The sequence below is a fragment of the Variovorax sp. UC122_21 genome (genome assembly GCF_044056785.1).
Taxonomy (GTDB): Bacteria; Pseudomonadota; Gammaproteobacteria; order Burkholderiales; family Burkholderiaceae_C; genus Variovorax.
Window position 1 is genome coordinate 3,035,117 of record NZ_CP172004.1, and the last position, 57,671, is coordinate 3,092,787.

Below are 57,671 nucleotides of genomic sequence, written 5' to 3' on the forward strand. Positions count from 1 at the left end.
CGTGGCGCTCACCGACGATGCGATGCGCGTCGCGACCCATCCCGAGCTCGACGTGGTGGTCGAGGTGGCCGGCGGCACCGGCGCGGCGCGCGACTGGGTGCTGGCGGCGATCGCCCACGGCAAGCACGTGGTGACGGCCAACAAGGCGCTCTTGGCCGAGCATGGCGACGAGATCTTCGAGGCCGCGCGCCGCCATGGCGTGGCGGTGGCCTACGAGGGCGCGGTGGCGGTCAGCATCCCGATCGTGAAGGCGCTGCGCGAAGGCCTCGTGGCCAACCGCATCGAATGGGTGGCGGGCATCGTCAACGGCACCACCAATTTCATCCTGAGCAAGATGCGCGACGAGGGCCTGGACTTCGGCGCCGCGCTCGCGCAGGCCCAGGCGCTCGGCTATGCCGAGGCCGACCCGACCTTCGACATCGAGGGCATCGACGCCGCCCACAAGCTCACGCTGCTCGCGGCCAATGCCTTCGGCATGCCGCTGCGCTTCGCCGACGTGCAGGCCGAGGGCATCACGGCGCTGCAGGGACTGGACGTGGCCTGCGCCGAGCAGCTGGGCTTTCGCGTCAAGCTGCTGGCCGTGGCGCGCCGCCGCGAAGAGGGCGTCGAGCTGCGCGTGCAGCCCGCGCTGGTGCCCGCCGAGCATCTGCTGGCGCATGTGAACGGCTCGATGAACGCGGTGATGGTCAAGGGCGATGCCTCGGGCGTGACGATGTACTACGGCGCCGGTGCCGGCTCGGAGCAGACCGCCTCGGCCGTGATCGCCGACCTGGTGGACGTGGCGCGGCTGGCCGGCACCCCGGCCGCGCAGCGCGTGCCGCACCTGGGCTTCCATGCGCATGCGATGAACGCGCTCGAGGTGCTGCCGCGCGCCGCGGTGCGCAGCGCGCACTACCTGCGCGTGCCGGTGCACGCGGCCGGCGGCATCGAGGCTGTGACGGCCTGGCTCGCGGGCCAGCAGGTGCCGGTGCGGGCAGGTGACGCTGGCCGCACCCAGTGCGGCCGGTGCGCAGGTGCTGGTGCTGACCGAGCCGATGGCGCAGGGCGCGCTCGATCTCGCGGTGCATGCGCTGCAGTCGCACCCGGCCGTGGCCGGCGCGGTCGCGACGCTGCGCGTGGAAATGCTCGAAGGCTGAAGCTCAGGCGGCCCGCGCGGGCAGGACGCCGGCCGCGCGCGGTGCCTCGTCGTCGAGCTGCCCCAGTGCCAGCGCGGCGGCGCGCGGCCGCCGAGTGACCAGGCTCACGGCCACCACCACCGCCGCGTTGATCGCCATCGCGATCAGCCCGGCCTCCCACTGCGGCAGCGCGGTCGCCCAGAACTTCGCGGCCGGCGGCGCCAGCAGTGCCGCGAAGCCCGCGAGCAGCCCGGCCAGCACGCCGAGCGCGCTGGTGCGCTTCCAGAGGAAGCCGAGGAACACGCCGGGTGCCAGCATGCCGATGGCCGAATAGGCGTCGAGCAGGATCTTCACCAGCGAGCCCTTCTGGCTGATCGACAGCCACACGGCGATCGCCGCGAAGCACACCAGAGAGCCGCGCGACAGCGCCAGCGCCGCGCCCTCGCCGAGCGCGGGCCTGAAGGGCCGCACCACGTTGCGCGTGAAGATCGAGCCGGCCGTCAGCAGCAGCAGCGAGCCCGGCGCCAGCGCCAGCAGGAAGCCGGTGCCCGCGAGCAGGCCCACGGTCCAGGCCGGATAGCGGTCGGACACGAACTGCAGCAGCGCCGCGTTGAGGTTGCCGCCCGGCGGCTGCGTGCCCGCGATCAGCGCGGCGAAACCCAGCAGGATGATGAAGAAATAGGCCAGCGAGTAGATCGGCTGCCAGATCGCGTTGCGCCGGATCGCGGTGGCGCTGTGCGCCGTGTACGACATCTGGAACAGGTGCGGGAACACCCAGTTGCCCAGCGCGATGTTGATGGCCGAGGTCATGAGCCAGATCGCTGTGGTCGGCGAGCTCGCGTCGAGGCCCGGAAAGCTGCCGATGCCCGGATGCTTGGCCTCGGCCAGCGCGAACAGGTCGAGCAGCGAGGCCGCGCCCACCTTGCTCGCCACCGTCACGCTCAGCAGCACCACGACCAGCACCATCAGCACGTCCTTCACGCCGGCCGCGAAGGCCGCCGAGCGCACGCCGGCCACGAACACGAAGGCGATCATCAACAGGCCCGCGCCGAGGGTGGCTGCCTCGCTCGACACCGCGCCGTCGAGCGTGAGCTGCACGATCAGGCCCAGGCTCACGAGCTGGATCTGCACGTACACCACCAGCGAGGCGATGCCGACCACGCCGGTGAGCACGCCGGAGCCAGGGCGCCTCGTAGCGCGCGGCGAAGAAGTCGGCCTGCGTGAGCAGGCGCCCGATGCGCCCCGCGCGCCAGATCTTCGGCATCAGCCAGTAGCCGACCGCATAGCTCATCGACACCGAACAGAAGGCCAGGTAGGCCGGCGCGCCCAGTGCCCAGGCATAGCCCGAGATGCCGAGCACCGCGAAGGTGGTGTAGACCTCGCCCGCGTTCATGAACCAGAACAGCAGGGTGCCGAGGCTGCGGCCACCCACGGCCCATTCGGCCAAGGTGGCGGCGCGCCGCGTGCGGCGGCCGTAGGCGATGGCGCCCGCGACCGTGGCGAGCAGGATGGCGAGGACGATCGCGAGCTTCATCGCGCGCTCCCGTGGCCGTCGGTGCCGCGTCCTGGTGCCGCGCGAGGAAGTCGGCTTCCTCGTCCTCCACGCCATGGCGCGCGTCGAGCCGGAACACCAGCGCGATCGCGACGCTCGTGAGCACGATGCCCGCCATCTGCCAGGCCATCGGGAACGGCAGGCCGAAGGGCCGCAGCGCAATGTCGTTGACCACGGGCGCGAGGCCGGCCTGCCGAGACGAATGGGAAGGCGAGCAGCCATCGGTAGACGCGGCGGCGCGGAGGCGATGCGATGGAGGAGGGAAGCAGGGCCGGCCATTCGAAACTCCTGTGAAGTGCTGCTGCACGAGATGGGCGCGGAGTGTGCAGCCAAAGTGCACGGAGCACAAGCGGCGAGCTTTCGGGTTTTCCTTGTGATTCGTGCGACTTTTCTGGGCATCTCGCCGTCTTGACGTGCACCTTCATGGCACATAGCATCGCTCCAATCGTGCTGCCAGACTGCACAAAGGAAATCCCCACCCATGATCGGCGAACGGCTCAAGGAACTGCGCACCGCACGCGGCCTCTCGTTGCGCGAGCTCGCGGCCCAGGCCGGCGTGTCGGCCACCTTGCTGAGCCAGATCGAGCGCGCGGTCACCGACCCCAGCCTCGAAACCCTGCGCCGGCTCGCGGGCGTGTTCGGCGAATCGGTGTCCTCGCTGTTCTCCGACCCCGCGCCGCCCACCGTCTGGGTCAGCCGGCCGGGACGGCGCGCGATGCTCACGGCGCCGCAGGGCCAGGTCGCCTACGAGCGGCTGACCGCCGGCGTGGGCCAGCTCGAGGTGCTGCGCGCGGTGCTGCAGCCGGGCCAGACGTCGGCCGACGAGCCGCGCGGCCATGCCTCGGCCGAGTGCGTCTACGTGGTGGCCGGCGCGCTGGTGGCGCAGGTCGCGGGCGTCGACTACCCGGTGCAGGCCGGCGAGAGCATCTCCTTCGACGCGCGGCTGCCGCACCGCTACATGAACGCCTCGCAGGCGCCGACCGAGATCATCCTGTCGGTGACGCCGCCGAATCCCTGAGCAGGAGCCTCCCATGAGCACACCGACCGATCCCGCCGCCGAGCGCAGCTTCACGCTGCACGACCTGCGCGTCGAGGTGGTCGCGCCAGAGGGCGCGCGCATCTACTGCGGCCAGCCCGGCGACCACTTCGAGCTGCGCGGCGAGATGCTGCGTTGCCCGCCGGGGCAGGGCTTCTCGATCTATTCGCTGGGCGCGGTGCTGCCGCTGCTGGCCGCCAAGCAGCGCGCCACCGACGGCAACGACTGGATGAGCACCGACGCCGAGATCGCCTGCCCCGATCCGAACTGCCCCTCGCGCCTGCGCATCACGCGCATCGGCACGCGCGTCTTCCGCCACGCCGACACCACGGCCGTGGTCCACCCTTCCGACCTTCGACCATGAGCACCGTCCCCCGCACCGAACTCGCCCCCGGCTATTCCATCTCGCGCATGCTCAAGGGCGGCTGGCAGCTCGCCGGCGGCCATGGCGGCATCGACCGCGCCGCGGCCATCGCCGACATGTCGGCCTACTACCAGGCCGGCATCACCACCTTCGACTGCGCCGACATCTACACCGGCGTCGAGGAGCTGATCGGCGAATTCCGCCGCGAGCACCGCGCGCGCCACGGCGCCGACAGCCTCGCGCAGCTGCGCGTGCACACCAAGTTCGTGCCCGACCTCGCGCTGCTGCCGAGCATCGACAAGCAGCAGGTCGAACAGACCATCGACCGCTCGCTGCGCCGCCTCGGCGTGGAGCGGCTCGACCTGGTGCAGTTCCACTGGTGGGACTACCGCGTGCCGCGCTATGTCGAGGTCGCGCACTGGCTGGCCGAGCTGCAGCGCGCCGGCAAGATCGAACTGCTGGGCGGCACCAACTTCGACACGCCGCGCGCGCGCGAGCTGGGCGACGCCGGCCTGCCGCTGCGCAGCATGCAGGTGCAGTACTCGCTGCTCGACCAGCGGCCGCGCGCGCGGCTCGCGCCCTGGTGCGCGCAGGCCGGCGTGAAGCTGCTGTGCTACGGCAGCGTGGCCGGCGGTTTTCTCTCGGAGCGCTGGCTCGGCGCGAGCGAACCGGTCGAGCCGCTCGAGAACCGCTCGCTCGTCAAGTACAAGCTGATCATCGACGACTTCGGCGGCTGGGGAGCTGTTCCAGGCGCTGCTGCAGGCGCTGCAGAAGATCGCGCGGCGGCACGGCACCTCGCTGTCGGCGGTCGCGATGCGCTGGGTGCTCGCGCAGCCCGAGGTGGCGGCCGTGATCGTCGGCGTGCGCCGCGGCGACCATCTGCCCCGACCATCTGCGCATGCTCGCCTTGGAGCTCGATGCGGCCGACCTCGCGGCGCTCGACGCCGTGCTCGCGCAGCGCCGCCCGACAGCGGCGATGTCTACGAGGTCGAGCGCGACATCGAGGGGCGGCATGGCCGCGTCATGAAGTACGACCTCAACGACAAGCCGCACTGAACAACCCGACCCGGCTCAGTCGCGATCCAGCGCTCTCGCGTACATCCTCAGTTCGGCATAGCCCGTGGCCTCGTCGTGCTCGCGCGAGAAGCGCCATTCGGGCAGCAATGCCAACAACACTTCTGCGGTGGTGCGCACCACGCAGCCCGGCGCCGCATGGCCGCCCCAGACGCGGCCCTGCGCGTCCGCCACGCTGATGTGCAGGTGCGAGCCCGTGGGCGAGAGCGAGCCCGCGAGCGTGAGGATCTCGAGGTCGCCCTCGAGCGCCGTGGGCTCGGGCGCGCCCGCGAAGCGCACGCGCGCGCCGTGCAGGCTGCCGATGCCCGAGAGCACGAAGGCCGCGTCCACCGCCTGCTGCGCGAGCACGCGGTCGAGCGCCGCGCGCAGGTCGTCGCCGGGCGAGAGGCGCAGGGGCAACGTGCGCATTGCGCGACCGGTGTCAGGGCGCGGCGAGCGCGCCGTCGACCACCTGCTGCGCCTCCTCGAGGATGCGCGCCAGGTGCTCCGGGCCCTGGAAGCTCTCGCCGTAGATCTTGTAGATGTTCTCGGTGCCCGAGGGACGCGCCGCGAACCAGCCGTTCTCGGTGATCACCTTCACGCCGCCGATGGCCGCGCCGTTGCCGGGCGCATGGCTCAGCACCTCGACGATCTTCTCGCCCGCGAGCTCGGTCGAGCGGAGCTGCGCGGGCGACAGGCTCGACAGCCGCTTCTTCTGCTCGACCGTGGCGGCCGCGTCGACGCGGTCGGAGACCGGCCGGCCCAGCGCCTGCGTGAGCTCGGCATAGCGCTCGCCCGGATCGCGCCCGGTGCGCGCGGCGATCTCGGCCGACAGCAGCGCCGGCACGATGCCGTCCTTGTCGGTGGTCCAGGCGGTGCCGTCGCGGCGCAGGAAGGTCGCGCCCGCGCTCTCCTCGCCGCCGAAGGCCAGCGAGCCGTCGACCAGCCCGTCGACGAACCACTTGAAGCCCACCGGCACCTCGTAGAGCCGGCGGCCCAGGCGCTGGGCCACGCGGTCGATCATGCGGCTGCTGACCACCGTCTTGCCCACGGCCGCGGCCGCGGGCCAGCCGGGGCGGTGCGTGTAGAGGTAGTCGATCATCACCGCGAGGTAGCTGTTGGGCTGCATCAGGCCGCTGCTGCCCGCCACCACGCCGTGGCGGTCGTGGTCGGTGTCGCAGGCGAAGGCGATGCCGAAGCGGTCCTTGAGCGCGATCAGCTGGTGCATCGCATCGGGCGAGGACGGGTCCATGCGGATGCGGCCGTCCCAGTCGAGCGACATGAAGCGGAAGGTCGGGTCGACCTCCTGGCTCAGCACCGTCAGGCGCGAGAGCTTGTAGCGCTCGGCGATCGCGGGCCAGTAGTGCACGCCCGCGCCGCCCAGCGGATCGACGCCCAGCGCGATCGGCACGTCGCGGATGGCGTCCATGTCGAGCACCTGCGCCAGGTCCTCGACGTAGGTGTTGAGGTAGTCGTGCCGGTGGGTGGTCGAGGCCTGGAGCGCCTGCGCCAGCGGCAGGCGCTTCACGCCCTGCAGGCCGTTGGCCAGGAAGCCGTTGGCCGCGGCCTCGACCGCCGAGGTGATGTCGGTGCCGGCCGGGCCGCCATTGGGCGGGTTGTATTGAAGCCGCCGCTCTCGGGCGGGTTGTGCGAGGGCGTGATCACGATGCCGTCGGCCAGTCCGCTGCTGCGGCCGCGGTTGTAGACCAGGATCGCGTGCGAGACGGCGGGCGTGGGCGTGTATTCGTCGTCCTGCGAGAGCATCAGCTCGACGCCGTTGGCCGCCAGCACCTCGACCGCGCTGTTGAAGGCCGGCGTCGACAGCGCATGGGTGTCGATGCCGAGGAACAGCGGGCCGTCGATGCCCTTCTGGCGCCGGTAGTCGCAGATCGCCTGGCTGATCGCGAGCACGTGCCATTCGTTGAAGCCGTTGTCGAAGGACGAGCCGCGGTGGCCCGAGGTGCCGAAGGCCACGCGCTGCGCGGCCACCGAGGGATCGGGCCGCCCGCTGTAGTAGGCCGAGATCAGCCGCGGCACGTTCACCAGCAGGTCGTGCGGCGCGGGTTGACCGGGGAGGGCGGCGGGTGCCGCGGTCTTGGAGGCAGGGCTCATCGGGATGTGTCCAGGGTTCGGGAGGAGTCGGCGCCGGGCCGGGTGCGCCTAGGATACGGTGGCGAGCGCCGGCGGCACAGTCGGAGAGGGGCGTGTCTCGCCGCTGGACCCGTTGCCTCGGCGCATGCCAAGATGGCGCAAACGTTTTCCCTCCTGAAACCGGGAGGGAGATCGTGAATTTTGTCGATACTTTTGTTTTCGTTTCCGCGAGATCGCCGAAATTCGCGGTCGCGGCCGACTAAGCTACGCCCCGTTCAAGGAACCCCCGAATGCGCATCCACGGCCGACACTGGCTTTCTCTCGCGGCGCTGCTCCTGCTGGCCGCCGGCTGCCAGGCGCCGCCCAAGGACCGTCCGCTCACCTCCGAAGTGCCGGAGCCGCCGGCCTTCGCGCCGCCGCCCGACAGCTGCCTGGCCGAAGGCGTGCGCTTCGCGCTGGGCCTGCGCGTCACCGCCGCGCTTCTCGAGGAAATGCGCCAGCGCAGCGGCGCGAAGTCCGCGCGCACCGTGCTCGCCACCGACCCGCCCGACCCGGCGCTCGATCCGACCCGGCTCAACGTGAGGGTCGAACCCTCGGGCCGCATCGTGGGGGCGAGCTGCCAATAAGAAGAGAACGCAGAGAGAGCCGAGCCCGCCGCTTCGATCCCGCTTCCCCGTGCCAGGGCACCCATTCGTGAATGCTTTGGTCCTGTTTCGATGCCTCGGTGTTGCGCGAGAACCGCGAACGTAACAATTCGCCCGCCCGGATCGCTCCACGGTCAGTTTTGAGAGAACAATAGATTGCGATTTTCCGGACTCAGCCCTTTGTCGACCAAGCAACCTCCCGCCATGGCCCTGCCGGATTCCGGACTCAACCGCCTTCCGCCCGATGAGGTGCTGCGCCCGCTGCTGGCCGACTGGGCCCGCGAGGGCAAGCGGCTGGCCATCGTCTGCTTCATCGACCTCGATCGTTTCGCCGACGTGAACCAGCGCCTGGGCATGGCCGGCGGCAACGCCGCGCTCGAGGAAGCGCGCCGCCGCCTCAAGGCCCAGCTGCCGCGCGAGGGCCTGATCGCGCATGTGGGCGGCGACGAGTTCGCGGCCGTGTTCGCGGGCATCGGCAATTCGCAGTGCCACCAGGTGCTCGAGCGCATGCTGACCGCGCTGTCCGAACCCTGGGAATGGCGCGGCCACGCCGTCAGCCTCGAGGCCAGCCTCGGCGCGCGGCTGCTCGACGCCAGCGGTCCGCCGCCCGAGCTCGCGCTGCGCCAGGCCAGCCACGCGGCCTTCTTCGCCAAGCGCGCGGGCGACGGCCGGGTGCATTACTTCGACGCGCCGCAGGCCCATGCCGACGAGCAGATGGTGCGCGCGCGCCAGCGCATCCAGGAAGGCCTGGAGCGCGACGAATTCTTCCTCTGCTACCAGCCCAAGGTCGACATGCAGCGCGGCGTGATGGTCGGCGTCGAGGCGCTGATCCGCTGGCAGCATCCCGAGCGCGGCCTGCTGCAGCCCGGGCAGTTCGTGCCGCTGACCGAGGGCGACGAGCTCGCCGAGCGCATGGGCGACTGGGTGATCGGCGCGGCGCTGCGGCAGGCGCATGAATGGCGCTCGGCAGGCCTGCGCACCGCGATCAGCGTGAACGTGAGCCCGCGCCACATGATGCGCTGGGACTTCGTCGACCGGCTCGCGCAGCATCTGGCGCAGTTCCCCAAGCTCGGCGCCGGCACGCTCGAGCTCGAGATCCTCGAGACCACCGCCATCAGCAAGTTCTCCACCGTGGCCCGCTTCGTCGAGGCCTGCAAGGGCCTGGGCGTGCCGGTGGCCATCGACGACTTCGGCACCGGCTATTCCTCGCTGACCTATCTGCGCCAGCTGCCCGTGTCCTCGGTCAAGATCGACCAGTCCTTCATCCGCGGCATGCTCGAGAGCGAGCAGGACCGCGCGATCGTGCAGGGCATCCTCGCGCTGCTCAAGGCGCTGGGCCGCACGCCCGTGGCCGAGGGGGTCGAGACGCTCGATCTGGGCGAGGCGCTGCTCGAGATGGGCTGCACCTTGGCCCAGGGTTACGGCATCTCGATGCCGCTGTCGGCCTGCGACATCCCGCAGTGGGTCAAGGACTTCGAGCGCGTGCCGCTGTGGGGTCCGCACCAGCACCGCGCGCAGGCGGTGCTGCCCGCGGCGGGACCGTCGACCGCGGGCGGCTGAGCCCTCCAACAAAACGAAAGCCGCGCGAGCCCCTCGGGGCCGCGCGGCTTCTTCATGGGCCGTCGCCGATCAGAGCAGCGGCGTGTACGGCGACACCAGCGGCCGCAGCGTCGTGCCCGTGGGCACGCCCAGCGTGCTCGAGCCGTCGAACACGTAGCGCAGGTAGAGGCTGCCGGTGAACTGCCGGTAGTCCTGCGCGTTGTTCAGGCCGATCGAGCCGCCCCAGGTACATCTTCGGCGCGAGCTGGTATTCGAGCACCGCGGCGAGGTTGTAGGCCAGGCCGGTCTTCGAGGTCTTCGGATAGCGGCCGTTGTAGATCGTGTTGGTGAGCCCGAGCGCCGCCGCGCCGGCGGCGGCGCGGCCGGCGTCGCCGTTGCGGCTGCTGTCGGTCGGGAAGTAGGGCGCTTCCTTCTGGTTGAAGGCCTGCACGCCCAGCGAGGCATTGACGCGCCACGACAGCCGGTTGTTGCGCCCGCTCCAGTCCACCGGCAACGCGAGGCTCACGAAGCTCTGCGGGCTGAAGTAGCCGCCATGCCCGAAGGTGTAGTAGCTGAGGTTCTTGTCGTAGCCCATGATGCCGAGGTTGAGCCCCAGCGTGAGCTTGTTGCCCGGCTCGCTCAGCAGGTGGATGTAGCTGCCGCCGCCGATCTCGAAGCGCGAGTTGCTCGCCACGTTCTTGCCCGTGAGGCCGTGCAGCGCGCCGTAGCCGTAGAAGCCGTAGGTGCCGTCGTCGTAGCCGATGTCGCCACGGGCGCCGGTCGCGACCACGCCGCCCCAGCGCTCGCCGGTGCGTTCGTCCTTTGCGCCCGCGAAGGACAGCAGGCTGTCGGTGACCGGCCGGCGCGACAGGTCGGCCTTGTACGACCACGAGTCGCCGAAGGCGCCCTTGAAGCTGACGTTGCCGATCAGGTTGACCTGCTGGAAGCCCAGCGGCGTGGTGCCGATGCTGGCGCCGAAGTTCTTGCCCTCGTAGCCCACGCTCAGGCCCAGGCCCGAGGCGTTCTGCTGGCCGGCCGTGGTGCCGTTGACCAGGCCCGTGAAGGCCGCGCCGGGCCCGCCGCCGAAACGGCTGGCGGTGGCCCAGTCGCCCGCGGGCGAACCGGCATCGAGGAAGGTGGGCGTGACGCCCACGACGATCTTGCCGTCGCCGACCGGGAAGCGGGCCTCGAACGGAATCTCGAAGTCGGTCAGCCGGCTCAGCCCGGCCTCGCCGGCGCGGTTGCGGAACACGGTGCCCGCGGTGAAGGACACCGAGCGCGCGGCCTCGAGTTCGCGCAGTTCCGCCGCGGCCGAGTCGACCGGCGGCTGGGCGCGCGGTGCCGCATTCCAGCCGAGGTCGGCCGGCGCCGAACCGGGGCGCGGCAGCGGCAGCAGGCCGCCGCCTTGCGCATAGGCCTGCGGCGCCTGGGCATAGACCGGGGGCAGCGATGTCTGCGTGCCGGGCACGGGGTACTGCTGCAACGGCGGTGCGATATAGGCCGTGGCCTGGGGTGTGTTGGCCGTGCGCGCGGCGGTGCGCGTGTTCGCGGCGGGCGCGGCGGTGCCGGTGGTGCGGCGGCCCTTGGCGTTGTTGGCCGCGGGCTGCGTGCCCGTGGGCCACGGCGTCGCGCCTGGATAGGCGGTGTTCGCGGGCGCGGCGGGATAGGCCGGGTACTGCACCGGATTGCTCGCGGGGTAACTGGCGGGGTAACTGGCGGGATAGGCGGCCGCGGGCGCCGCCGCCGCATAGGCCACCGGCTGCATCCGTGCCTGGGCGAAGGGATTGCCACCGGCGCCCGCAGGCACTGGCAGCGCGGCGCGCGCGGCGCCGCCGGTCATGCCGGCGAAGGGGTTGGCGGGCGGCAGGCCGCCCGGCACGCCGGGCGCGCCGGGCGAACCGCCGGCCGCGAGCCGGCTGTCGGCCTCGACCGCGGCGCGCAGGTACTGCTCGGCCTTGCGGCTGTCGCCGGCATTGCGGTAGACGCGGCCGGCCGCGGTCAGCACGCGCGATTCGTCGGGCGCCTGCTTGAGCGCGGCCATCACGTAGCTCTCGGCATCGGCATGGTTGCGCTGCGCGCTCGCGCTCGCTGCGGCGGCCAGCAGGGTGTCGAGGTCGGTCGGGCTGCGCTGCAGCACGCGCTGGTAGAGCGCCAGCGCCTGGCCTTCGTCGCGCGCGGCCGAATACAGGCGCGCGAGCGCGGCCAGCGCCTTCGGATCGTCGGGCTGCTCGGCCAGCACCGGCGCCATCGCGTTGTAGGCGGCCTCGAGGTTGCCGGCCTCGCGCAGCGCGTCGGTCTGGCGCAGCGCGTAGGCGATGCGCAGCGCGTCGAAGTCGGCGCGCTGGGAAGAGGTCATGCTGGTGCTCGCGAGCTGGCGCAGCACGGCCGACAGCTCGATGTCCTGGCGCGTCTTGAGCAGCACCGAGGCATAGAGCAGGCGGTTGGCCACGGTCGGCGTCGGCGTGCGCGCGAGCAGCTGGCGGCTCATCGCGAGGGCGCGCGGCGCGTCGCCGATGTCGGCATAGGCGCCCGCGAGCTGGCCGAAGATCTCGCTCGGCATGTCGCTGCTCAGCGAGGCCTCGGCCTGCCCAGCAGCTGGCGCGCGGCGTCGACCTGGCCCTGGCGCGCGAGTGCCTGCGCGCGCTGCGCCTGCGACTGGGCCCAGAGCCGGCGCTGCAGCGCGGCCATCTCGCGGGTGCGCGAGCCGGCCGGGATGCGTTCGAGGTACTGCATGCCGGCGGCGGCGTCGCCGGTCTCGGAGGCCAGCAGGGCGCTCGCGAACAGCGCGTCGGGCATGTCGGGCTGCGACATCAGCAGGCCCTCCATCACGCCGCGCGCCTCGGCCACCAGGCCCTGGCGGCGGTAGATGTTGGCGAGGTCCAGCCGCACCCACGGGCTGTCGGGTGCGGCGAGCATCGCGTCCTCGAGCGTGCGCTGCGCGCCGGCCGCGTCGCCGGCATCGGCCTGCTGCTTGGCCTTGGCGCGTGCCTGCTCGACCTGGATGTCGCGCAGGCCGCCGAGCTGGGCCGCCTGCTCGGGCGTGAGGCGGCGCGAGAGTTCGAGCGCCTCGTCGGCGCGGCCCTGGCGGCCCAGCACGGCGATCAGGCCGCGCAGGGCCTGGCCGTCCGAGGGCTTGCTTTCGAGCACGCGGCGGTAGCCCTGTTCGGCCTGCGGCAGTTCGCCGGCGGCGGCGCGCAGGTCGGCCAGCGCGACCTGGCCCACGGGTTCGCGCGCGTCGATGCGCACCGCGCGCTCGAGCAGCGACTGCGCGCCGCGCAGGTCGTTGCGGCCTTGCGCGGCGCGGGCCTGGTTCACGAGGTTCCAGTAGGTGGCGCTCTGCAGCGCCGAATTCCACTTGGTGTTGCCGCCACGCGCGGCCTGCTCGAGGTACTGCTGCGCCTCGGCGAAGCGCTCCTGGCGCAGCCGCACCAGGCCGAGGCCGCCGAGCGCCTCGCTGTCGTCGGCCTTGGCGCGCAGCGCCTGCTGGAAGCGCTGCTCGGCGGTCGCCGGGTCGCCGCGGTCGAGCGCGCGGTAGCCCTCGCCGAGCGGCACGCCCGGGCCGGAGGCCGCGGTCGTGCGGCCGCTCTCGAGCGCCTCGAGGCGCGCGGCCACGGCCGTGTCGTTCTGGTTGTTGGCGAGGAACTCGCGGTACAGCGGCATGTCGGGCGCGCGCGCGTCGAGCCAGATCAGCGCCTGGCGCCAGCTCGCGCGCGCGGCCGCGCCCACGGTCGGCTGCTTCGAGAGTTCAGCCAGGCTGCGGATGCCTTCGCGCCGCGTGGCCTCGCTGTAGGTGCGCAGCTGCGCGAGCGCGAGCTTGTAGCTGGCGTTCTCGGGGTATTCGCGTACCAGCTGCTCGATGCCGCGGCGGCCTTCGTCGGCGCCCTGCGGCGTGCTGCTCAGCGTCTGGTAGTACTCGAGCGCCAGCGCCTCGGGCGGCGGCCGGTTGTCGAACTGGTCGCGGTAAAGCTGCACCGCCTCGGACGCGCGGCCGGCGCGCGCCGCCGCGCGGGCGCGTTGCAGCAGGCTGCCCTGGCCGGGGTTCTGTGCCTGCTGCTGCAGGCGCGACAGGCGCGGATCGTTGGGCGCGGCCGTGCGCAGCCGCGCGATCCAGCTGCGCGCCGGCTCGGCGTTGCCGCGCGAGAGCTCGACCTGCGCCATGCCGTACATCGCGTCGGCCGACTGCGGGTTGACGCTCAGCAGCTTGCGCCAGCTCTCCTCGGCGAGGTCGGCGCGGCCCTGCGACTGCCAGTAGTTGCCCTGTTCGATCAGGGCGGTGGCGGCGTCGGCCTGCGCATGCGCGGGGTTGGCGGCACCGAGCGTGGCGAACAGGCCCAGGCAGGCCAGCCAGCGCGCGGAGGGCAGGCCCGCCGGAGCGCGGCGCAACCGGGTCGGACGCGGCGATGTCATGCCGTGCGGGTGGGTCGACATAGCAGTCTCCATGAGGTTTGCAGCTGGCCGTTCCGAAGGAACTGGTAGCGCCCGTCGAGCCAGGCCTGGCCGAAGAGCAGCAGCATCTGTTCGTAGTAGGGAAGCAGGGCGGTCGACGGCTGGCCGTCGGCGCGCGAATTGGGCAGGCGCGCCACCTCGGTGGCCAGCGCCTCGGGCATGTCCTGCGCCTTCAGGTAGGGCAGCATCGCGCCGGCGAAACCCAGCGGGCCCATGCCGCGCACGGTGCCGGTGGCGGTGTCGACCAGCTCGGGGATCGGCTGCCGGTCGGCCAGCAGCCGCTTCGGGCCGGACAGGGCCTGCAGCAGCGCACGGCGGTCGGGCGACTGCTCGGGCAGCATGCCGGCCCAGAGGTAGACGCGGATCGCGTCGTAGCTGCCGACCGTGCCCTTCTCGGGATCGGCGACGAAGGCGCGGGCATCTTCGGACCAGGCGCACCAGTCGGGCGAGAAGCCGCGCGGCGCCGTGGCCGCGAGCAGGCGCACCGTGTTGTCGGCCACCGCGGCCCAGGGGCCCTGCGGATCGGCGTGCTGGAAATAGCGCAGCAGCTGCAGCGGCATGTAGCTCGGGTTGAGCCGCCACACCGAGCCGCTGGCCACCGACTTGGGCCAGGGCAGCAGCATGCGGCCGAAGCCGGACAGCGAGACCACTTCCTCGCGCGCCACCAGCGCCAGCAGGCTGCGGCCCATGCTGGCGTAGCGCGGCTCGCTCCAGAGCCGGCCGGCTTCCATCAGCGCATAGGCGATCCAGAGGTCGGCGTCGGAGGCGGGATTCGGATCGAGCACGCCCCAGCCGCCGCCGGGCTTGCGGCCCCACTGCCAGGCCGGCAGGTTCTTCGCGATGCTGCCGCTGGCGAGGTTGGTCTCGGCCCAGCCCAGCACGCGCGCGAACAGCTCGCGGTCGTTGTGGACCAGCGCGAAGAACATGGCGTAGGACTGGCCCTCGGAGGTCGAGTGCTGCTGCGCCGAGTTGAAGTCGATCACGCGGCCGTCGCGCTGGACGTGGCGCACGACGAAGGCGTTCCAGTCGGCGGCGGGATGGCAGGTGGCGGGCATCGGCGCGGCGGGTGGCGCGGAAGGAGCGGCCTGCGCGGCCGCGCGCGTGCCGGTCCAGGCCAGCGCGGACGCGGCCATCGCCGCGAACAGCGAGCGGCGCTGCCGGTCGGGAACGGAAGAGGGAAGCGTGGGCTTCGAACCTGGCATCGTGGGGCGGGTCTCCGGGGCGCGGGTCGTCACTTGAGGCGGCGGCGCGCGCGAATCTGCAGGCTGGCATAGGCCACCGCAGCGCCGATCACGGCCAGCAGCACCACCAGGGCCGCCAGCAGCAGCGGGCTGCGCGAGAGGTTCCATTGCAGCCAGGCGATCGGCGGCAGGCGGCCGACGTAGTAGGTGTCGCTGCCGAGCACGCTGTGCACCTGCGCGTCGCGCACGATGGCCATGCTGCCCTGCACGCGCTTGAGCAGGTCGGGCGTCATCAGCGCGTTGAGCAGCGCATCCTTCGAGGTGCCGTTGGAGATCGCGGCGACCACGCTGCGGCCGCTGCGCAGCGGCGACTCGAAGCCGGCGAGCACCGCATCGCGGCCGTCGTCGCTGACCGCGATCTGCATCGAGCCCGGCAAGTCCTCGCGGGTGCGCGCGCCGATCACGAAGTCGATCGCGCTGTCGATCCAGCTCGCGAGCTTGAACTGCGGCGAGCCGTCGCCGCTGCCGTTGGCGGCCGCGGCGCGCTTGAGCGGCATGCGCTCGGCCCACTGGGTGAACAGCGGCTGGTTCTGCAGGTTGCCGATCACCAGCAGGTCCTTGTCGGCCCACTGCGAGACCTCGGCCGAGCGGCCCACCTTCACGCGCAGCACCGGGTAGCCGGTGGCGCGGCCGATCTGGCCCATCAGGCCGAGGTAGGTCTCGGTGTCGGAGGTGTCGGCCTGGTCGGGCAGGATCACCGCGGTGTCCGACAGGTCGGCCATGCGCGAGAACGGGAAGCCGCCGTTGGCGTAGGCCGCGAGCTCGGGCATGGCGATGAAGTGCGGGAAGCCCGAGACGTCGATCTTCGAGGTCGGGTCGATCGAGCCGCGCACGTTGTCGAGCTGCGGGATGCAGCGGCCGGCCACGGGCTCGAAGTAGTAGTGCAGCCGCAGCTGGCTGCGCGGGCCCAGTGCCAGCGGCGGCAGGATCACTTCCTTGCGCTCGGCCAGGGTGCCGTCGGGCATCAGCTTGACGGCCAGCGGGTTGTACCAGCGGTCGCCGGCCGGGTTGGCCGAGCGCAGCGGGATCGCGCCGATGAAGTTCTCGTTGACGTTGACGTTGAGCGTCGACTGGTCGGGCCGCACGCGCGGCGTGTAGCGGTACAGCAGGTCGAGCGGGATGCCGCGGCTGCGCCAGGTGAACAGGTCGGGCGGCAGCTGCAGGTTGACCCGCACCACATCGGGGTTGTAGCCGGTCACCGAGAGGTCGGCCGCGGTCGTGAGCTCGCCGAACTGCAGCGGCCGGTCGCTGGGCACCCAGCGCGGCGCGTCGTAGGGCTTGCGCGCCGGCGGCTCCTGGAAGGCGGCGATCGCGCTGGTCGCGCCCGACAGCGCGCGGCTGTTGAGCGCCAGCGAGGCGGCGGCGGTGCGCAGCTCGTTGGCGTCGCGGCCCATCACCAGCAGCAGCTTGGCGGTCGGGTCCTGCGGATGGTCGACCACGGCCAGCGCCGGGCCCTGGATCGAGGGCAGCACCAGGCCGGGCAGGCTGGTCTCGGGGGTGGCGAACACCACCGCGTGGCCGCTGGGCAGCTGGCCGCGCGAGACCGGGAACACCGCGCCGCGGTAGTCGGCGAGCGCGCCGAACCACGACGACAGCACGCCCGCGGCCTCGAGCAGCGGGCCCGACTCGGCGCTGCCGAAGACGAAGGGAATGCGCGCGCGGCGCACGTCGCGGCGGTCGAAGAAGGGCTGCGGCAGCGTCGCGAGGTCGTTGGTCAGCTTGAGCGGCGAGACGTTCAGGCGCAAGGTGCTCGAGGCGTCGATGCGCGCCCACAGGCTGGTGTGGGCCGGGTCCTCGCAGTCGCGCGTGTAGTGGCCGATCAGCTCGACGTTGATGCGGTTGAACTCGGTGATCAGGCGCCGGTCGATCGGGATGTCGGCCGTCTGCGGCTTGCCGCCGTCGGCGCGGCTCACCGGCAGCGTGGCGACCAGCACGTCGTTGACCGTCACCTTCAGGTGCGACAGCTCGGGGATCAGCGAGGGCGAGTAGGCGTAGTTGAGGCGGAACGAGGCCGAGGTCACCAGCTCGTCGGCGCGGATGTTGAACGGGATGCCGATGGTGCCGCTGATGCCGCGCAGCTGGATCGCGTAGTCGATGCCCAGCTGCGTGAGGTTGAGCTCGCGCACCGTGCCGCCGGCCGCGGCCGTGCTGGCGACGGGCACCGGCACCGCGGACGCGCCGGGCAGTTGCTGCGGCGGCAGCGCGAGCGTGGGCACGGCGGCCGGCGCGATCGTGGGCACGGTCGCCGGTGCGAAGGCCGGCGCGGCCGCCGCGGGTGCTCCCGGGCGCTGCTGCTGCGTCGAGGCCGTGCCGGCCGCGGTCAGCGCGAGCAGGGCCAGCACGGCGCCGGCGGCCGGACGGAAGGAGGGGGCGGCGCCGCGGCGCGGCGCTTTCGAGGTGATCGTCACGCGGGTTCCTTCTTCGTTCCGACAGAGCGCTTGGGCAGCCGCAACCGCGAGAGGCCGGCTCGGTAGTAATGGGAGAACATGTCCTTGAAGCCGACCAGGCTGATGCTCGTCAGGTGGGCCAGCACGCGGTGCACGCCCACGCGCGGATGGTTGCCCCAGCGCGCGGCCCAAATGTCGGCGCGCGCGGTCGTGCACTGCACCAGCGCGCGCTCCTGCGCGAAGCTCATCGGCGCGAAGCGGATGCCCAGGCGCTTGCCGTTGCTGAAGCGCACGGTGGCCGGGAAGCGCGATTCCGCGTCGCCGCGGAACAGCGCCACCTCGATCGGTTCGTCGGGCGCCAGCTTGACCTCGGTCGGCAGCTCGAGGCCCAGGCCGCCGGTCGAGAAGTCGAAGGTGTTGCAGCGCATCGAGTGGCCGTTGGCGAAGTACAGCGCCGCCGGCACGTCGAGCGTCACGCGGTGGGCGGCACGCACCTGGCGCGACTCGTTGGCCGCCGCCACGCAGGCGCCGAGGATCATGAGGTTGTAGATGGTCCAGGCCAGGTTCAGCCACACGGTGGCGATGTTCTGCGGATCGACCCAGGTCAGGCGCCAGATGCCGAGCGCCACGCCGATGAAGTTCAGCGCCAGCAGCACCAGGCTGGCCTTCGCGATCGAGGTGTCGAAGTACTGCTCCTGGATCAGGCCGCCCTTGGCCGTCACGTTGAAGCTGCCGAGCTTGGGATTGATCAGCGCCACCAGCGTGGGCCGGAAGATGTACCAGGCCAGCACCGCCTCGTAGACCTCGTTCCACAGCAGGTAGCGGAAGCGCCCCTGTATTCGGCTGTTGGTCAGGTTGGCGTGCAGGATGTGCGGCAGCGCGAAGGCGAAGATCATCGATGCCGAGGCATGGATCACGCTCGCGCCGAAGTACAGGTAGGCCAGCGGCGCCGTCAGGTAGATGAGCCGCGGCAGCCCGTACAGGAAGTGCAGCATCGCGTTGAGGTAGCACAGCCGCTGCGCCCAATGCAGCCCGCGGCCGAAGAGCGGGTTGTCGACGCGGAAGATCTGCGCCATGCCGCGCGCCCAGCGGATGCGCTGGCCCACGTGGCCCGACAGGCTTTCGGTCGCGAGGCCCGCGGCCTGCGGCAGCGCGAGGTAGGCGGTGTTCCAGCCGCGGCGGTGCATCTTCAGCGCGGTGTGGGCGTCCTCGGTCACGGTCTCGACCGCGATGCCGCCGACCTCCTCGACCGCCGTGCGGCGCAGCACCGCGCACGAACCGCAGAAGAAGCTGGCGTTCCAGAGGTCGTTGCCGTCCTGGATCAGGCCGTAGAACAGCTCGCCCTCGTTCGGCACCGTGCCGAAGGTGTCGAGGTTGCGCTCGAAGGGGTCGGCCGAGAAGAAATAGTGGGGCAGCTGGACCATGGCCAGCTTCGCATCGCGGTTGAACCAGCCCATCGCGATCTGCATGAACGAGCGCGTGGGGATGTGGTCGCAGTCGAAGATCGCGACGAACTCGGCGCTGGTGTTCTTGAGCGCGGCATTGATGTTGCCGGCCTTGGCGTGGCGGTTGTTGTCGCGCGTGACGTGGGTCACGCCCACGGCATCGCAGAACTCGCGGAACTCGGGGCGCCGGCCGTCGTCGAGCACGTAGATCTTGATCTTGTCGCGCGGCCAGTCGATGGCCTGCGCGGCCAGCACCGTCGGGCGCACCACCGACATCGGCTCGTTGTAGGTCGGGATGAACAGGTCGATGGTCGGCCACTCGGCCGGGTCCGCGGGCAGCGGCGAGGGCTTGCGGCCCAGCGGCCAGGCGGTCTGGACGTAGCCCAGCAGCAGCACCACGAAGGCGTAGAGCTCGGCCATGAGCAGGCCCACGCCCAGCACCAGGTCGACGATGTTGTCCATGTACATCGTCTCGGTGATGCGCCAGTAGGTGTAGCGCGAGGAGACGATCACCGACAGCAGCATCAGCACCAGGCCCGCGAAATGGCCGCGGAAGCGGTTCACGAACATGGCGGCCAGGAAGATGCCGACCGACAGCACCAGCTGCTGCTCGAAGGTCATGGGCGCGATGATCAGCGCCGGCGCCGCCGTCAGCAGGACCAGCCAGCCCAGCAGCCGCACGGGCCACAGGCGCAGGAAGGCCGGCGCGGGTCGCGGCGGGCGGTCGGCGCCCAGCGGGGTGTCGGGCGAGGGAGGCGGCGCGGAGTCCGCCTCGGATGCCGGCTGCGCCTTGCTGCTGCTCATCGGGACTCCATCTGCCAGGCCGGATCGGCCGCGGGCTGTGCGTGGGCGGTGCGCATCGCGGCGGCCGCGGCGATGCGCGCCAGCAGCCGGTCGGCGCACACCGAGAGGTCCTGCGCCGCCTGGCTCAGGGGCGCGTAGCGGTGCACCGGCAGCGCCGAGGCCAGCGCCTCGGACACCGATTCGTCCTGGTGCAGCACGCCCAGCAGTTCCGACTGCAGGCGCGCGCGCAGCATCTCGAACACGTCGTGGTTGAGCCGGCGGCTCGGCGCCACCTGGTTCACCACGTAGGCGCTGCCGCCGTAGTCGGCGCGCGGGCGGCAGTACTTGTCGACCATGCGCTCGATGATCGGCAGCGTGGCGAAGGAGCCGGCATCGGCCAGCACCGTGACCACGCAGAAGTTCGCCGTGCGCAGCGCCTGCTGCATGTAGACCGTGGGGCCGGGCGGCGTGTCGAGCACCACCAGCGTGTCGTCGGGCAGCGCGAAGCGCGCGAGCGTGTCGCCGAGCCAGCCGGGGTAGCGCGCGAGCTGCTGCTCGAGCTCGATCTGCTGTTCGTCGTCGACCGTGCCGAAGGGCAGCACCACCGTGCCGCCATGGCCGGGGCGCATCGCCTGCGTCCAGGTCAGCTGGCCGGCCGCGACCTCGGCCAGGCCCTCGACGCACTGGTGCGGATCGTTGGCGAGGTGGAAGCGCAGCGCGTTCTGCGGATCGAGGTCGACCGCCAGCACGTGGTGGCCGCGTTCGGCGAGCACGGTGCTCAGGTTGGCGGCGACGGTGGTCTTGCCAACACCGCCCTTGGATGAAATGACGGGGATGACGACCATGGTCACGTCGGCCGGCGCCAGCGTGACATGGGGCCCGGCGGAGGCTCGGGGCGCTGCGGTCCCGCCAGGCGCGCGAACAGCGCGTCCAGCTCGGTCGGGCTCCGTGCATCCGAGGCGGGAGGTGTCGGCGTGGCGGTGGAGGGATGGGCCGGGGCGGGCCCCGGGACGAAGGCGGGTGCCGGCCGCGCGGCGGCCCAGGCGGGCACGGGCTGGGCGGGCGGCGGAACGGCCGGCGCGGGGCCGAACGGGCTCGCGAGCGGCGCGACCGGCCGCGCGGGCGGCATGACCGCGGCCGGAGCCGGCGCGGGGCGAACCGCCATGGGCGGTGCGATGACCGGAGCCGGTGGCGGCACGGGCGCGGAGTGCACCACGGGTTTCACCGGCGGGATCGGCGCAGCGGGCGGCGGCGGCAGCGGAGCCGGCGCTTCGGGCGCGCGCTCGATCGGCGCGCCCGACAGCAACGGCCAGCCGGCACGGCCATCGCCGTCGGTCGGCTCGGGCGGTGCGAATTCCTTGTAGACATGCGAATCGCCACCGAACTTGCGGAACAGTCCGGCCACGTCCTCGGCCGAGGGATCGTCGTTGCTCATGGGGAAGACCTCGCCAATCGGAGTTCGATCACCGCGCCGGGCTGCGGATGGGACGGCAGCGCCTGCACCCGCAGCGAGGCGGGCAGCCGCTGGCTGCCGAACCAGGTCTGGTAGACGCCTTCGAAGAAGCCGCTGCTCCAGCCGGTGGATTCGGGCCCGAAAGCCATGGCCAGCGGGCTGCAGGCATGGCGGATGCGCAGGCCGTCGTTCTCTTCGCGCAAGGTGCCGTAGCCCCAGTCGATGCTGTCCCAGCGGGCGTTGAACTCGGCTTCCAGTTCCGCCAGGCTCGCGCAGGGAGGCACCGGAAAGGTGCGCGCCACGTTCTCGCCGATCCGGAAGAAAAGCTGGTGCAGATCCTCGGGCGGAAGCCCGGCGGCGAGCTCGGCTGCCATGCCGCGATTGAATGCGAGCCACTGCGCGCTGCAGGCCCGGCGTTCAAAGTGTTCGATGACCCCGTTTGTTTCTTCCATGCTGGGGCATTCTCTGGGAATGGTTAACGATTGACAACAATCGTTTACTGAGTTGGTATTAGTTCACGGCTGATTGTCGGGAATTCGTGACGAAGCAGTCGCTTTCCGGTCTGTTCCGTTCTGTGCGGTTCGCGGCCGTTCGCTTCCAGGCGGGTTGGTCGCATCGAACCGGTAACTTAGGCGTTACGTATTCGTCAGCCAAATGGATTCGCTGGATCCGGGGTTTCCCCAGGAACCGTGAATTAGTGGGCTTTTCGCGGTCGCACCGGCTTTTTCATGGGCTGGCGGGTTGGCGATGAAATCCTGCCGATGTCGAGAGTCGGCCGGTTCAGCCCGACATGCGCTCGGCCGGCGCGGAGCCCGCCCGGACCACGCCGCGCCCCGCCGTCTTGGCCGCATAGCAGGCCTCGTCGGCCGCATGCAGCCAGGCGTCCACGCTCAGGGTCTGCGGCGTGAGGCTGGCCACGCCGATGCTCGCGCCGATGCGCAGGTCCGCGGGCAGCGAGGGCATGGCGATCTCGGCGATCGAGGTCACGATGGCCTCGGCCACGCGCACCGCATCGGCATGGCGGCAGCGCTCGAGCAGCAGCACGAACTCGTCGCCGCCCAGCCGCGCCGCGAGGTCGCCCGCGCGCACCCGCGAGGCGATGGCGCGGGCGGCCGCGCGCAGCATGGCGTCGCCGGTCAGGTGGCCGCCGGTGTCGTTCACGCGCTTGAAGTTGTCGAGATCGATGAAGACCATGGCGGCCGGCATGGTGCCCGGCAGGCCCGCGATCAGCCGCTGCGCATGGGCCTCGAAGCGCTGGCGGTTGGCCAGCCCGGTCAGGCTGTCGTGCGCGGCCGACCACTCGAGCGCCGCCTGGGTGCGGCGCTGCTGGTCGATGTCGGTCAGGATCCAGATCGTGCCGAGCTCCATGCGCGCCGCGTCCACCGGCTTGCTGCGCAGCCGGGCCCAGAAGCGGCTGCCGTCGGGCCGCTGCACCTGGCATTCGCCCACGTAGGCCTGGTCGGCGCCGAAGGCCAGCGCCTCGAGCGCCGCCAGCGGGGTCTCGCCGGGCTCGGGCGGCACCAGCACCTTGCCGGTCGAGCGGCCCAGCAGGTCCTCGCGCGCGCAGCCCAGCAGCCGGCAGAGCTCATCGCTCGCGAGGTCGAAGCGGCCGTCGCGCACCAGCGCGATGCCGACCGGCGCCGCGCGCATCACCGAGCCGAGCTTGGCGATGCTCTCGCTGTTGAGGCGCTCGAGCTCGGCGCGCTGGATGCCCACGCGCCGCAGCACGTTGCCGAGCTGGCCGATCTCGCCGCCCGCGCGCGGCCAGCCATCGGCCGCGCCCATGCTGCCGTCGAACAGGTGCTGGGCGCGCCGTTCCAGCAGCCTTAGCGGCCGCAGGCCCCACCACAGCAGGCCGAGCAGTCCCAGCGCCAGCGGCAGGCCGATCAGGCCGGCCCAGCGCAGCGACTGCGCGCGCGCGGCGGCGAAGGGCGCGGTCAGCTCCGACTGGGGCCGGGCACGCCACACCATCCAGTCGGGCCCGGCCACGCCGGCGGCGCTGGCGATCTCGCCGGGCTGCGGCAGCGCCACGCCCGCGGGTTCCATCGGGCTGCGCTCGGCGGTCCAGGCCTTGAAGGCCTGCGCCAGGCGCGGCTCGTCGGCGAGCGAGCCCATGATGCGGCTGTGGTCGGGGTGCGCGAGCACGCGGCCGTCGAGCGTGGTGACGACCAGCAGCGCGCTGTCGTCGCCGGCCTGCGGGTCGACCAGGCCGTCGAGCAGGTCGCGGCTGGACAGCCGCAGCACCCCGCCCGAACACCGCGTAGATGCCCGACGCATTGCGCGCGGGCTGGGTGAAGACCACGATCGGCTCGCCAGACAGCGGGCCGCTCAGCGGTTCCGACACGATCGCCCGGCCCTCGGCCAGGGTGCGGCGGAAGTAGTTGCGCTGGGTCAGCGGCAGCGGCGGGCGCGAGACGCCGGTCTCGGCATCGACCAGGATGCGCACCTCGCCGTCGGGCCGCGCGATGTAGAGCACGGTGAAGAGCCCGCGCAGGATCGGCTTGCTGTCCATGAAGCGCGCGAGCGCCGCGGGGTCGTTCAGCGTGGCCTCGTCGAGCGATTCGGAAACCGACAGCAGCGCGCGCTGCAGCTGGACCACGCTGCGCGAGAGCAGGGCGGCGGTACGGGCCGACTCGCCGAGTTCGCGCTGCTGCTGCGCGGCGAGCAGGTCGCGTTCGGCGATGCCCAGCAGCACGCTGGTGCTCAGTGCGATGCCCACGGCCAGCGCCACGATGCCGCCCAGGGTGAGGCGGACCTTCGAGCGATCCGAACACGCGCTCGAGGCGCCCGCGTGGCCGGCCGATCATCAGCTCATCCGTGCGGTCGGCCGCTGCGCCCGCGCTTGTCCAGGTACATCGCGGCATCGGCCAGGCGCAGCGCCTCCTCGGCCGTGGTGAAGCGCGGATCGACCGACACCGCGCCCACGCTGGCGCCTTCGTAGCCGATACGGACCGTGCCGAGATGGAAATCGCCGACCGTGGCCGCCGCCACGCGCTGGCCGAGCGCCTCGGCCGCGGCCGGCGACTCGCCGCCCGCGAGCGCGGGGCCCGGGCCGACCACCACGAACTCGTCGCCGCCCAGGCGCGCCAGCAGGTCGCCGGCGCGCAGCGTGGCGTGCAGCCGGCGCGCGATCTCCACCAGGAAGTCGTCGCCGGTCTCGTGGCCGTGCACGTCGTTGATCTTCTTGAAGCCGTCGAGATCGACGAAGGCGACCAGCACGCCGGTACCGTCGCGCTGGCCCTGCGCCAGCAGGCGGCGCAGCCCGTCGAGGAAGGCGCGCCGGTTCGGCAGGCCGGTCAGGGCGTCGGTCGCGGCATGGGTGGCGAGCTCGGCGTTGGCCTCCGACAGCTGCTGGAACAGCCGCTCGCGCTCGACCTGGTGGCCGATCAGCCGCGCGAACAGGCCCAGCACGTTGCTGGCATTGGCCGGCAGCGGCTGGCGCTCGCCGCTGGCCGCGCACAGCGTGCCGTAGAGGCCGCCGCTGTCGGTGCGCACCGGGGTGCTCACATAGGTCTGGATGCCGAGCTCGCGCGCGGCGTCCGATCACCCCGGCATTCGGCGACGTTGTCGGTGTAGACGCGGCCCTCGTCGAGGGCGCGCTTGCACAGGGTGTCGCCCCAGGGCACCGCAAGGCCTTCGGGAATCTGCAGCTGGCGCACGTTGCGCGCGTAGAGGATGTGCTGGAGCCCGTGCTCCAGGTCGATGCGCGTGAGATAGGTCGATTCCAGGCCGGTCACGGCCTCGAGCATCTCGAGCATGGGACGGGTCAGATCCTCGAGGGTCCTGGCCGACGATACGGAACTCGAAAGCTGGGTCAGCAATGTGTCCATGGGGTCCATTCTGCCTTTTGGACAGAAAAAAGAAACATTTGGTATTCAATTCACAGGAATCTGTGAACTTTTGTCGCGAATCTGGCCCGGCGGAGCGGGCCGCCGGGCTGGCCATTCAGGCCTCCAGGGCTTCCATCAGCTCGGTCTCGATCGCGGCCTGCGTGCGCTGGCCTTGCAATTCGGGACCGCTGATGAGGAAGCTGTCTTCCACGCGCTCGCCCAGGGTCGTGACCTTGGCGAGCTGCAGGTTCAGGTGGTGCCGCGCGAGCACGCGGGCCACCGGATGAGAGCAGGCCGGCGCGGTCGCTGGCCGAGATGCTGAGCACCCAGCGCTGCGCCTTCTCGTCGGGCACCAGGCTGATGCGCGGCTTGATCGGGAAGCTGCGCACCCGGCGCGACACCCGGCCCATGCTCGGCGCCGGCAGGGCGCCGGCCTCGGTCAGGGTCTGCGCGAGCCCGGTCTCGACCATGTTGATCAGGTCGCGGTAGTGGTCGGGCAGGAAGGTGGTCACCACCTGGAAGGTGTCGAGCGCGTAGCCGTTGCTCGTGGTGTGGACCTTGGCGTCGAGGATGCTGAACGAGGCCTGGTCGAAATAGCCGCAGATGCGCGCGAACAGGTCGGGCTGGTCGGGCGTGTAGACCACCACCTGCAGCCCTTCGCCCACCGGCGACAGGTGCGCGCGCACCACCGGCGGCGCGGCCGGGTCGATCGGCACGTTCTTCGGCGGCACGAAGCGCGACAGCTGCATCGCGTGCCAGGCGATCTCGCTGGCGTCGTGGCGCATGAAGTAGCCCACGTCGAGCGTGTCCCACAGCGCCTTGTGCGCCTCGAAGCGCTGGGCGTGCAGCGCCAGTTGCACCAGCGCCTCGCGCTTGCGCGATTCGACCTCGGTGTCGGGGTCGGGCATGCGCCCGCCGAGCGCGCGCAGGGTGTAGCGGTAGAGGTCCTCGAGCAGCTTGCCCTTCCAGGCATTCCACACGCGCGGCGAGGTGCCGCGGATGTCGGCCACGGTCAGCAGGTAGAGCGCCGTGAGGTAGCGCTCGTTGCCCACGCGCTTCGCGAAGGCGCCGATCACCTCGGGGTCGCTCAGGTCCTGCTTCTGCGCCACCTGACTCATGACCAGGTGCTCGGAGACCAGGAACTCGATGAGTTCGAGTCTTCGCGCGAGATGCCGTGCTGCTTGCAGAAGCGCGCCACGTCGCGCGCGCCCAGCGTGGAATGGTCGCCGCCGCGGCCCTTGGCGATGTCGTGGAACAGCGCGGCCACGTACAGCAGCCAGGGCTTGTCCCAGCCGGCCGCGAGCTGCGAGCAGAACGGGTACTCGTGGGCATGCTCGGCGATGAAGAAGCGCCGCACGTTGCGCAGCACCATCAGGATGTGCTGGTCGACCGTGTAGACGTGGAACAGGTCGTGCTGCATCTGCCCCACGATGCTGCGGAACACGCGCAGGTAGCGCCCCAGCACCGAGGTCTGGTTCATCAGCCGGAAGGCATGCGTGATGCCGTAGGGCTGCTGCAGCGTCCGCATGAAGGTCTCGTGGTTCGCCGGATCGTTGCGGAACTTGCTGTCCATCACGTGGCGCGCGTTGTAGAGCGCGCGCAGCGTGCGCGCCGACAGGCCCTTCACGCCGATGGTCTTCTGATAGAGCAGGAAGGTCTCGAGGATGGCGTGCGGCTCGCTCTCGTAGAGGTCGTCGCGCGCGATCTCGATCAGGCCGGCGCGCTCGAAGAAGCGCTCGTTGATCGGCGTCGGCAGCTCGTCCACCGGCTGCAGCCGCTCCGAGATGTTGAGCAGCAGGATCTGGTTGAGCTGCGAGACCGCCTTGGCGGCCCAGTAGTAGCGCCGCATCAGCGCCTCGCTCGACTTGCGCTGCGACTCGCTCACGTAGCCGAAGCTCGCGGCCACCGCGGTCTGCAGGTCGAACACCAGCCGGTCCTCGCGCCGGTTCGCGATCACGTGCAGCCGCGCGCGGATCAGCGACAGCAGCGCCTCGTTGCGCTTGATCTGCTGCGCCTCGAAAGGCGTGGCCAGGCCGTTGCGCGCCAGATCGTCCCAGCGGCTGCCGAAAACCCGCGGCCTTGGCGACCCAGAGGATGGTCTGAAGGTCGCGCAGGCCGCCCGGCGACTCCTTGCAGTTGGGCTCGAGCGCGTAGGGCGTGTTGTCGAACTTCTGGTGCCGGTGCCGCATCTCCTGCGACTTGGCGATGAAGAAGGCCTGCGGGTCGATCACCGTGCCGAATTGCTTGCGGAAGGTGGCGAACAGCTTCTTGTCGCCCGCGATCAGCCGCGCCTCGAGCAGCGAGGTCTGGACCGTGACGTCCTTCTCGGCCTCGGCCAGGCATTCCTCGATGGTGCGCACGCTCGAGCCGATCTCCAGGCCCGCGTCCCAGCACTGGCCGATGAAGGCCTCGAGCCGTGCCGGCTCGACCGCCTGCTCGCCGCCCTCGGGCGGCAGCAGCAGCAGCACGTCGACGTCGGAATAGGGGAACAGCTCGCCGCGGCCGTAGCCGCCGACCGCCACCAGCGCCAGGCCGTCGCCGAAATCGGCGTCCTGCCACAGCGTCTGCAGGTTCTCGTCGGCCAGCGCCGCGAGCTGGCGCAGCACCGTGTGCACGCTGCGCGTGGGCGCGCGCGCGAAGCGCAGGGTCTCGAAAAGGGCGAGCTTCTTCGCGCGGTAGGCTTCGCGCAGCGTCGCGACGTCGTGTCGGGCAGCTTCGATCATGGCGATGGGGTGGCGCGGCCGGCCGCGCGACTCATGTCTTGATGGCGCTCACGAACGAGGGCAGCGGCGGGCTGCCCTCGGACAGGGTCAGCACCTCGTAGCCCGTTTCGGTGACCAGCACCGTGTGTTCCCACTGGGCCGAGAGCGAGTGGTCGCGCGTGACGATGGTCCAGCCGTCGTACTGCCCACCCTTGAAGTCTTCCTTCACGTCGCGCTTGCCGGCGTTGATCATCGGCTCGATGGTGAAGATCATGCCGGGCTTGAGCTCTTCCATGGTGCCCGGGCGGCCGTAGTGCAGCACCTGCGGTTCTTCATGGAAACGCTGGCCCACGCCGTGGCCGCAGAACTCGCGCACCACCGAGAAGCCCTGGCCCTCGGCGAACTTCTGGATCGCATGGCCCACGTCGCCCAGGTGGGCGCCGGGGCGCACCTGCAGGATGCCGTGCCACATGGCCTCGAAGGTGATGTGGCACAGGCGCTTGGCCGCGATCGAGGCGTCGCCCACGACGTACATTCGCGAGTTGTCGCCGAACCAGCCGTCCTTGATGACGGTGACGTCGACATTCATGATGTCGCCCTTCTTCAGGGGCTTGTCGTTCGGGATGCCGTGGCACACCACGTGGTTGACCGAGGTGCACAGCGACTTGGGGAAGGGGACGCTGCTGGCGCCCATGTAGCCCACCGTGGCCGAGGTGGTGCCCTGCTTGACCATGTACTCGGCGGCCAGGCGGTCGACGTCGTTGGTCGTGATGCCGGGCTTGATGAAGGGCGTGAGGTAGTCCAGCACCTCGGACGCGAGGCGGCAGGCGACGCGCATGGCGGCGATGCCCGCGGCGTCTTTGTAGGTAATGCTCATGCGTGGAATTATCCCATCCGGCCGAAGAAATCGGCGCTGGCACGGGCTCTGGCCGGCGGGGCGGGCGAGGGCTTCGGCATGACCTAAAATCCGCGTCCTGCGCGGACGGCCCCGTCAGCGGCCGCCCGCCCACGGATTTCCAGACCTCTCCAAAGCCCAACGCGGCCCCAAGGCCCCACCCATCGTGACGCAGCCCGCTTCCGTTTCCACTGCCCTTCCCGTCGTAACCATCTTCGAGGGCGGCAGCGCACTCAGCGAATTCCGCGCCCGGCAGCTGCTGCCGAAGCTGCAGGCCGTCGATCCGCGCATCGAGGGCATCGCCGCGCGCTTCGTGCACCTGGTGGTGACCGATGGCGCGCTCGACGCGGAAGGCCGCGAGCGCTTCGCGGCCCTGCTGACCTACGGCGAGCCCTTCGAGGCGCCCGCCGCCAAGGCCGCGGCGGCGGTGGTCGTCACGCCGCGCCTGGGCACGGTGTCGCCCTGGGCCTCCAAGGCCACCGACATCGCCCACAACTGCGGCCTGGCGCTGCGCCGGGTCGAGCGCGTCACCCAATATCACCTGAAGCTCAAGTCGCCGCTGCTGGGCAAGGCGCCGGTGCTCGAGGGCGAGGCGCTGGCCGCCGCGGCCGGCCCGCTGCACGACCGCATGACCGAATCGGTGCTCGCCACCGTCGACCAGGCCGCCAGCCTGTTCAGCGAGCTGCCGGCCCAGCCCATGGCCACGGTCGACGTGCTGGCCCAGGGCCGCGCGGCGCTGGAGGCGGCCAACACCGGCTTCGGGCTGGCGCTGGCCGAGGACGAGATCGACTACCTGGTCGATGCCTTCACGAAGTTGGGCCGCAACCCCAGCGACGTCGAGCTGATGATGTTCGCGCAGGCCAACAGCGAGCACTGCCGCCACAAGATCTTCAACGCCGACTTCACCATCGACGGCGCGGCGCAGCCGCAGAGCCTGTTCTCGATGATCCGCCACACCGAGCGCCAGAACCCGCAGCACACGGTGATCGCCTATGCCGACAACGCCTCGGTGATGGAAGGCGGCGAGATCGAGCGCTTCATTCCGCGCGGCGCCGATGCCGCGAGCGCACCGGCGTATACGAAGGACACGGCGCTGACCCACGTGCTGATGAAGGTGGAGACGCACAACCACCCGACGGCGATCTCGCCGTTCCCGGGCGCCTCGACCGGCGCCGGCGGCGAGATCCGCGACGAGGGCGCCACCGGCCGCGGTTCCAAGCCCAAGGCCGGCCTGACCGGCTTCACGGTCTCGAAGCTCTGGCCCGAGGACGGCCACTACGGCAAGCCCGAGCACATCGCGAGCCCGCTGCAGATCATGACCGAGGGCCCGCTGGGCGGCGCCGCCTTCAACAACGAGTTCGGCCGGCCCAACCTGCTGGGCTACTTCCGCGAGTACGAGCAGGCCCTGGCGAGCGACCGCGACACGGTGCAGCGCGGCTACCACAAGCCGATCATGATCGCGGGCGGCCTCGGCAGCATCGATGCCACCCAGACCAAGAAGATCCGCTTTCCGGCCGGCTCGCTGCTGATCCAGCTCGGCGGCCCCGGCATGCGCATCGGCATGGGCGGCAGCGCCGCCAGCTCGATGGCCACCGGCGCCAACGCGGCCGAGCTCGACTTCGACTCGGTGCAGCGCGGCAACCCCGAGATCGAGCGCCGCGCGCAGGAGGTCATCAACCACTGCTGGCAGCAGGGCGCGGCCAACCCGATCCTCGCGATCCATGACGTGGGCGCGGGCGGCCTGAGCAATGCCTTCCCCGAGCTGACCAACGACGCCGGCCGCGGCGCGCGCTTCGACCTGCGCGCGGTGCCGCTCGAGGAATCGGGCATGGCGCCGAAGGAGATCTGGTGCAACGAGAGCCAGGAGCGCTACGTGCTGGCGATCGCGCCCGAGTCGCTCGAACGGTTCAAGGCCTTCTGCGAACGCGAGCGCTGCCCCTTCGCGGTGGTCGGCGTGGCGACCGAGGAGCGCCAGCTGCTGGTGGCCGACGAGGGCGCCGCGCTGCAGCCGGTCGACATGCCGATGGACGTGCTGCTCGGCAAGCCGCCCAAGATGCACCGCGACGTGCAGTCGGTGGCGCGCAGCTTCCAGCCGCTGGACCTCACGGGCGTCGACCTGCAGAAGGCCGCGATCGACGTGCTGTCGCACCCGACCGTCGCCTCCAAGCGCTTCCTGATCACCATCGGCGACCGCACCGTGGGCGGCCTGAGCCATCGCGACCAGATGGTCGGCCCGTGGCAGGTGCCGGTGGCCGACTGCGCCGTGACCCTGGCCGACTTCCAGGGCTTCGCGGGCGAGGCGATGAGCATGGGCGAGCGCACGCCGCTGGCCGCCTACGACGCGCCGGCCTCGGGCCGCATGGCGGTGGCCGAGGCCATCACCAACCTGTTGTCGGCGCCGATCGAGCTGTCGCGCGTCAAGCTGTCGGCCAACTGGATGGCTGCCTGCGGCGAGCCCGGCGAGGACGCCGCGCTCTACGCCACGGTCAAGGCCGTCGGCCTCGAGCTGTGCCCGGCGCTGGGCGTCTCGATTCCGGTCGGCAAGGATTCGCTGTCGATGCGCACGCAGTGGAAGGAGGGCGGCGAGACCAAGAAGGTGACCTCGCCCGTCAGCCTGATCGTGAGCGCCTTCGCCTCGCTCGACGACGTGCGCGGCACGCTCACGCCGCAGCTCGACGCCAACGAGGACGACAGCACGCTGGTGCTGGTCGACCTCGGCCGCGGCCAGCACCGCATGGCCGGCAGCATCCTGGCGCAGACGCTGGGCCAGAGCGGCGACACCGTGCCCGACCTCGACGATCCGGCGCAGCTGGTGGCGCTGGTCAATGCCGTCAACGCGCTGCGCGCCGACGGCAAGATCCTCGCCATGCATGACCGCAGCGACGGCGGCCTGTTCGCCGCGGCCTGCGAGATGGCCTTCGCGGGCCACGTGGGCGTGGCGCTCAACGTCGACATGCTGGTCACCGAGGGCGACGGCATCTCCGACAGCCGCATGGAGACCGGCGACGCCAAGAACTGGGCGCAGCAGGTCAGCGCGCGGCGCGAGGAGCTCACGCTCAAGGCGCTGTTCAACGAGGAGCTCGGCATGCTGCTGCAGGTGCGCACCGCCGAGCGCAACGAGGTCATGCAGGTGCTGCGCGCCCACGGCCTGAGCACCCACAGTCATTTCATCGGCAAGACCCGGCCCGCGAGCTCGGCCATCGAGGCCGGCAAGGGCAAGCTCGAGGTGTGGCGCGATGCCAAGTCGGTGTTCAGCGCCAGCCTGCACGACCTGCACCAGGTCTGGGACTCGGTGAGCTGGAAGATCGCCCGCGAGCGCGACAACCCGGCCTGCGCCGATGCCGAGCATGCGGCCGCCGGCGAGCCCGCCGATCCGGGCCTGCACTGGCACCTGCCTGCCGGTGCAGAGCCTGCCGCTCCCGCGGTGCTGGCTTCGCGGCCCAAGGTCGCGATCCTGCGCGAGCAGGGCGTGAACTCGCACGTCGAGATGGCCTATGCCTTCAGCGAGGCCGGCTTCGAGGCCTTCGACGTCCACATGACCGACCTGCAGTCGGGCCGTGCGCGGCTCGCCGACTTCAAGGGCGTGGTGGCCTGCGGCGGCTTCAGCTACGGCGACACGCTGGGCGCCGGCATCGGCTGGGCCCGCAGCATCACCTTCAACCCGCGCCTGGCCGACGAGTTCAAGCGCTTCTTCGGCCGCGCCGACACCTTCGGCCTCGGCGTGTGCAACGGCTGCCAGATGTTCGCCGAGCTGGCCGACATCATCCCGGGCGCCGAGGCCTGGCCGCGCTTCACCACCAACCAGAGCGAGCGCTTCGAGGCCCGCCTGTCGATGGTCGAGGTGCTCGATTCGCCGAGCCTGTTCTTCGCGGGCATGGCCGGCGCGCGGCTGCCGATCGCGGTCGCGCATGGCGAGGGCTACGCCAACTTCAAGCACCGTGGCGATGCCTCGAAGGCGATCGCGGCCATGCGCTTCGTCGACAACCAGGGCCAGCCCACCGAGCAGTACCCGTTCAACCCGAACGGCAGCGCGGGCGGCCTGACCTCGGTGACCACGGCCGACGGCCGCTTTACCGCGGTGATGCCGCACCCCGAGCGCGTGTTCCGCAACATCCAGATGAGCTGGAACGGCGGCGACGCGAGCGAGCGCAGCCCCTGGATGCGCATCTGGCGCAACGCCCGCCGCTGGGTGGGCTGATCGCCGGCGGCGAGGGTTCCAATCCGGCAAGGCCGGTGGGGACTTTCGCCGCGGCCTGCGCCACGGGGCCGGTAGACTCGGCCGCATGTCGCGCACTTCCGCTTCCACGCTGACCGCACCGGCCCTGCCGGGCGCGCTCGCGCGTGGCCGGCGCCGCGCGGCGCGGATGACGGCGCTCAAGCGCCGATCGCCCTGGCATTCCTGAGCCCGGCGATCCTTCCTCCTTCCTTTCTTCTCGCGCACCTCCCGATCGCCGGGCCTCCTCCAAGCCCGCGCGCCGGCGCGTCCGCCTCATTGCGCTCCCTCGATGGAGCCCGCGGGCACGCCTTCACTTCATCAGGAGCCACCCATGCAAGCCACCGCCTCGTTCACGCGACTCGAACGAACCCTCACCCAGCTAGACCACGCACGCCTGCACAAGCTCGCCGCGCATGCGCTGCAGACGCGCGGCGCGGCCGATCCGATCGCGCAGGCCCTCGAGGAGATGCTCGACTGCAGCGAGGTCGTGGCGCCGCAGGATGCGTCGCCCGACCTCGTCACGATGAACTCGCGCGTCGAGCTCGAGGACCCCGCGAACGGCGAGCGCTATGCGATCACGCTGTGCTATCCGCGCGATGCCAAGCCTTCGGAGGGCGAGGTCTCGGTGATGTCGCCGGTGGGCGCGAGCCTGCTGGGCGCGCGCGTGGGACAGGTGGTGGAATGGACCACGCCGGCCGGCGTGCACGGCGCGGCGCGCGTCGCGGCGCTGCAGTTCCAGCCCGAGGCGGCGGGCGAATACCTGCGCTGAAGCGCGCGCTTCAGCTCGCCGCCCCGTGCAGCAGGCTGCCGGGCGTGGTGCCGTAGGCGCTCTTGAAGGCGCGCGAGAAATGCGAGAGGTCGCTGAAGCCGCACTGGTAGGCGGCCTGCGTGACCTGCTGCACGCGGCCTTCGGACAGGATGTGGAAGCTCTGCTCGAGCCGGCGCTTCCACAGGTGATGCATCACGGTCGTGCCATGGGCCGCGAACACGCGCGTGAGCGTGCGCGGCGAGACATGCGCGGCCTCGGCCACGCCGGCCATCGACAGGCCGGTGTCGTCGAGGTGGGCGTCGATGTAGCGCACGGCCTTCTCGTAGATCGAGCCGTGGCGCGTGGCCGCGGCGGCGCCCTCGGCCACGTCCTGCAGTTCCATCGCGGCGCTCAGCGTGTCGAGGAAGGCCGCGGCGAAGCGCGCCTGCGCGGGCAGGGCGGCATCGCGCGCCTCGAAGCGCAGCGCCTCCTCGGCCATGCCGTGCAGCAGCCCGGCCAGCGAACTGCCGTCGGCGATCTTGAGCGCCATCATGTGCTCGGCCTTCGGGAAGCGCGACAGCAGCTGCTGGCGCGGAAAGCGCACCAGCAGCAGCGACTCGGGCACGAGCTCGTGCACGAAGGGCCGGGCCGCGTCGTACAGCACGATGTCGCCGGCCGAGGCATGCAGCGTGCGGCCCTGCTGCGCCATGTTGGCCTGGCCGCGCTGGAAAAAGGCGGCCACGATGTCGTCGTCGGGCGCAACGCGCGCGAGCTGGTCGGTGCGGATGAAGGTGTGCGGCTTCGACTGCATGCGGCACACCGTGAGGCTGCCCAGTTGCTGGCCCGAGAGGCAGCCGTCGAAATCGCGCGCGAATTCGCCGCGCGCCGGTATCAGGCGCCGGCATACCGATTCGCGCCAGAACTCGGTCTTGTGCCGTGGCGCGAGCGCCTCGGTCGAGTGGTAGAAGCCCATGGTCGACACCCTCCGCGCCGATGGCGCGCCGCGGATTCTTGCAAGAAACAAGCCCAAAGAAAAACGGCCCGAAGGCCGTCTTTGCTGAGGAATTTGCGCCCGGGGCGCCGCGATCACTCGATCTTGGCCTTGGCGCGCAGGTCTTCCTGGTACTTCTGCAGGCGCTGCTGCTGCAGCTGCTGCGTGATCTGCGGCTTGATGTCGTCCATCTTCGGCAGCTGGGCCTGGCGGATGTCGTCGACGCGGATGATGTGCCAGCCGAACTGGGTCTTGATCGGCGCCGGCGTGGTCTCGCCCTTCTTGAGCTTGATCATCGCTTCCGAGAACTCGGGCACGAAGTTGGCGGGGTTGGCCCAGTCGAGGTCGCCGCCGTTGGCGCCCGATCCCGGGTCCTTGCTCTGCTTCTTGGCGATGTCCTCGAACTTGGCGCCCTTCTTGAGGTCGGCCATGATCTTCTTCGCCTGGTCCTCGGTCTCCACCAGGATGTGGCGTGCCTTGTATTCCTTGCCGCCGTTGGCCGCCACGAACTTGTCGTACTCGGCCTTCACGTCGGCGTCCGAGACCGGATTGGTCTTGCGGTAGTTCTCGAACAGGGCGCGGATCAGGATCGCCTGGCGTGCGAGTTCGAGCTGGTTCTTGTAGTCCTCGGTGGCGTCGAGGCCCTGCTTCTGCGCTTCCTGCATGAACACTTCGCGTGCCACGACTTCCTCGCGCAGCTGACCTTGCATCTCGGGCGTGACCGGACGGCCGGCCGCGGCCAGTTGCTGGGCCAGCGCGTCCATGCGTGCCTTGGGCACCGCCTTGCCGTTGACGATGGCTGCGTTCTGCGCCAGGGCGGCCATGGGAACGGCACCGAGCAGCGCTGCGGCCGCGACGGCCTGCAAGATTTGTTTTTTCATGGATTGAATGTCGGGCTGAGAAATGCGCTTGGATGAAAGTGCGCGTGGAGGAAACCGGAGCAAGGACACAGGGGGAGGGAGCGCCGCCGCGGAGAACCGGGGCCCGTCAGCCGGCGGCTGGCGGTGGATGGACGACTCAGAGCACCTCGATGGCGATGGCGTGCAGACCCTGTGCGATGAAAAGTTGGAGGGCATCATACACAAGCCGATGACGCGCCACGCGTGGCTTTCCCTCGAACAGCGGGGAGGCGATGCGCACGCGGAAATGGGTGCCGAATCCCTCGGCATTGGCCCCCGCGTGGCCCGCGTGCGCGGCGCTCTCGTCGATGACTTCGAGCGCCGTCGGCTGCAGTGCGGCACGCAGCGCGGCCTCGAGGGCCGCCACGGTCGGCAGCGGATGCGAAGCGGTGGTGCTGCTCATGCTCAGGCGGCCGGCTTGTCGTCGCCGCTCTTGAGGTGCGGCGAGATGTACAGGCCCTGCGCCACCAGGAACACGATCGGGAACGCATAGCCCCAGAGCTTGAAATTGACCCAGGCCTCGGTCGTGAAGTAGGCCGCGACGTAGCCGTTGATGGCGGCCATGAAGAGGCAATAGCCGATCCACGCGATGTTCAGCCGCATCCAGATGCGGTCGGGCAGCTCGAGCTGCGAGCCCAGCAGCATCTTCAGGAAGTTCTTGCGGAAGGCCCACAGCGCCACGGCCAGCGCCACCGCCATCGCGCCGTACAGCACGGTCGGCTTCCACTTGATGAAGCGGTCGTCGTGCAGGACCAGCGTGAGCGTGCCGAACAGCAGGATCAGCACCAGCGTGGCCTTCTGCATCGCCTGCAGCTTGCGTTCCATCGCGTAGATGATCGCCATCTGCACCACCGTGGCGGCCATCAGCACGCCGGTGGCGGTGTAGATGTCGGCGAGCTTGTAGGCCCCGAAGAACAGCAGGATCGGGAAGAAGTCGAGGATCAGTTTCATGCAGTCGGATGGCGACGGGGCCGGAAGGAAAGGGAGGGGTCGCCGTTCAGGGCTTCTTCTGGAAATCCAGCGAGGCCGAATTCATGCAGTAGCGCAGGCCGGTCTCGGTCGGTCCGTCGGGAAAGACGTGGCCCAGGTGCGCGCCGCAATTGGCGCAGACATTCTCGGTGCGCACCATGCCGTGCGAGCGGTCGACGATGTTGCGGATCGCGCCCGGCACGGCTTCCTGCGAGAAGCTGGGCCAGCCGCAGCCCGCGTCGAACTTGGTGGCCGACTCGAACAGCTTGGCGCCGCAGCAGACGCAGTGGTAGGTGCCGTCGTCCCAGTGCGCTTCGTACTTGCCCGTGAAGGGGCGCTCGGTCGCCGCGTGGCGGGTCACCTCGAAGGCCGCCGGCTCGGCGCCTTTTTCGGCGAGCAGCGCTTTCCATTCGGCATCGGTTTTCTGGACGGGTGTGTTCATGATGAGCAGCTGATTTCGATCGTGGAAGCCCAGTCGGGCGGGAACCCGGCATACGCATCGGCGCCGGGATGTTCTTCAAATGGGGATTCCAAAAGGCCGAGCAAGGTGGCCACGCCCGAGAAGTCGCGCCGGCCAGCCGCTTCGATGGCCTGCTGGCCCAGGTGGTTCCGCAGCACGTACTTCGGATTGCTGCGCAGCATCAATTCGGCCGCCTGATCGCGCGGTGTATGGGTGTGGCGCTCCAGAAAAGATAGCAGCCAGGCGTCGAAGCCGGCGCGGTCGATGAACAGCTCGCGCACCGGCTCGATGTTGCCGTCGACGCAGTACTGCGCGAGCCGGCGCCAGAAGATGGTGTAGTCGGTCTTCTCGGCCGCCAGCAGCTTGAGCGCGTCCTCGATCAGCGCGCGGTCGCCGTCGGCCGCGTCGGCGAGGCCGAGCTTGGCGCGCATGCGGTTCTCGAAGGCGTTCGGGAACGCGGTCTTGTACGACTCGAGCGCGGCCAGCGCGAGCTCCTGGTCCTCGATCAGCGGCAGCAGCGCCTGCCCGAGGCAGAACAGGTTCCAGTACGCCACGTTGGGCTGCTGGTTGAAGGCATAGCGCCCGCCGGTGTCGCTGTGGTTGCAGATGTGGCGCGGATCGAAGCCGTCGAGGAACTGGAACGGCCCGTAGTCGATGGTGAGCCCGAGGATGCTCATGTTGTCGGTGTTCATCACGCCATGGCAGAAGCCCACCGCCTGCCAGTGGGCCAGCAGGGTGGCGGTGCGCTCGCTCACGGCCTCGAGCAGCGCCGCGTAGGGGTTGCCGCCGAAGCGCTCGTTGTGGCGGCAGGCCGGGTAGTAGCGGTCGATCACGTAGTCGGCCAGCGCGCGCAGTTCATCGTGTTGCTGGTTGGCCGCGAAATGCTCGAAATGGCCGAAGCGGATGAAGCTGGTCGCCACCCGCGTGACCACCGCGGCGGTCTCGATCTCCTCGCGGCGCACGCGCGCGTCGGAGCCGGTCACGCACAGCGCGCGCGTGGTCGGGATGCCCAGGCCGTGCATGGCTTCGCTGCAGAGGAACTCGCGGATGCTCGAGCGCAGCACCGCGCGGCCGTCGCCCATGCGCGAATAGGGGGTGCGGCCCGCGCCCTTGAGTTGGATCTCGAGGCCGCCCGCGGTCTCGCCGAGCAGGATCGCGCGCCCGTCGCCGAGCTGGCCGGCCCAGACGCCGAACTGGTGGCCGCTGTAGACGCTGGCCAGCGGCCGCGCGCCCGCGAGCGGGATGTTGCCGCTGAGCGCCTCGAGCAGCGCGTCGTTGCGCCAGTCCGCGGGCAGGCCCAGCTCGCGCGCGACCTGCTCGCTGTGGCCGACCCAGTAGGACGGCGTGGGCGAACTCAGCGGGGTGGGGCGCAGTTCGGTGAAGAAGCGCGGGCCCAGCGCCGCGAAGCCTTCGACCCATTCCAGGCCCAGGTCGGCGTTCTCGGGCCGGGCGGCGGTGGCGTCGGTGCGGGTTTCTTCGGCAAGCGGGCTCGTGGGCGTCATGGCCCGATTGTCCGGCAGAGCGCGAGACCCCAGGCCGAGGGCGGTCAGGCCGCGGCGCGTAGCAGGGGCAGGTCGGCGCCTTCGCCCTGCCACAGCCGCGTGCGGTACTGGGCCGGCGGCAGGCCGAACCAGCGCTTGCAGGCGCGGAAGAAGTTGCTGCTGTCGACGAAGCCCAGCAGGTCGGCCACGTCGGTCAGCGTGTGGCGCTCCTGCGCCAGGTACTGCTGCGCCAGTTCGCGCCGGGTGCGGTCGAGCAGCGCCTGGAACGACACCGACTCCTCCTGCAGCCGGCGCTGCAGCGTGCGCTCGGCCAGGCCCAGGCCCGCGGCCACGTCCTGGCGGCGCGGCTCGCCGTGCGGCAGGCGGCGCGCGATCTCGGCGCAGACCAGGGTGCTGGTGGTGGTCTGGCCCAACTGGTCGAGCTGGTCGTCGAGCAGGTGCTCCTGCATCTCGCCGAGCTCGGGGTGGCTGGTCGGCAGCGTCATCGCCAGGTTGGCGGCCGACAGCAGCATGCGGTTGGCCGGGGCGCCGAAGCGCACCTCGCAGCCGAAGGCCTCGCGGTGCGGCCGGTCGTCGTCGGGGGGCGGGTAGGCGAACTCGATCGCCAGCGGCTCCATCTCGCGCCGGATCAGCCAGCGGCACTGCATCAGCATGGTGAGCAGGGCGTACTCGACGCGCTGGCGCGGGATCGGCAGGCTGCCGCCCGTGTGCTGCATCACCATCCAGCGGCCGCGCGCCTCGGGCTGCACCGAGAACGCGGTGGCATCGGAGATCACGGGCATGTAGCGCGCGAGCCGGTCCATCGCCTCGCCGAGATCGACGCAGCAGGCCATCACGTGGGCGACGGTGCCGAGCTTGCTGTGGGTGGCGGCCAGGCCGCGGTGCAGGCCCAGCGTGGGCCGGCCCGCGCGCGCCACGGCCAGCTGCCACAGCACGGTGACCTCGTCGACCGGGATGCGCGCGTTCTGCCGCAGCAGCGATTCGGGGTCGAAGCCGGCGTCGCGCAACAGCGAGGGCACGTCCAGGCCCTCGGCCTCGAACATCCTCAGCACCCCTTCGAGCCAGGCCGACGAGCTCGTGCGCAGCTCGGGCTGCGGCATGCAGCCCGGACGGCGCGCGGGCCGGCGCGCGTGGCGCGGGTTGGAGGCTCCTGAAGTCATTCGATTGGCTCGCTTGCGATAGCGGTGGAAACGGCACCCGTTCCTAGAATTTTTTTCGGGTTCGGCGGGCCGGAGTATGGCTGTCGGACACCGATGCAGGAATTCCGATTAACCCGGTGTGGAGACAAACACATGCAAGCAATGGCAACGGCAGCAAAAAGCCAGGGTACGGCAGGACAGAAGACGAAGGTGGCCTCGGCCATCGCCATGGCCGCGATCGCGGCCGCCAGCATGGCGCTGGTGGCCTGCGGCGGCGGCGGCTCCGGATCGAGCGGATTCTTCCCGGTGGCGCCGCCACCGCCGCCGCCGCCCGCGCCCCCGCCGGCCGCCGACGGCCCGATGGTGCGCCAGACCACCGCCGGCAAGATCGAGGGCGTGGACGACAGCGCCGCCACCGGCACCTTCTCCTGGAAGGGCGTGCCGTTCGCCCAGGCGCCCGTCGGCGCGCTGCGCTGGGCGCCGCCCGCCGATCCCAAGGCCTGGGAAGGCGTGCGCTCCGCCGCCAGGTTCGGCCACAGCTGCGCCCAGGGCGGGCGCTACTTCAGCCCCGCGCCCGGCGACGCGCCGTTCGGCCTCGGCAACCGCGAGGGCTTCGGCAAGCCGGTGGGCGACGAGGACTGCCTCACGCTCAACATCTGGCGCCCGGCCGGCGACACCGCCAAGCTGCCCGTGATCGTCTACATCTACGGCGGCAGCAACATCTCGGGCTACACGGCCGATCCTGGCTATGACGGCGCCCAGCTCGCCAGGCGCGGCAATGCCGTCGTCGTGACGATCAACTACCGCCTCGGCGCGCTCGGCTGGTTCGACCTGCCGCAGCTCAAGACCGGCGAGGCGAAGAACGACTCGGGCAACTTCGCGCTGCTCGACCAGATGCAGGCGCTGAAGTTCATCCAGGCCAACATCGGCGCCTTCGGCGGCGACGCGGGCAACGTCACGGTCATGGGGCAGTCGGCGGGCGCGGTCAACACCTGGGGCCTGGTGGTCTCGCCGGCGTCGGCCGGCCTGCTGCACAAGGCGGTGCCGTTGAGCGGCGGGATTGCGTTCGCCTCGCGTGCCAGTGCGCAGACCTACTCGAAGAAGCTGCTCAACCTCCTCGCCATCGCCGACGGCAAGGCGACCGACACGGCCTCGGCCAACACCTGGGCGGCCTCGCAGACCGATGCGCAGATCGCAAGCTACATGCGCAGCGTGCCGGCGGACAAGCTGCTCGCTCTGGTGCTCGCGAAGGCGAGCGATCTGGGCACACTGCCGGCACCAATCGAGGACGGCACCGTCCTGCCGGTGAACTCGGCCGCCGAGGTGGCCGCGGGCCGCTTCAACAAGGTGCCGATGCTGATCGGCAACACGCGCGACGAAGGTACGCTGTTCGCCAACACCTTCGGCACCTTCACGGGGCAGGGCCTGGGCTTCAAGCCCACCGACTACGAACGCTTCGGCCTGCAATACAACTTCAATCCCGATGTGCCGACCACGCTCACCGAAGCCGATCTGATCAACGCACCCTACCTGCCGGTAGGTAAGCCGCTGACCGGCTGGAAGGCCGCATCGGATTTCGCGACCAACGTGGTCTTCCTCAACGCCTTGCCGCCGCAGATCGACGCGGTCGCCAAGTACCTGCCCACCAGGACCTGGTACTACCGCTTCGACTGGAGCCAGCAGGTGGCGCCGTTCAACACCGTCTATGGCGCGACGCACGGGCTCGACACGGTGTTCATGTTCCACAACTTCGGCACCAACATCTTCTCCTTCGCCTATGGCGAGGCGAACCGGCCGGGCCGCGAGGCATTGTCGGATGCGATGGTGGGCAGCCTGTCGGCGTTCGCGCGCACCGGCGATCCGAACCACGCGGGCCTGGGCGTGACCTGGCCCAACTGGCCGCGCAAGATCGTGTTCGACGCGAGCAAGACGCAGCTGCAGAACAGCGCGCCCTGAGACGGTGCACTGGCGGCGGACACCCTCGTGGCGGCCAACGCCGCCACGGCGCCTGCATGCTCCGGCGGGCGCCGGCTGTCGTCTGGACGACAGATCGGTGTCCGCGAAGTGCGGGTTTCTGTCATTGTGCGAACGCACATAAATTGCGTGAATCGCGCTAGTCCTGAAACCGCTGAATTTTGTTGAAAGAAGGAGCCTGTAGATGCTGGGTTTGATGCAAGACCGACCGCTTTTGATCTCGTCGCTGATCGAGTTCGTCGAGCGCCACAACGGCGATGGCGAGATCGTTTCGCGCCGGGTCGAAGGCGACATCCACCGCTGTACCTGGAGCGACATCGCATCGCGTTCCCGGCAGGTGGCCAATGCGCTGGACGGCGAGCAACTGCTGTTCAGCGATCGCATCGCGACCCTGGCCTGGAACGGCTACCGCCACCTCGAGCTCTACTACGGCGTGAGCGGCAGCGGCCGCGTGCTGCACACCATCAATCCGCGCCTGCATCCCGACCAGATCGCATGGATCGCGAACCATGCCGAAGACCAGATCCTGTGCTTCGACCTGACCTTCCTGCCGCTGGTGCAGGCCGTGCACGCCAAGTGCCCGACCATCCGCAAGTGGGTGGCGCTGTGCGGGCCCGACAAGCTGCCGGTCGACAGCGGCGTGCCCAACCTCGTGAGCTACGAGGACTGGGTCGGCGGCCAGTCCACCGAGTACCAATGGCCGGTGTTCGACGAGAACTCGGCCTCGAGCATGTGCTACACGAGCGGCACCACAGGCAACCCCAAGGCCGCGCTCTACAGCCACCGCTCGACCATGCTGCATGCCTACGCGGCCGCGCTGCCCGACGTGATGCGCATCTCGGCGCGCGACTCGGTGCTGCCCGTGGTGCCGATGTTCCACGTCAACGCCTGGGGCATTCCGTACTCGGCCGCGCTCGTGGGCTGCAAGCTGGTGTTCCCGGGCCCGGCGCTCGACGGCAAGTCGGTCTACGAACTGATCGAAGGCGAGGGCGTGACCTTCGCGGCCGGCGTGCCCACCGTGTGGCAGATGATGCTGGGCCACATGCAGACCAACGGCCTGAAGTTCAGCACGCTCAACCGCACCGTGATCGGCGGCTCCGCCTGCCCGCCGGCCATGATCAAGGCCTTCCAGGATCTCTACGACGTCGAGGTGCTGCATGCCTGGGGCATGACCGAGATGAGCCCGCTGGGCACGCTGTGCACGCTCAAGAACAAGCACCTGAAGCAGTCGCCCGAGGAGCAGCTCACGGTGCGCCTCAAGCAGGGCCGCGCGATCTTCGGCGTCGACCTGAAGATCGTCGACGGCGAGAACAAGGAACTGCCCTGGGACGGCAAGGCCTACGGCGACCTGCTGGTCAAGGGCCCGTGGATCGTCAAGGAATACTTCAAGGGCGAGGGCGGCGATCCGCTGATCGACGGCTGGTTCCCCACCGGCGACGTCGCCACCATCGATGCCGACGGCTACCTGCAGATCACCGACCGCAGCAAGGACGTGATCAAGTCCGGCGGCGAATGGATCAGCTCGATCGACATCGAGAACATCGCGGTCGCGCATCCGGCCATCGCCATGGCGGCCTGCATCGGCGTCTACCACCCGAAGTGGGACGAGCGCCCGATCGTCGCGGTGGTGAAGAAGCCCGGCGCCGAGGTCACGCGCGAGGAACTGCTGAAGTTCTACGAGGGCAAGACCGCCAAGTGGCAGATCCCCGACGACGTGGTCTTCGTCGAGGCGATTCCGCTGGGCGCCACCGGAAAGATCCTCAAGACCCGGCTGCGCGAGCAGCTCAAGGACTACAAGCTGCCCGGCCTCTGACGCGGTTCGCGGCGCTGGCCGTGTCGCCTAGGCGATAGCACGGCCACCGCCGCGGCCCGGCTTGCGGGCAATCCCTGTGCGACCGAAAAAAGCGCGCTTGTACGCTGCCGAGGCAGCCGATCGGGCGGCCCTACAACCTGGAGACTCCTCATGCGTTTTGCCCTCAAGTCCATCGCCGTGTGCGCCCTGCTGGCCGGTGCCGGCGCGTCCTTCGCCCAGAAGGGCGAGACCGTCAAGATCGCCTGGCTCGATCCGCTGTCGGGCCTGATGGCCGCGGTGGGCACGAACCAGCTCAAGACCACCCAGTTCCTGGCCGAGGAGTTCAACAACAAGAACGCCTCGGGCGTGAAGTTCGAGATCATCGGCATCGACAACAAGCTCAGCCCGCAGGAGACCACGGCCGCGCTGCGCTCGGCCCAGGACCAGGGCGCGCGCTACATCCTGCAGGGCAACGGCTCGGGCCCGGCGCTCGCGATCATCGATGCGATCGAGAAGAACAACGCGCGCAACCCGGGCAAGGAACTGCTGTACCTGAACTACGCGGCGGTCGATCCCGACCTGACCAACAGCAAGTGCAGCTACTGGCATTTCCGCCTCGACGCCGACACCTCGATGAAGATGGAGGCGCTGACCACCTGGATGAAGGACCAGACGGACATCAAGAAGGTCTACATCCTCGGCCAGAACTACGCGCACGGCGTGCAGGTCAGCAAGTACGCCAAGGAGAACCTCAAGAACAAGCGGCCCGACATCCAGATCGTCGGCGACGACCTGCATCCGCTGGCCCAGGTGCGCGACTTCTCGCCCTACATCGCCAAGATCAAGGCCTCGGGCGCCGACACCGTGATCACCGGCAACTGGGGCTCCGACCTGTCGCTGCTGATCAAGGCCGCCAACGACGCGGGCCTCGACGTCAAGTTCCTGACCTACTACGCGCCCGGCGCCGGCACGCCCACCGCCATGGGCTCGGCCTCCGCGGGCAAGGTCTACACCGTGGCCTATGCCCACTACAACATGGGCGGCGACATCCAGCGCCTGCTCGGCGATTTCAAGAAGAAGATGAACGACGACCTCACGCAGGCGTCGATCTTCCATGCCTTCGCGCTGCTCGACAACGCCTTCGTCCAGACCAGATCGACCGACCCGGTCAAGGTCGCGGCCGCGCTCGAGGGCATGAAGTTCAAGAGCTTCAACGGCGAGGTCGAGATGCGCAAGACCGACCACCAGCTGCAGCAGGGCCTGTACATCGCGCGCTGGGAGAAGGCCAGCGCCAAGTACCCCTACGACGCCGAGAACACCGGCTACACCAACGTTCCCGTGAAGTACTACGAGTCGTACGTGGCGAGCACGCCGACGACCTGCCAGATGAAGCGCCCCTGAGGGTGTTCATGCGCATTTCCTACCCGGAGGTAGAAAAGCCTACCGACGGGTAGAAATTGGAGAAATGCGCTGTCGCCTGCGCGATAGAAACCGGGCTTCCCGGCACTCCCCTTACGGGCAATCCCTGAGGGGAGGGGCAGGGAACGCTTGTACGCTCGTGCAAGGCTTTTTTGATTCGGTTTGACCAGGAGATATAGATCGTGAAGTTCACTCTGAAAATCGCTACCGCAGCCATCCTTGCCGCAAGCGCCGCCGGCGCCCTGGCCCAGAAGGGTGAAACCGTCAAGATCGCATGGCTCGACCCGCTGTCGGGCCTGATGGCCGCGGTCGGCACGAACCAGCTCAAGACCTTCCAGTTCCTCGCCGAGGAATTCGACAAGAAGAACGCGGCCGGCGTGAAGTTCGAGGTCATCGGCATCGACAACAAGCTCAGCCCGCAGGAAACCACCGCCGCGCTGCGCTCGGCCATGGACCAGGGCGCGCGCTACGTGGTGCAGGGCAACGGCTCGGGCCCGGCGCTCGCGATCATCGACGCGCTCGAGAAGCACAACGCCCGCAACCCGGGCAAGGAAGTGCTCTACATCAACTACGCGGCGGTCGATCCCGACCTGACCAACAGCAAGTGCAGCTACTGGCACTTCCGCCTCGATGCCGACACCTCGATGAAGATGGAGGCGCTGACCACCTTCATGAAGGACCAGCCGGAGATCAAGAAGGTCTACCTGATCAACCAGAACTACTCGCACGGCCAGCAGGTCTCGAAGTTCGCGAAGGAAAACCTCAAGACCAAGCGCCCCGACGTCGAAGTCGTCGGCGACGACCTGCATCCGCTGGCCCAGGTGCGCGACTTCGCGCCCTACATCGCCAAGATCAAGGCCTCGGGCGCCGACACCGTGATCACCGGCAACTGGGGCTCCGACCTCGCGCTGCTGATCAAGTCGGCCAACGACGCCGGCCTCAACGTCAAGTTCTACACCTACTACGCCGTCACCAACGGCACGCCGACCGCCATGGGCGCGGCCTCGGACGGCAAGGTCTACCAGGTCGGCTACAGCCACTACAACGCGCCGGGCCCGGTCCAGCCGCTGATGGGCGAGTTCAAGAAGCGCTTCAACGACGACCTCTACACCACCGACATCTACACCGTCTACGCGATGCTCAGCGAAGCCTTCGTGCGCACCAAGTCGACCGAGCCGGTGAAGGTGGCCGCGGCGCTCGAGGGCATGAAGTTCAAGAGCTTCAACGGCGACGTCGAGATGCGCAAGGCCGACCACCAGCTGCAGCAGGGCCTGTGGATCACGCGCTGGCAGAAGGCCGACGCCAAGAACCCGTACAGCCCCGAGAACACCGGCTACACGCTGGCCCCGGTCAAGTACTACGAAGCCTACGTGGCGAGCACGCCCACCACGTGCCAGATGAAGCGGCCCTCCTGAACGCGGGACGCCCCTGAACGGTCGAGGCCCCGACTTCAACACTCGGGCCTTTTTCTTTTTCATGTGATCCGAAAGACCGATGAACGTCGAATTCTTCGTCATCTCGCTGCTCAACGGCGTGAGCTACGGCCTGCTGTTGTTCATGCTGAGCTCCGGCCTCACGCTGATCTTCAGCATGATGGGCGTGCTCGACTTCGCGCACGCCAGCTTCTACATGCTGGGCGCGTACATCGCCTACACGCTGTCGAACATCGTCGGCTTCTGGCCGGCGCTGTTCCTCGCGCCGCTGCTCGTGGGCGCGCTGGGCGCGGGCTTCGAGCGCTACTGCCTGCGGCGCGTGCACAAGTTCGGCCACGTGCCCGAGCTGCTCGTGACCTTCGGTCTTTCCTACCTGATCCTCGAGCTGGTGCAGCTGGTGTGGGGGCGCTCGACCGTGCCCTACGGCCTGCCGGCGCAGCTGCAGGGCCCGCTGTTCTCGCTCTACGGCACCCAGTTCCCCAAGTCGCGCTCCTTCATCATGCTGGTGGCGGTGCTGATGCTGGTGTCGGTGTGGCTGCTGCTCACGCGCACGCGCATCGGCCTCGTGATCCAGGCCGCGCTCAAGCATCCCGACATGGTCGAGGCGCTGGGCCACAACGTGCCGCGCGTGTTCATGCTGGTGTTCGGCGGCGGCGCCGCGCTTGCGGGCCTCGCGGGCGTGGTGGGCGGCAACACCTACGTCACCGAGCCGGCGATGGCGGGCTCGGTCGGCTCCATCATCTTCGTGGTGGTGGTGGTCGGCGGCATGGGCTCGCTGGCCGGCGCCTTCCTGGCCTCGCTGCTGATCGGCGTGATCCAGACCTTCGCGGTCGCCATGGACCAGTCGCTGGCGGGCGGACTGCAGGCGCTGGGCGTCGCGGTCAGCGACCAGACCTTCGGCTACGAGCTGCTCAAGCTCACCATCTCGCAGGTCGCACCGATCCTGCCGTACCTGTTCCTGGTCCTCATCCTGATCTTCAGGCCCAAGGGTCTGCTCGGCACCCGGGAGGACTGACGCCATGACATCGACCACGCAAGCTTCGCGCTACTACCGCTTCAAGCCCTGGAACATCGGGCGCTACCTGATCTGGGCGCTGTTCGCCATCGCCCTGATCGTCGCGCCGCACCTGTTCAAGAGCAGCCTGGCGCTGACCATGCTCTCGCAGATGGGCTACCTCATCGTCATCTGCCTGAGCTACAACATCCTGCTGGGGCAGGGCGGCATGTTGAGCTTCGGCCATGCCGTCTACGTCGGCCTGGGCTCGTTCATCGCGATCCACACGATGAACCTCGCGAGCAAGGGCGCGGTGCCGGTGCCGCTGGTGCTGATCCCGCTCGTGGGCGGACTGGCCGGCATGTTCTTCGCGATCCTGCTGGGCTTCGTCACCACGAAGAAGTCGGGCACCACCTTCGCGATGATCACGCTGGGCATCGGCGAACTGGTGGCGGCCATGGCGCTGATGTTCCCGAGCTTCTTCGGCGGCGAGGGCGGCATCACCACCGACCGCGTCTATGGCACGCCCTTCCTCGGCATGACCTTCGGGCCGCAGATCCAGGTGTACTACCTGATCGCGTTCTACTGCTTCGTGTGCACCGCGCTGATGTTCGCCTTCACCGGCACGCCGCTGGGTCGCATGCTCAACGCGGTGCGCGACAACCCCGAACGCGTGGAATTCATCGGCTACAACACGCAGCGCGTGCGCTACTTCGCGTTCATCATCGCGGGCTTCTTCGCCGGCATCGGCGGCGGCCTGGCCTCGATCAACTTCGAGATCGTGAACGCGGCCGACAGCCTCAACGCGGTGCGCTCGGGCGGCTACCTGCTGTTCACCTTCCTCGGCGGCGCGGTGTTCTTCTTCGGCCCGATGATCGGCGCGGTGCTGCTGGTGTTCGCCTCGATCCTGCTGTCGGAGCTCTCGAAGGCCTGGCAGCTGTACTTCGGTCTCGTGTTCGTGTTCATGGTGATGTTCGCCCCGGGCGGCATCGCGAGCCTGATCATGATGAACCTGCGCGTGGCCAAGTTCGGCAAGTTCGACCGCTTCTGGTGGCTCTACCTCGCGCTCGCCGCGGCGCTGGTGCCGGTGGTGATCGGCGCGGCCGCGCTGATCGAGATGATCTACCACATCCAGCTCAACGCGGCGATGGGCTCGCGGCTGAACTTCTTCGGCGTCTCGCTCGACACCGCGGGCATGGGCAGCTGGCTCGGCGCGGTCGCGATCCTGGCCATCGGCCTGGGCGCGCTCGAGGTCGCGCGGCGCCGCTTTGTGCGGGTCTGGGGCCAGGCGCAGGAAGAGATCGAAACGGAAATCAAGCGTCGGGAGGCGGCGTAACACATGAGCGCTGAATACGCACTGGAACTCAAGGCGCTGCGAAAGAACTTCGGCAAGACCGAGATCATTCGCGGCGTGGACCTCGCGGTGAAGGCCGGCGAGCGCGTGGCCGTCATCGGGCCGAACGGCGCGGGCAAGTCCACGCTGTTCAACCTGATCAGCGGCCGGCTCGCGCCCACCAGCGGCGAGGTGCTGCTCAACGGGCAGCGCATCGACGGCAGGAAGCCCTACGAGATCAACCGGCTGGGCCTCGCGCGCAGCTTCCAGATCACGAACATCTTCCCCAAGCTCAGCGTGTTCGAGAACCTGCGCTGCGGCGTGCTCTGGAGCCTCGGCTACAAGTACACCTTCCTGCGCTTCCTCTCGAACCTCGACGACGCGAATGCGCGCACCGAGGAACTGATCCGCCAGATCGGCCTGGAACGCAAGCGCGACGTGCATGCGGTGAACCTCACCTATGCCGAGCAGCGCGCGCTCGAGATCGGCGTGACCATCGCCGGCGGCGCCAACGTGATCCTGCTGGACGAACCCACGGCCGGCATGAGCAAGACCGAGACCTCGCACTTCATCGCGCTGATCAAGCACGTGACCACGGGCAAGACCCTGCTCACGGTGGAGCACGACATGGGCGTGGTGTTCGGCCTGGCCGACAAGATCGCGGTGGTTGTCTACGGCGAGGTGATCGCCTTCGACACGCCGGCGGCCGTGCGCGCCAATGCGCGCGTGCAGGAAGCCTATCTCGGTTCATCGGTCGCCGATGCGCAAGGGGCGGGACACTAAGATGCTGAAGCTTCACGACATCCACGCCTACTACGGCAAGAGCCATGTGCTGCATGGCGTTTCCTTCGACGTGCAGCCCGGCGAGATCGTCGCGCTGCTGGGCCGCAACGGCTCGGGCCGCTCGACCACCGCCAAGGCCATCATGGGCCTGGTGCATGCCGAGGGCACGCTGCGCTGGAAGGAGCAGGACATCCTGCGCAAGAAGGCCTACGAGATCGCCCACCTGGGCATCGGCTACGTGCCCGAGAACCGCGACATCTTCCCCAAGCTCACGGTGCACCAGAACCTGCTCTTGGGGCAGAAGGGCTCGGGCAAGGGCAGCCGCTGGCAGTTCGACGACATGTACGGCATGTTTCCGCGCCTCAAGGAGCGCCAGCACACCGAGGCCGGCGTGCTCTCGGGCGGCGAGCAGCAGATGCTCACGCTGTGCCGCACGCTGATGGGCGACCCCGACCTGATCATCATCGACGAGCCCACCGAGGGCCTGGCGCCGAAGATCGTCGAGCTCGTGGGCCAGTACCTGCGCACGCTCAAGGACAAGGGCATCTCGGTGCTGCTGATCGAGCAGAAGCTCACCATCGCGATGGCGATCTCCGACCGTGCGCTCGTCATGGGCCACGGCAGCATCGTGTTCGACGGCACGCCCGCGAGCCTGCGCGCGGACGGGGCGACGCGCAAGGAATGGCTCGAGGTCTAGACTAGGCTTTCGAAAACGCACCTCCGGACGCAGAGGACGCGAAGATCACGCGAAGGACGCGAAAGAGCAGCCAAATACTTGTTTGGGTTTTCTTTGGCGTCCTTCGCGGAACCTTCGCGTCCTCTGCGTCCGGCCCCGTTTTCACCCCTTGTCCCTCCAGCGACTGCGTGCCATTGTTGCGCCGCGCCAAAGGCCTAGAATCCCCGGAAAAAGAACACTCGTGCTTTTTCTTTTTCTCTTCACACACCAAGGAACGCAGCATGACGGCTGAATACAAAGTGCTCGGCGATGTCGCCGTGATCACCCTGACCAATCCCCCGGTCAACGGTCTCGGTTTCTCGACCCGCATCGGCATCACCGACGGCCTGTCGAAGGCCCATGCCGACGATGCCGTCAAGGCCATCGTCATCACCGGCGCCGGCAAGGCGTTCTCGGGCGGCGCCGACATCAAGGAATTCGGCACGCCCAAGGCACTGCAGGAGCCCAACCTGCTGAGCGTGATCCTCGCGCTCGAAGCCGCCACCAAGCCCATCGTCGCGGCCATCCACTCGGTGTGCATGGGCGGCGGCCTCGAGCTCGCGCTCGGCTGCCACTACCGCGTCGCGGCCCCGGGCACCAACGTCGCGCTGCCCGAAGTCAAGCTGGGCCTGCTGCCCGGCGCCGGCGGCACGCAGCGCCTGCCGCGCGTGCTCGGCGTGGAAACCGCCCTCAACATGATCGTGAGCGGCGAGGCCGTGAAGTCGGAGCTGCTCGCGAGCCTGCCGGGCCAGAAGCTGTTCGACAAGCTCGCCGCCTCGCCCGAGACCGTGTTCGACGAAGCCGTCGAGTTTGCCAAGGCCGCGGCCGCCAAGAGCGGCGACCTGCCGCTGGTGCGCAGCCTGCCGTGCAAGCACCCGCAAGGCGATGCCTACTTCCAGTTCACCAAGAACATGGTCGGCGGCATGTCGAAGAACTATCCGGCGCCGCTCAAGTGCATCGACGCCGTGCAGGCCGCGACCAAGCTCAAGTTCGACGAGGGCATGGCCGAGGAGCGCCGCCTGTTCACCGCGCTGATGTTCACGCCCGAGTCGCTGTCGCTGCGCCACCTGTTCATGGCCGAGCGCGCCGCCTCGAAGATCCCCGACGTGCCCGAGGACACGCCCAAGCGCGAGATCAAGACGGTCGGCGTGATCGGCGCCGGCACCATGGGCGGCGGCATCTCGATGAACTTCCTCAACGCGGGCATCCCCGTGAAGATCCTCGAGATGAAGCAGGAAGCGCTCGACCGCGGCATCGCCACCATCAAGAAGAACTACGAAGCCCAGGTCAAGAAGGGCAAGCTCAAGCAGGACAAGTACGAGCAGCGCATGGCGCTGTTGAGCACCACGCTGAGCTACGACGACCTGAAGGACGCCGACCTGATCATCGAAGCCGTGTTCGAGGAGATCGGCGTCAAGGAGAAGGTCTTCAAGGAACTCGACCGCGTCGCCAGGAAGGGCGCGATCCTGGCCTCGAACACCTCGACGCTCGACGTCGACAAGATCGCATCGTTCACCGAGCGTCCGCAGGACGTGGTCGGCATGCACTTCTTCAGCCCCGCCAACGTGATGAAGCTGCTCGAGGTGGTGCGCGGCAAGCAGACCGCCAAGGACGTGCTCGCCACGGTCATGGCCATCGGCAAGAAGATCAAGAAGACCTCGGTGGTCTCGGGCGTGTGCGACGGCTTCATCGGCAACCGCATGATCGAGCAGTACAGCCGCCAGGCCGGCTTCCTGCTCGACGAGGGCGCGACGCCGCAGCAGGTCGACAAGGCGATCGAGAAATTCGGCTTCGCGATGGGCCCGTTCCGCATGGGCGACCTGGCCGGCAACGACATCGGCTGGGCGATCCGCAAGCGCCGCGCCGTCGAGCGCGCCGACATGAAGTACAGCCGCACGGCCGACAAGCTCTGCGAACTGGGCCGCTTCGGCCAGAAGACCGGGGCAGGGTGGTACGACTACCAGGCCGGCAAGCGCGATGCGATCCCCTCGGAACTCGTCAACAAGATGATCGAGGACCACCGCAAGGAACTGGGCATCACGCCGCGCAAGATCTCCGACGAGGAGATCGTGCAGCGCCTGGTCTACGCGCTGGTCAACGAAGGCGCGCACATCCTCGAGGACGGCATCGCCTCGAAGTCGGGCGACATCGACATGGTCTACCTCACGGGCTACGGCTTCCCGATCTGGCGCGGCGGCCCGATGCACTACGCCTCGCAGGTCGGCCTGTACAACGTGGCCGAAACCATGAAGCGCTTCGCGAAGAACCCGCGCGACGACGCCGAGTTCTGGCAGCCCGCCGCGCTGATCCAGAAGCTCGTGGCCGAAGGCAAGTCCTTCGGTTGATGTCGCCGGATCTCGACCGCCCATGTTGAAACGCATCTTCCTGGGACTGCTGCTGGTGCTGGTCGCGCTGGCGGCGGTCGTGGCGGTCAAGACCTGGACCACGCCATCGCGCCAGCTCGCGGTGGCGCCGTCCCCCAAGCCCGAGATCGACCTGCAGGCCGCCGCCAAGCGGCTCGCGGGCGCGATCCCCATTCGCACGGTGTCCAGCCTCGACGACCCGGCCGCCAACCTGGCCGAGTTCGACAAGCTGCACGCCTACCTCGCGCAGAACTTTCCCAAGGTCCACGCCACCCTCAAGAAGGAAGTGGTGGGCCAGAAGGCGCTGCTCTACACCTGGACCGGCAGCGATGCCGCGGCCAAACCCATCGCGCTGATGGCGCACCAGGACATGGTGCCGATCGCTCCCGGCACCGAGAAGGCCTGGAGCGTCGACCCCTTCGGCGGCGAGATCAAGGACGGCTTCGTCTGGGGCCGCGGCACGCTCGACAACAAGGGCAACCTGTTCGCGCAGATGGAGGCCATCGAGCTGCTGATCGCGAGCGGCTTCCAGCCGAAGCAGACCGTCTACCTCGTGATGGGCGACGACGAGGAGGTCAGCGGCCTGCGCGGCGCGCTGCCGATCGCCGAGCTGCTCAAGTCGCGCGGCGTGAAGCTCGACTGGGTGCTCGACGAGGGCCTGCTGGTGCTCGACGGCGTGTTGCCGGGCCTGAGCAAACCGGCGGCGCTGATCGGCCTGGCCGAGAAGGGCTACGCCACCTTCTTCCTTTCGCTCGACACCGCGCCCGGCCACTCGTCGATGCCGCCCGCGCACAGCGCGATCGGCCGCCTGGGCGCGGCGCTCGCGAAGCTCGAGGCCCACCCGATGCCCGGCGGCATCCAGGGCGTGGCCGCCCAGATGTTCGGCACGCTCGCGCCCGAGATGAGCGGCATCAACCGCGTGATGCTGTCCAACCTCTGGCTCACGGCGCCGCTGGTCGAAGGCCAGCTGCAGAAGAGCCCGAGCAGCAACGCGATGCTGCGCACCACCACCGCGCTGACCATCGTGCGCGCCGGCAACAAGGACAACGTGCTGCCCGGCCGCGCCGAAGCCGCCGTCAATTTCCGCGTGCTGCCCGGCGACACCATCGACAGCGTCGAGGCCCACCTGCGCAAGCAACTGGGCGACGACGAGATCAAGATCAAGCGCTACCCCGGCAACTCCGAGGCCTCGCCGGTCTCGCCGACCGACAGCGCCGGCTACCGGACCATCGAGCGCTCGGTGCGCCAGTCCTTCCCCGACGCCGTCGTCGCGCCCGGCCTCATGACCGCGGCCACCGATTCGCGCCACTTCTCGATCCTGAGCGACGCGGTGTTCCGCTTCTCGCCCTTCCGCATGAAGAACGAGGATCTCGCGCGCTTCCACGGCACCAACGAACGCCTCGCGATCTCGAACTACGGCGAGATGATCGGCTTCTATCAGCAGCTGCTGCGCAACGCCTCCGGGGCGCAGCCCCAGTAACCCGGCTTTCCCTTCCATCTTCGAAAAGGACCTCACCATGACCAGCGCCGTCATCGTTTCCACCGCCCGCACGCCGCTCGCCAAGAGCTGGAAGGGTGCCTTCAACATGACGCACGGCGCCACGCTCGGCGGCCATGCGGTGCAGCATGCGATCGCCCGCGCCGGCATCGAGGCCGCCGAGGTCGACGACGTGATCATGGGCTGCGCCACGCCCGAGGGCGCGACCGGCTCGAACATCGCGCGCCAGATCGCGCTGCGCGCCGGCTGCCCGATCACCACCTCGGGCATGACCATCAACCGCTTCTGCTCCTCGGGCCTGCAGACCATCGCCACCGCCGCCCAGCGCGTCATCGCGGGCGAGGGCGACGTCTACGTGGCCGGCGGCGTCGAGAGCATCTCGTGCGTGCAGAACGAAGCCAACAAGCACATGCTGGCCGATCCCTGGCTCGTGAAGCACAAGCCCGAGATCTACTGGAACATGCTGCAGACGGCCGAGCAGGTCGCCAAGCGCTACAACATCGGCCGCGACGCCATGGACGAGTACGGCGCCGCGAGCCAGCAGAAGGCCACGGCCGCGCTGGAAGCCGGCCGCTTCAAGGACGAGATCGCGCCGATCACCGTGCTGGCCGGCGTGGCCGACCCGGTGCTGGGCCTGCGCACCAAGGAAGTCACGATCGAGAACGACGAAGGCATCCGGCCCGGCACCACCAAGGAAGGCATCAGCGGCATCCGCTCGGCCATTCCCGGCGGCCTGATCTCGGCCGGCAACGCCAGCCAGTTCTCGGACGGCGGCGGCGCCTGCGTGGTGGTCGACGAGAAGTACGCCGAGCGCAAGGGCCTGAAGCCGCTGGGCCGCTTCCTGGGCTTCGCGGTGGCGGGCTGCGAGCCCGACGAGATGGGCATCGGCCCCGTGTTCGCGATCCCCAAGGTGCTCAAGCGCCTGGGCCTGACGGTCAACGACATCGACCTGTGGGAACTCAACGAAGCCTTCGCGGTGCAGGTGATCTACTGCCGCGACAAGCTCGGCATCCCGGCCGACCGCCTCAACGTGGACGGCGGCGCCATCGCCGTGGGCCACCCCTACGGCGTGAGCGGCCAGCGCCTCACCGGCCATGCGCTGATCGAAGGCAAGCGCCGCGGCGCGAAGAAGGTCGTGGTCACGATGTGCATCGGCGGCGGCATGGGTGCCGCGGGCGTGTTCGAGGTGATCTGAGCTTCGTCCTGAACCGCTGAATTCGGACTTCCGAACGCAGAAGTCGCGAAGGTTACGCAGAAGTCGCAGAAGAGAAACCAGAATTTTCATTGGTTTTTCTCTGCGACTTTTTCTTGGCTTTCCGCGCCTTCCGCGCTCGCTGTCCGACCCCGATCCCGCTTTCCTGGAACCCACCATGAGCCTGCGTCCCACCCTCGATTTCCTGCTCTACGACTGGCTGCATGCCGAAACGCTGGCCTCGCGCGAACGCTTCGCCGACCACTCGCGCGAGACCTTCGACGCGGTGCTCGACACCTGCGAGCGCATCGCGCGCGAGAAGTACGCGCCGTTCAACCGCACCGTCGACACGCAGGAGCCGCATTTCGACGGCGAGAAGGTGATCCTGCCGCAGGCCACGCACGACGCGCACAAGGCCTTCGTCGAATCGGGAATGATGAGCGCGGCGCAGGACTACGACATCGGCGGCATGCAACTGCCCTACACGGTGCAGGCCGCGGCCAACAGCTTCTTCGCGATGGCCTCGGTGAGCATCGGCTCGAACATGCTGACCAGCGGCAACGCCAACCTGCTGCTGGTGCACGGCACCGATGCGCAGAAGGAAGTGTTCGCCAGGAACGAGTTCTCCGGGCGCTGGGCCGGCACCATGTGCCTGTCGGAGCCGCAGGCCGGCTCCTCGCTGAGCGACGTGGCCACGCGCGCCGTGCCCGACGGCGACGGTTTCCAGGACGACCCGCTGGGCCCGCGCTACCGGCTCACGGGCAACAAGATGTGGATCTCCTCGGGCGACCACGAGCTGACCGAGAACATCGTGCACATCGTGCTCGCCAAGATCCCCGACGAGAACGGCAAGCTGGTGCCGGGTACGCGCGGCATCTCGCTGCTTCATCGTGCCCAAGCGCATGGTGAACACGCAGGGCGAGCTCACGGGCGAGCGCAACGACGTGGCGCTCGCGGGCCTCAACCACAAGCTGGGCTGGCGCGGCACCACCAACACGCTGCTGAACTTCGGCGAGGGCAAGTACCCGGTCGGCGGCAAGGCCGGCGCGGTGGGCTACCTGGTCGGCGCGCCCGGCAAGGGCCTGCACTGCATGTTCCACATGATGAACGAGGCGCGCATCGGCGTCGGCACCGCCGCCACCATGCTCGGCATGGCCGGCTATTACGCCTCGCTCGACTATGCCGAGAGCCGGCCACAGGGCCGTCTCGTGAAGAAGCCCGAGGGCGGCGAGGCCAAGGTGGTCAAGGATTCGGCGGGCCCGCAGGTGCGCATCATCGAGCACGCCGACGTGCGCCGCATGCTGCTGGCGCAGAAGGCCGATCGCGAAGGCGCGCTGGCGCTCGAGCTGTACTGCGCGCGGCTGGTCGACGAGCAGAAGACCGGCAACGCGCAGGCCGCCGACGACGCGCGCCTGCTGCTCGAAGTGCTGACCCCGATCGCCAAGAGCTGGCCCAGCGAATGGTGCCTCGAGGCCAACTCGCTCGCGATCCAGGTGCACGGCGGCTACGGCTACACGCGCGACTTCCCGGTCGAGCAGTACTGGCGCGACAACCGCCTCAACATGATCCACGAGGGCACGCACGGCATCCAGGCAGCCGACCTGCTGGGCCGCAAGGTGCTGATGGAAAAGGGCCGCGGCCTGCAGCTGCTGGCCGGCCGCATGACCGAGACCATCGGCCGCGCCGCCCAGGTGCCCGCGCTCGCCGCCCACGCCAAGGCGCTGGGCGAGGCGCTGCAGCGCGTGGGCAGCGCCACCGAGGCCGCCTGGTCCACCGGCGACCCGGCCGAGGCGCTGGTGAACGCGGTGCCGTACATGCAGGCCTTCGGCCACACGGTGCTGGCCTGGCTGTGGCTCGACGTGGCGCAGCGCGCGCTCGAACTCGACCCGGCGCAGGCCGCGCCCGCGACTGCTGGCAAGATGGCGGCCGCGCGCTATTTCTTCACTACGAGCTGCCCGAAGAACGGCGCCTGGCTCAACGTGGTCGAGAGCCGCGATCCGACCTGTACCGCCTTGCCCGAAGAGGCATTCTGATGCCCTCCATTGCCATGACCCCTCCCACTCCCGCCAAGCCTCCGAAACCGCATGCCACGCTCGAGAAGTGGATCTGGATCCTGATCTACGGCGGCCTGTTCCTCATCGTCCTGGGCATCGCCACCGGCCGCACCGAGCCGGCCACCGGTTGGGCCATGGCCGTGCCCGGCGGCATCGCGACCGTCGTGGGCTTCGTGCTGATCTACGTGCGCTCGCGCATGAACGACAAGTAAGGAGCCAAGCCATGCTCAGGCACATCGTGATGTGGAAGTTCAAGGAACACGCCGAGGGCGCCGACAAGGCCGCCAACCTCGCCAAGGCCAAGGCGCTGCTCGAGGCCTGCGCGACGCTGTCTCCGGCACCGCGCGCTTCGAGGTCGCGCTGGCCCAGCCGGGCCTGGAAGCCACCTACGACCTGATCCTCAACTCGGAATTCACCGACGCCGCCGCGCTCGCGGCCTATGCCGAGCATCCGCAGCACGTCGCGCTCAAGCCCTTCATCGGCGCCGTGCGCGAAGCGCGCCAGCGTATGGATTACGAGCTCTGACCCCCGAACACCACCGACACCCGGAGACATTCCCGATGACCGCACGCACCACCCAGCAACTGTTCGACCTTCGCGGCAAGACCGCGCTCATCACCG

Annotated in this window: 39 protein-coding genes and 7 pseudogenes (1 of these 46 cut by a window edge); 23 read left to right on the top strand and 23 right to left on the bottom strand. The window is 69.5% G+C overall.

Annotated features, from left to right (window positions below; translation table 11 throughout):
- A pseudogene (locus tag ACHMXE_RS26680) lies at positions 1-1,136 on the top strand (homoserine dehydrogenase) (it extends 221 nt beyond the left edge of the window).
- 3 nt (positions 1,137-1,139) lie between these two features.
- Here the strand turns inward: ACHMXE_RS26680 and ACHMXE_RS26685 are convergent.
- Both ACHMXE_RS26685 and ACHMXE_RS26690 read right to left on the bottom strand, forming a co-directional pair.
- Complete coding sequence (locus tag ACHMXE_RS26685) at positions 1,140-2,288, bottom strand: sodium:solute symporter family protein (protein ID WP_395352346.1); 1,149 nt, start codon at positions 2,286-2,288, stop codon at positions 1,140-1,142.
- Positions 2,228-2,797, bottom strand: coding sequence for a hypothetical protein (locus ACHMXE_RS26690; RefSeq protein ID WP_395352829.1), 570 nt, complete (start codon positions 2,795-2,797; stop codon positions 2,228-2,230). The genes ACHMXE_RS26685 and ACHMXE_RS26690 overlap by 61 nt, the downstream gene beginning before the upstream one ends.
- A gap of 351 nt (positions 2,798-3,148) precedes the next feature.
- Here ACHMXE_RS26690 and ACHMXE_RS26695 point away from each other — a divergent pair, with 351 nt between their 5' ends.
- The 4 genes and pseudogenes from ACHMXE_RS26695 (at position 3,149) to ACHMXE_RS26710 (ending at position 5,123) form a co-directional block, all read left to right on the top strand.
- Complete coding sequence (locus ACHMXE_RS26695; RefSeq protein ID WP_395352348.1) at positions 3,149-3,685, top strand: cupin domain-containing protein; 537 nt, start codon at positions 3,149-3,151, stop codon at positions 3,683-3,685.
- Positions 3,686-3,698: 13 nt separating this feature from the next.
- Positions 3,699-4,067 carry a TIGR04076 family protein gene (locus ACHMXE_RS26700; RefSeq protein WP_395352350.1) on the top strand — a complete coding sequence of 123 codons (369 nt, stop codon included), beginning with the start codon at positions 3,699-3,701 and terminating at the stop codon, positions 4,065-4,067.
- A 47-nt stretch (positions 4,068-4,114) separates the two neighbouring features.
- Positions 4,115-4,711 (top strand): annotated as a pseudogene (locus ACHMXE_RS26705) (aldo/keto reductase); the annotation flags it as partial.
- 154 nt (positions 4,712-4,865) lie between these two features.
- Entirely contained in the window at positions 4,866-5,123 is a 258-nt protein-coding gene (locus ACHMXE_RS26710) for a hypothetical protein (RefSeq protein ID WP_395352831.1), read from the top strand.
- Positions 5,124-5,138: 15 nt separating this feature from the next.
- Here ACHMXE_RS26710 and ACHMXE_RS26715 read toward each other — a convergent pair whose 3' ends face one another.
- Positions 5,139-5,549 carry a PPC domain-containing DNA-binding protein gene (locus ACHMXE_RS26715; RefSeq protein WP_395352352.1) on the bottom strand — a complete coding sequence of 137 codons (411 nt, stop codon included), beginning with the start codon at positions 5,547-5,549 and terminating at the stop codon, positions 5,139-5,141.
- Between the two features lie 13 nt (positions 5,550-5,562).
- Positions 5,563-7,232: pseudogene (gene pgm, locus ACHMXE_RS26720) on the bottom strand (phosphoglucomutase (alpha-D-glucose-1,6-bisphosphate-dependent)).
- Between the two features lie 269 nt (positions 7,233-7,501).
- Here pgm and ACHMXE_RS26725 point away from each other — a divergent pair.
- The gene (locus ACHMXE_RS26725; RefSeq protein ID WP_395352354.1) at positions 7,502-7,837 is read left to right on the top strand and encodes a hypothetical protein; all 336 of its coding nucleotides are present in this window, start codon (positions 7,502-7,504) and stop codon (positions 7,835-7,837) included.
- A gap of 222 nt (positions 7,838-8,059) precedes the next feature.
- Positions 8,060-9,415: a bifunctional diguanylate cyclase/phosphodiesterase gene (locus ACHMXE_RS26730; protein WP_209541495.1), complete on the top strand. Its 1,356-nt coding sequence runs from the start codon at positions 8,060-8,062 to the stop codon at positions 9,413-9,415.
- A 52-nt stretch (positions 9,416-9,467) separates the two neighbouring features.
- Here the strand turns inward: ACHMXE_RS26730 and ACHMXE_RS26735 are convergent, their stop codons facing one another.
- From ACHMXE_RS26735 to map, 12 genes and pseudogenes are all read right to left on the bottom strand, one after another.
- Positions 9,468-11,954 (bottom strand): cellulose synthase subunit BcsC-related outer membrane protein, encoded by a 2,487-nt coding sequence (locus ACHMXE_RS26735; RefSeq protein ID WP_395352356.1) that lies wholly within the window; start codon positions 11,952-11,954, stop codon positions 9,468-9,470.
- Positions 11,955-11,962: 8 nt separating this feature from the next.
- Positions 11,963-13,822 (bottom strand): tetratricopeptide repeat protein, encoded by a 1,860-nt coding sequence (locus ACHMXE_RS26740; RefSeq protein ID WP_395352358.1) that lies wholly within the window; start codon positions 13,820-13,822, stop codon positions 11,963-11,965.
- Entirely contained in the window at positions 13,798-15,042 is a 1,245-nt protein-coding gene (gene bcsZ, locus ACHMXE_RS26745; RefSeq protein ID WP_395352360.1) for a cellulose synthase complex periplasmic endoglucanase BcsZ, read from the bottom strand. The genes ACHMXE_RS26740 and bcsZ overlap by 25 nt, the downstream gene beginning before the upstream one ends.
- A gap of 29 nt (positions 15,043-15,071) precedes the next feature.
- Positions 15,072-17,489 (bottom strand): cellulose biosynthesis cyclic di-GMP-binding regulatory protein BcsB, encoded by a 2,418-nt coding sequence (bcsB, locus tag ACHMXE_RS26750; RefSeq protein ID WP_395352362.1) that lies wholly within the window; start codon positions 17,487-17,489, stop codon positions 15,072-15,074.
- Complete coding sequence (gene bcsA, locus ACHMXE_RS26755; protein WP_203201097.1) at positions 17,486-19,717, bottom strand: UDP-forming cellulose synthase catalytic subunit; 2,232 nt, start codon at positions 19,715-19,717, stop codon at positions 17,486-17,488. The genes bcsB and bcsA overlap by 4 nt, the downstream gene beginning before the upstream one ends.
- The gene (gene bcsQ / locus ACHMXE_RS26760) at positions 19,714-20,541 is read right to left on the bottom strand and encodes a cellulose biosynthesis protein BcsQ (protein WP_203201096.1); all 828 of its coding nucleotides are present in this window, start codon (positions 20,539-20,541) and stop codon (positions 19,714-19,716) included. Before bcsQ ends, bcsA begins: the two co-directional genes overlap by 4 nt.
- A gap of 2 nt (positions 20,542-20,543) precedes the next feature.
- Positions 20,544-21,131, bottom strand: coding sequence for a hypothetical protein (locus ACHMXE_RS26765; RefSeq protein WP_395352365.1), 588 nt, complete (start codon positions 21,129-21,131; stop codon positions 20,544-20,546).
- Complete coding sequence (gene bcsD, locus ACHMXE_RS26770) at positions 21,128-21,523, bottom strand: cellulose biosynthesis protein BcsD (protein WP_395352367.1); 396 nt, start codon at positions 21,521-21,523, stop codon at positions 21,128-21,130. Before bcsD ends, ACHMXE_RS26765 begins: the two co-directional genes overlap by 4 nt.
- Before the next feature lie 406 nt (positions 21,524-21,929).
- Complete coding sequence (locus ACHMXE_RS26775) at positions 21,930-23,426, bottom strand: diguanylate cyclase (protein WP_395352369.1); 1,497 nt, start codon at positions 23,424-23,426, stop codon at positions 21,930-21,932.
- A 534-nt stretch (positions 23,427-23,960) separates the two neighbouring features.
- Positions 23,961-24,979: pseudogene (locus ACHMXE_RS26780) on the bottom strand (GGDEF domain-containing protein).
- A gap of 115 nt (positions 24,980-25,094) precedes the next feature.
- Positions 25,095-27,702: pseudogene (locus ACHMXE_RS26785) on the bottom strand ([protein-PII] uridylyltransferase).
- A 31-nt stretch (positions 27,703-27,733) separates the two neighbouring features.
- Positions 27,734-28,558 (bottom strand): type I methionyl aminopeptidase, encoded by an 825-nt coding sequence (map, locus tag ACHMXE_RS26790; protein WP_057597054.1) that lies wholly within the window; start codon positions 28,556-28,558, stop codon positions 27,734-27,736.
- 184 nt (positions 28,559-28,742) lie between these two features.
- Here map and purL point away from each other — a divergent pair, with 184 nt between their 5' ends.
- Both purL and rnk read left to right on the top strand, forming a co-directional pair.
- Positions 28,743-32,774, top strand: coding sequence for a phosphoribosylformylglycinamidine synthase (gene purL / locus ACHMXE_RS26795; RefSeq protein ID WP_395352371.1), 4,032 nt, complete (start codon positions 28,743-28,745; stop codon positions 32,772-32,774).
- A gap of 349 nt (positions 32,775-33,123) precedes the next feature.
- Positions 33,124-33,561: a nucleoside diphosphate kinase regulator gene (gene rnk / locus ACHMXE_RS26800; RefSeq protein WP_395352373.1), complete on the top strand. Its 438-nt coding sequence runs from the start codon at positions 33,124-33,126 to the stop codon at positions 33,559-33,561.
- Between the two features lie 10 nt (positions 33,562-33,571).
- On the opposite strand, the gene ACHMXE_RS26805 is transcribed toward rnk, so the two are convergent.
- From ACHMXE_RS26805 to ACHMXE_RS26835, 7 genes are all read right to left on the bottom strand, one after another.
- On the bottom strand, positions 33,572-34,513 hold the full coding sequence (locus ACHMXE_RS26805) for a helix-turn-helix domain-containing protein (RefSeq protein ID WP_203201088.1): 942 nt from the start codon (positions 34,511-34,513) through the stop codon (positions 33,572-33,574).
- 113 nt (positions 34,514-34,626) lie between these two features.
- Positions 34,627-35,412 carry a peptidylprolyl isomerase gene (locus ACHMXE_RS26810; RefSeq protein ID WP_203201087.1) on the bottom strand — a complete coding sequence of 262 codons (786 nt, stop codon included), beginning with the start codon at positions 35,410-35,412 and terminating at the stop codon, positions 34,627-34,629.
- 136 nt (positions 35,413-35,548) lie between these two features.
- Positions 35,549-35,833, bottom strand: a complete 285-nt coding sequence (locus ACHMXE_RS26815; protein WP_093342105.1) for a BolA family protein — start codon at positions 35,831-35,833, stop codon at positions 35,549-35,551.
- A 2-nt stretch (positions 35,834-35,835) separates the two neighbouring features.
- Positions 35,836-36,381, bottom strand: a complete 546-nt coding sequence (locus tag ACHMXE_RS26820) for a septation protein A (protein ID WP_057597048.1) — start codon at positions 36,379-36,381, stop codon at positions 35,836-35,838.
- 46 nt (positions 36,382-36,427) lie between these two features.
- Entirely contained in the window at positions 36,428-36,841 is a 414-nt protein-coding gene (msrB, locus tag ACHMXE_RS26825) for a peptide-methionine (R)-S-oxide reductase MsrB (protein WP_203201086.1), read from the bottom strand.
- A complete protein-coding gene (locus ACHMXE_RS26830; RefSeq protein ID WP_395352377.1) occupies positions 36,838-38,361 on the bottom strand; it encodes a YdiU family protein in 1,524 nt (507 codons plus the stop codon). The genes msrB and ACHMXE_RS26830 overlap by 4 nt, the downstream gene beginning before the upstream one ends.
- A 44-nt stretch (positions 38,362-38,405) precedes the next feature.
- Entirely contained in the window at positions 38,406-39,521 is a 1,116-nt protein-coding gene (locus ACHMXE_RS26835) for an AraC family transcriptional regulator (protein WP_395352379.1), read from the bottom strand.
- 189 nt (positions 39,522-39,710) lie between these two features.
- Here ACHMXE_RS26835 and ACHMXE_RS26840 point away from each other — a divergent pair, with 189 nt between their 5' ends.
- The 14 genes and pseudogenes from ACHMXE_RS26840 (at position 39,711) to ACHMXE_RS26905 (ending at position 57,575) form a co-directional block, all read left to right on the top strand.
- Entirely contained in the window at positions 39,711-41,456 is a 1,746-nt protein-coding gene (locus ACHMXE_RS26840; RefSeq protein ID WP_395352381.1) for a carboxylesterase/lipase family protein, read from the top strand.
- A gap of 202 nt (positions 41,457-41,658) precedes the next feature.
- Complete coding sequence (locus ACHMXE_RS26845) at positions 41,659-43,287, top strand: 3-(methylthio)propionyl-CoA ligase (RefSeq protein ID WP_209541505.1); 1,629 nt, start codon at positions 41,659-41,661, stop codon at positions 43,285-43,287.
- A 150-nt stretch (positions 43,288-43,437) separates the two neighbouring features.
- Positions 43,438-44,667 (top strand): branched-chain amino acid ABC transporter substrate-binding protein, encoded by a 1,230-nt coding sequence (locus ACHMXE_RS26850; RefSeq protein ID WP_395352383.1) that lies wholly within the window; start codon positions 43,438-43,440, stop codon positions 44,665-44,667.
- A gap of 200 nt (positions 44,668-44,867) precedes the next feature.
- Positions 44,868-46,100: a branched-chain amino acid ABC transporter substrate-binding protein gene (locus ACHMXE_RS26855; RefSeq protein ID WP_395352385.1), complete on the top strand. Its 1,233-nt coding sequence runs from the start codon at positions 44,868-44,870 to the stop codon at positions 46,098-46,100.
- Between the two features lie 79 nt (positions 46,101-46,179).
- Positions 46,180-47,133: a branched-chain amino acid ABC transporter permease gene (locus tag ACHMXE_RS26860; RefSeq protein ID WP_395352387.1), complete on the top strand. Its 954-nt coding sequence runs from the start codon at positions 46,180-46,182 to the stop codon at positions 47,131-47,133.
- Between the two features lie 4 nt (positions 47,134-47,137).
- A complete protein-coding gene (locus ACHMXE_RS26865; RefSeq protein WP_203201080.1) occupies positions 47,138-48,448 on the top strand; it encodes a branched-chain amino acid ABC transporter permease in 1,311 nt (436 codons plus the stop codon).
- A 3-nt stretch (positions 48,449-48,451) separates the two neighbouring features.
- Positions 48,452-49,228, top strand: a complete 777-nt coding sequence (locus tag ACHMXE_RS26870) for an ABC transporter ATP-binding protein (protein WP_395352389.1) — start codon at positions 48,452-48,454, stop codon at positions 49,226-49,228.
- A 1-nt stretch (position 49,229) separates the two neighbouring features.
- Positions 49,230-49,925, top strand: coding sequence for an ABC transporter ATP-binding protein (locus tag ACHMXE_RS26875; RefSeq protein WP_203201078.1), 696 nt, complete (start codon positions 49,230-49,232; stop codon positions 49,923-49,925).
- A gap of 260 nt (positions 49,926-50,185) precedes the next feature.
- Positions 50,186-52,288 carry a 3-hydroxyacyl-CoA dehydrogenase NAD-binding domain-containing protein gene (locus tag ACHMXE_RS26880; protein ID WP_395352391.1) on the top strand — a complete coding sequence of 701 codons (2,103 nt, stop codon included), beginning with the start codon at positions 50,186-50,188 and terminating at the stop codon, positions 52,286-52,288.
- A 22-nt stretch (positions 52,289-52,310) separates the two neighbouring features.
- Complete coding sequence (locus ACHMXE_RS26885; protein WP_395352393.1) at positions 52,311-53,786, top strand: M20 family peptidase; 1,476 nt, start codon at positions 52,311-52,313, stop codon at positions 53,784-53,786.
- Positions 53,787-53,823: 37 nt separating this feature from the next.
- Positions 53,824-54,999, top strand: a complete 1,176-nt coding sequence (locus ACHMXE_RS26890; RefSeq protein WP_203201075.1) for an acetyl-CoA C-acyltransferase — start codon at positions 53,824-53,826, stop codon at positions 54,997-54,999.
- 175 nt (positions 55,000-55,174) lie between these two features.
- A pseudogene (locus ACHMXE_RS26895) lies at positions 55,175-57,029 on the top strand (acyl-CoA dehydrogenase).
- A 14-nt stretch (positions 57,030-57,043) separates the two neighbouring features.
- On the top strand, positions 57,044-57,262 hold the full coding sequence (locus ACHMXE_RS26900) for a hypothetical protein (RefSeq protein WP_395352396.1): 219 nt from the start codon (positions 57,044-57,046) through the stop codon (positions 57,260-57,262).
- An 11-nt stretch (positions 57,263-57,273) separates the two neighbouring features.
- Positions 57,274-57,575: pseudogene (locus tag ACHMXE_RS26905) on the top strand (Dabb family protein).
- The last annotated feature ends 96 nt before the right edge of the window (positions 57,576-57,671 follow it).

Coding starts and splice junctions, on each gene's coding strand:
- ACHMXE_RS26835 (WP_395352379.1), bottom strand. CDS start 39,521: ATGACTTCAGGAGCCTCCAACCCGCGCCACGCGCGCCGGCCCGCGCGC.
- ACHMXE_RS26740 (WP_395352358.1), bottom strand. CDS start 13,822: ATGTCGACCCACCCGCACGGCATGACATCGCCGCGTCCGACCCGGTTG.
- ACHMXE_RS26715 (WP_395352352.1), bottom strand. CDS start 5,549: ATGCGCACGTTGCCCCTGCGCCTCTCGCCCGGCGACGACCTGCGCGCG.
- ACHMXE_RS26805 (WP_203201088.1), bottom strand. CDS start 34,513: ATGGGCTTCTACCACTCGACCGAGGCGCTCGCGCCACGGCACAAGACC.
- ACHMXE_RS26815 (WP_093342105.1), bottom strand. CDS start 35,833: ATGAGCAGCACCACCGCTTCGCATCCGCTGCCGACCGTGGCGGCCCTC.
- ACHMXE_RS26865 (WP_203201080.1), top strand. CDS start 47,138: ATGACATCGACCACGCAAGCTTCGCGCTACTACCGCTTCAAGCCCTGG.
- ACHMXE_RS26810 (WP_203201087.1), bottom strand. CDS start 35,412: ATGAAAAAACAAATCTTGCAGGCCGTCGCGGCCGCAGCGCTGCTCGGT.
- bcsA (WP_203201097.1), bottom strand. CDS start 19,717: ATGAGCAGCAGCAAGGCGCAGCCGGCATCCGAGGCGGACTCCGCGCCG.
- bcsQ (WP_203201096.1), bottom strand. CDS start 20,541: ATGGTCGTCATCCCCGTCATTTCATCCAAGGGCGGTGTTGGCAAGACC.
- ACHMXE_RS26850 (WP_395352383.1), top strand. CDS start 43,438: ATGCGTTTTGCCCTCAAGTCCATCGCCGTGTGCGCCCTGCTGGCCGGT.
- ACHMXE_RS26875 (WP_203201078.1), top strand. CDS start 49,230: ATGCTGAAGCTTCACGACATCCACGCCTACTACGGCAAGAGCCATGTG.
- ACHMXE_RS26880 (WP_395352391.1), top strand. CDS start 50,186: ATGACGGCTGAATACAAAGTGCTCGGCGATGTCGCCGTGATCACCCTG.
- ACHMXE_RS26730 (WP_209541495.1), top strand. CDS start 8,060: ATGGCCCTGCCGGATTCCGGACTCAACCGCCTTCCGCCCGATGAGGTG.
- bcsZ (WP_395352360.1), bottom strand. CDS start 15,042: ATGCCAGGTTCGAAGCCCACGCTTCCCTCTTCCGTTCCCGACCGGCAG.
- ACHMXE_RS26775 (WP_395352369.1), bottom strand. CDS start 23,426: ATGCGTCGGGCATCTACGCGGTGTTCGGGCGGGGTGCTGCGGCTGTCC.
- ACHMXE_RS26830 (WP_395352377.1), bottom strand. CDS start 38,361: ATGACGCCCACGAGCCCGCTTGCCGAAGAAACCCGCACCGACGCCACC.
- bcsD (WP_395352367.1), bottom strand. CDS start 21,523: ATGGCAGCCGAGCTCGCCGCCGGGCTTCCGCCCGAGGATCTGCACCAG.
- rnk (WP_395352373.1), top strand. CDS start 33,124: ATGCAAGCCACCGCCTCGTTCACGCGACTCGAACGAACCCTCACCCAG.
- ACHMXE_RS26885 (WP_395352393.1), top strand. CDS start 52,311: ATGTTGAAACGCATCTTCCTGGGACTGCTGCTGGTGCTGGTCGCGCTG.
- ACHMXE_RS26690 (WP_395352829.1), bottom strand. CDS start 2,797: ATGGCCTGGCAGATGGCGGGCATCGTGCTCACGAGCGTCGCGATCGCG.
- ACHMXE_RS26820 (WP_057597048.1), bottom strand. CDS start 36,381: ATGAAACTGATCCTCGACTTCTTCCCGATCCTGCTGTTCTTCGGGGCC.
- ACHMXE_RS26695 (WP_395352348.1), top strand. CDS start 3,149: ATGATCGGCGAACGGCTCAAGGAACTGCGCACCGCACGCGGCCTCTCG.
- msrB (WP_203201086.1), bottom strand. CDS start 36,841: ATGAACACACCCGTCCAGAAAACCGATGCCGAATGGAAAGCGCTGCTC.
- ACHMXE_RS26870 (WP_395352389.1), top strand. CDS start 48,452: ATGAGCGCTGAATACGCACTGGAACTCAAGGCGCTGCGAAAGAACTTC.
- map (WP_057597054.1), bottom strand. CDS start 28,558: ATGAGCATTACCTACAAAGACGCCGCGGGCATCGCCGCCATGCGCGTC.
- ACHMXE_RS26845 (WP_209541505.1), top strand. CDS start 41,659: ATGCTGGGTTTGATGCAAGACCGACCGCTTTTGATCTCGTCGCTGATC.
- ACHMXE_RS26725 (WP_395352354.1), top strand. CDS start 7,502: ATGCGCATCCACGGCCGACACTGGCTTTCTCTCGCGGCGCTGCTCCTG.
- ACHMXE_RS26860 (WP_395352387.1), top strand. CDS start 46,180: ATGAACGTCGAATTCTTCGTCATCTCGCTGCTCAACGGCGTGAGCTAC.
- ACHMXE_RS26890 (WP_203201075.1), top strand. CDS start 53,824: ATGACCAGCGCCGTCATCGTTTCCACCGCCCGCACGCCGCTCGCCAAG.
- ACHMXE_RS26765 (WP_395352365.1), bottom strand. CDS start 21,131: ATGAGCAACGACGATCCCTCGGCCGAGGACGTGGCCGGACTGTTCCGC.
- ACHMXE_RS26900 (WP_395352396.1), top strand. CDS start 57,044: ATGACCCCTCCCACTCCCGCCAAGCCTCCGAAACCGCATGCCACGCTC.
- ACHMXE_RS26700 (WP_395352350.1), top strand. CDS start 3,699: ATGAGCACACCGACCGATCCCGCCGCCGAGCGCAGCTTCACGCTGCAC.
- ACHMXE_RS26735 (WP_395352356.1), bottom strand. CDS start 11,954: ATGCCGAGCGAGATCTTCGGCCAGCTCGCGGGCGCCTATGCCGACATC.